This is a genomic window from Streptomyces sp. NPDC007901 (assembly GCF_042959465.1).
In the GTDB taxonomy this organism is placed as follows: Bacteria; Actinomycetota; Actinomycetes; order Streptomycetales; family Streptomycetaceae; genus Streptomyces.
The window spans coordinates 100106-157033 of the sequence record NZ_JBIBKW010000004.1; the positions used below are offsets into that span (position 1 = coordinate 100106).

The 56928-nt window shown below is 71.2% G+C and carries 52 protein-coding genes and 1 pseudogene (1 of these 53 running past the window's edge); 10 read left to right on the forward strand and 43 right to left on the reverse strand.

What is annotated here, in order from left to right:
• Nucleotides 1-229: 229 nt before the first annotated feature.
• The 5 genes from ACFZDK_RS15085 to ACFZDK_RS15105 form a co-directional block, all read right to left on the reverse strand.
• Nucleotides 230-682, reverse strand: coding sequence for an Lrp/AsnC family transcriptional regulator (locus ACFZDK_RS15085; protein ID WP_046726552.1), 453 nt, complete (start codon nt 680-682; stop codon nt 230-232).
• 8 nt (nt 683-690) lie between these two features.
• Entirely contained in the window at nt 691-2148 is a 1458-nt protein-coding gene (locus ACFZDK_RS15090) for an amino acid transporter (protein ID WP_390972667.1), read from the reverse strand.
• A gap of 219 nt (nt 2149-2367) precedes the next feature.
• Complete coding sequence (locus ACFZDK_RS15095; RefSeq protein ID WP_390972669.1) at nt 2368-3810, reverse strand: GuaB1 family IMP dehydrogenase-related protein; 1443 nt, start codon at nt 3808-3810, stop codon at nt 2368-2370.
• 151 nt (nt 3811-3961) lie between these two features.
• On the reverse strand, nt 3962-4279 hold the full coding sequence (locus tag ACFZDK_RS15100; RefSeq protein ID WP_390972670.1) for a barstar family protein: 318 nt from the start codon (nt 4277-4279) through the stop codon (nt 3962-3964).
• A gap of 183 nt (nt 4280-4462) precedes the next feature.
• On the reverse strand, nt 4463-5434 hold the full coding sequence (locus ACFZDK_RS15105; protein WP_390972671.1) for a Dyp-type peroxidase: 972 nt from the start codon (nt 5432-5434) through the stop codon (nt 4463-4465).
• Nucleotides 5435-5686: 252 nt separating this feature from the next.
• On the opposite strand from ACFZDK_RS15105, the gene ACFZDK_RS15110 reads away from it, so the two are divergent.
• Together ACFZDK_RS15110 and ACFZDK_RS15115 are read left to right on the forward strand one after the other, a co-directional pair.
• Entirely contained in the window at nt 5687-6988 is a 1302-nt protein-coding gene (locus ACFZDK_RS15110) for an MFS transporter (protein WP_390972673.1), read from the forward strand.
• Nucleotides 6989-7045: 57 nt separating this feature from the next.
• Nucleotides 7046-7633 (forward strand): TetR family transcriptional regulator, encoded by a 588-nt coding sequence (locus tag ACFZDK_RS15115; RefSeq protein ID WP_390972675.1) that lies wholly within the window; start codon nt 7046-7048, stop codon nt 7631-7633.
• A 66-nt stretch (nt 7634-7699) separates the two neighbouring features.
• Here ACFZDK_RS15115 and ACFZDK_RS15120 read toward each other — a convergent pair whose 3' ends face one another.
• The 4 genes from ACFZDK_RS15120 to fmt all read right to left on the reverse strand — a co-directional run bounded on the left by ACFZDK_RS15120 (nt 7700) and on the right by fmt (nt 12234).
• Complete coding sequence (locus ACFZDK_RS15120) at nt 7700-8743, reverse strand: sugar-binding domain-containing protein (RefSeq protein WP_390972677.1); 1044 nt, start codon at nt 8741-8743, stop codon at nt 7700-7702.
• Nucleotides 8744-8821: 78 nt separating this feature from the next.
• Nucleotides 8822-9508 carry a ribulose-phosphate 3-epimerase gene (rpe, locus tag ACFZDK_RS15125; protein WP_365685113.1) on the reverse strand — a complete coding sequence of 229 codons (687 nt, stop codon included), beginning with the start codon at nt 9506-9508 and terminating at the stop codon, nt 8822-8824.
• Nucleotides 9509-9791: 283 nt separating this feature from the next.
• A complete protein-coding gene (locus ACFZDK_RS15130) occupies nt 9792-11219 on the reverse strand; it encodes a transcription antitermination factor NusB (RefSeq protein ID WP_390972679.1) in 1428 nt (475 codons plus the stop codon).
• A gap of 82 nt (nt 11220-11301) precedes the next feature.
• Entirely contained in the window at nt 11302-12234 is a 933-nt protein-coding gene (gene fmt, locus ACFZDK_RS15135) for a methionyl-tRNA formyltransferase (protein ID WP_390972681.1), read from the reverse strand.
• Between the two features lie 291 nt (nt 12235-12525).
• Between fmt and ACFZDK_RS15140 the strand changes: the two genes are divergently transcribed.
• A complete protein-coding gene (locus ACFZDK_RS15140) occupies nt 12526-13074 on the forward strand; it encodes a hypothetical protein (RefSeq protein ID WP_390972682.1) in 549 nt (182 codons plus the stop codon).
• A 286-nt stretch (nt 13075-13360) separates the two neighbouring features.
• On the opposite strand, the gene ACFZDK_RS15145 is transcribed toward ACFZDK_RS15140, so the two are convergent.
• A complete protein-coding gene (locus ACFZDK_RS15145) occupies nt 13361-15532 on the reverse strand; it encodes a primosomal protein N' (RefSeq protein ID WP_390972684.1) in 2172 nt (723 codons plus the stop codon).
• Between the two features lie 122 nt (nt 15533-15654).
• Between ACFZDK_RS15145 and ACFZDK_RS15150 the strand changes: the two are divergent.
• Nucleotides 15655-16052 (forward strand): annotated as a pseudogene (locus tag ACFZDK_RS15150) (MFS transporter); the annotation flags it as partial.
• Between the two features lie 151 nt (nt 16053-16203).
• Here ACFZDK_RS15150 and metK read toward each other — a convergent pair.
• The 13 genes from metK to pyrR form a co-directional block, all read right to left on the reverse strand.
• Entirely contained in the window at nt 16204-17412 is a 1209-nt protein-coding gene (gene metK, locus ACFZDK_RS15155; protein WP_359220362.1) for a methionine adenosyltransferase, read from the reverse strand.
• Between the two features lie 239 nt (nt 17413-17651).
• The gene (gene coaBC, locus ACFZDK_RS15160; RefSeq protein WP_390972686.1) at nt 17652-18857 is read right to left on the reverse strand and encodes a bifunctional phosphopantothenoylcysteine decarboxylase/phosphopantothenate--cysteine ligase CoaBC; all 1206 of its coding nucleotides are present in this window, start codon (nt 18855-18857) and stop codon (nt 17652-17654) included.
• 97 nt (nt 18858-18954) lie between these two features.
• The gene (gene rpoZ / locus ACFZDK_RS15165) at nt 18955-19227 is read right to left on the reverse strand and encodes a DNA-directed RNA polymerase subunit omega (protein ID WP_005319902.1); all 273 of its coding nucleotides are present in this window, start codon (nt 19225-19227) and stop codon (nt 18955-18957) included.
• A 51-nt stretch (nt 19228-19278) separates the two neighbouring features.
• Entirely contained in the window at nt 19279-19872 is a 594-nt protein-coding gene (gene gmk, locus ACFZDK_RS15170) for a guanylate kinase (protein WP_355725887.1), read from the reverse strand.
• A gap of 60 nt (nt 19873-19932) precedes the next feature.
• On the reverse strand, nt 19933-20256 hold the full coding sequence (locus ACFZDK_RS15175) for an integration host factor (protein WP_003977346.1): 324 nt from the start codon (nt 20254-20256) through the stop codon (nt 19933-19935).
• Between the two features lie 278 nt (nt 20257-20534).
• Nucleotides 20535-21380, reverse strand: a complete 846-nt coding sequence (pyrF, locus tag ACFZDK_RS15180) for an orotidine-5'-phosphate decarboxylase (protein WP_390972688.1) — start codon at nt 21378-21380, stop codon at nt 20535-20537.
• Complete coding sequence (locus ACFZDK_RS15185; RefSeq protein ID WP_390972690.1) at nt 21377-22483, reverse strand: quinone-dependent dihydroorotate dehydrogenase; 1107 nt, start codon at nt 22481-22483, stop codon at nt 21377-21379. The genes pyrF and ACFZDK_RS15185 overlap by 4 nt, the downstream gene beginning before the upstream one ends.
• Nucleotides 22484-22613: 130 nt before the next feature.
• Nucleotides 22614-25922, reverse strand: coding sequence for a carbamoyl-phosphate synthase large subunit (carB, locus tag ACFZDK_RS15190; protein WP_390972691.1), 3309 nt, complete (start codon nt 25920-25922; stop codon nt 22614-22616).
• A complete protein-coding gene (gene carA / locus ACFZDK_RS15195) occupies nt 25915-27057 on the reverse strand; it encodes a glutamine-hydrolyzing carbamoyl-phosphate synthase small subunit (protein ID WP_390972693.1) in 1143 nt (380 codons plus the stop codon). Before carA ends, carB begins: the two co-directional genes overlap by 8 nt.
• A complete protein-coding gene (locus tag ACFZDK_RS15200; RefSeq protein WP_390972695.1) occupies nt 27054-27623 on the reverse strand; it encodes a hypothetical protein in 570 nt (189 codons plus the stop codon). Before ACFZDK_RS15200 ends, carA begins: the two co-directional genes overlap by 4 nt.
• Entirely contained in the window at nt 27620-28906 is a 1287-nt protein-coding gene (locus ACFZDK_RS15205; protein ID WP_390972697.1) for a dihydroorotase, read from the reverse strand. The genes ACFZDK_RS15200 and ACFZDK_RS15205 overlap by 4 nt, the downstream gene beginning before the upstream one ends.
• A gap of 5 nt (nt 28907-28911) precedes the next feature.
• Entirely contained in the window at nt 28912-29892 is a 981-nt protein-coding gene (locus ACFZDK_RS15210) for an aspartate carbamoyltransferase catalytic subunit (RefSeq protein WP_362317673.1), read from the reverse strand.
• 84 nt (nt 29893-29976) lie between these two features.
• Nucleotides 29977-30552, reverse strand: a complete 576-nt coding sequence (gene pyrR, locus ACFZDK_RS15215; protein WP_390972699.1) for a bifunctional pyr operon transcriptional regulator/uracil phosphoribosyltransferase PyrR — start codon at nt 30550-30552, stop codon at nt 29977-29979.
• Nucleotides 30553-30805: 253 nt separating this feature from the next.
• Between pyrR and bldD the strand changes: the two genes are divergently transcribed.
• A complete protein-coding gene (bldD, locus tag ACFZDK_RS15220; protein WP_020938842.1) occupies nt 30806-31309 on the forward strand; it encodes a transcriptional regulator BldD in 504 nt (167 codons plus the stop codon).
• A 246-nt stretch (nt 31310-31555) separates the two neighbouring features.
• On the opposite strand, the gene nusB is transcribed toward bldD, so the two are convergent.
• The 13 genes from nusB to ACFZDK_RS15285 all read right to left on the reverse strand — a co-directional run bounded on the left by nusB (nt 31556) and on the right by ACFZDK_RS15285 (nt 44555).
• On the reverse strand, nt 31556-31987 hold the full coding sequence (gene nusB, locus ACFZDK_RS15225) for a transcription antitermination factor NusB (RefSeq protein WP_351707158.1): 432 nt from the start codon (nt 31985-31987) through the stop codon (nt 31556-31558).
• A 2-nt stretch (nt 31988-31989) separates the two neighbouring features.
• A complete protein-coding gene (gene efp / locus ACFZDK_RS15230; protein ID WP_351487768.1) occupies nt 31990-32556 on the reverse strand; it encodes an elongation factor P in 567 nt (188 codons plus the stop codon).
• Nucleotides 32557-32608: 52 nt separating this feature from the next.
• A complete protein-coding gene (locus ACFZDK_RS15235) occupies nt 32609-33715 on the reverse strand; it encodes a M24 family metallopeptidase (protein ID WP_390972702.1) in 1107 nt (368 codons plus the stop codon).
• 197 nt (nt 33716-33912) lie between these two features.
• On the reverse strand, nt 33913-34740 hold the full coding sequence (locus ACFZDK_RS15240; RefSeq protein WP_390972704.1) for a Pro-rich N-terminal domain-containing protein: 828 nt from the start codon (nt 34738-34740) through the stop codon (nt 33913-33915).
• A gap of 118 nt (nt 34741-34858) precedes the next feature.
• A complete protein-coding gene (gene aroB / locus ACFZDK_RS15245; RefSeq protein ID WP_365685147.1) occupies nt 34859-35950 on the reverse strand; it encodes a 3-dehydroquinate synthase in 1092 nt (363 codons plus the stop codon).
• Entirely contained in the window at nt 35947-36450 is a 504-nt protein-coding gene (locus ACFZDK_RS15250; RefSeq protein WP_390972707.1) for a shikimate kinase, read from the reverse strand. Before ACFZDK_RS15250 ends, aroB begins: the two co-directional genes overlap by 4 nt.
• 14 nt (nt 36451-36464) lie before the next feature.
• Nucleotides 36465-37649: a chorismate synthase gene (gene aroC / locus ACFZDK_RS15255; protein WP_390972708.1), complete on the reverse strand. Its 1185-nt coding sequence runs from the start codon at nt 37647-37649 to the stop codon at nt 36465-36467.
• A 202-nt stretch (nt 37650-37851) separates the two neighbouring features.
• Entirely contained in the window at nt 37852-38691 is an 840-nt protein-coding gene (locus ACFZDK_RS15260; protein WP_390972710.1) for a shikimate dehydrogenase, read from the reverse strand.
• Nucleotides 38692-38740: 49 nt separating this feature from the next.
• A complete protein-coding gene (gene mltG, locus ACFZDK_RS15265; RefSeq protein WP_390972712.1) occupies nt 38741-40483 on the reverse strand; it encodes an endolytic transglycosylase MltG in 1743 nt (580 codons plus the stop codon).
• Nucleotides 40484-40606: 123 nt separating this feature from the next.
• Nucleotides 40607-41071: a Holliday junction resolvase RuvX gene (ruvX, locus tag ACFZDK_RS15270; protein WP_123978522.1), complete on the reverse strand. Its 465-nt coding sequence runs from the start codon at nt 41069-41071 to the stop codon at nt 40607-40609.
• A 14-nt stretch (nt 41072-41085) separates the two neighbouring features.
• The gene (gene alaS, locus ACFZDK_RS15275) at nt 41086-43758 is read right to left on the reverse strand and encodes an alanine--tRNA ligase (protein ID WP_390972714.1); all 2673 of its coding nucleotides are present in this window, start codon (nt 43756-43758) and stop codon (nt 41086-41088) included.
• Entirely contained in the window at nt 43758-44102 is a 345-nt protein-coding gene (locus ACFZDK_RS15280; RefSeq protein ID WP_390972715.1) for a hypothetical protein, read from the reverse strand. Before ACFZDK_RS15280 ends, alaS begins: the two co-directional genes overlap by 1 nt.
• A 12-nt stretch (nt 44103-44114) precedes the next feature.
• Nucleotides 44115-44555, reverse strand: coding sequence for a DUF948 domain-containing protein (locus ACFZDK_RS15285; protein WP_390972716.1), 441 nt, complete (start codon nt 44553-44555; stop codon nt 44115-44117).
• Between the two features lie 151 nt (nt 44556-44706).
• On the opposite strand from ACFZDK_RS15285, the gene ACFZDK_RS15290 reads away from it, so the two are divergent.
• Nucleotides 44707-46872, forward strand: a complete 2166-nt coding sequence (locus ACFZDK_RS15290; protein WP_390972718.1) for an ATP-binding protein — start codon at nt 44707-44709, stop codon at nt 46870-46872.
• A gap of 27 nt (nt 46873-46899) precedes the next feature.
• Here the strand turns inward: ACFZDK_RS15290 and rpsD are convergent, their stop codons facing one another.
• The 3 genes from rpsD to ACFZDK_RS15305 all read right to left on the reverse strand — a co-directional run bounded on the left by rpsD (nt 46900) and on the right by ACFZDK_RS15305 (nt 49874).
• Complete coding sequence (rpsD, locus tag ACFZDK_RS15295) at nt 46900-47514, reverse strand: 30S ribosomal protein S4 (RefSeq protein WP_093505354.1); 615 nt, start codon at nt 47512-47514, stop codon at nt 46900-46902.
• A 304-nt stretch (nt 47515-47818) separates the two neighbouring features.
• Entirely contained in the window at nt 47819-49174 is a 1356-nt protein-coding gene (locus ACFZDK_RS15300; protein ID WP_390972721.1) for an AAA family ATPase, read from the reverse strand.
• 43 nt (nt 49175-49217) lie between these two features.
• A complete protein-coding gene (locus ACFZDK_RS15305; protein WP_390972722.1) occupies nt 49218-49874 on the reverse strand; it encodes a vitamin K epoxide reductase family protein in 657 nt (218 codons plus the stop codon).
• A gap of 145 nt (nt 49875-50019) precedes the next feature.
• On the opposite strand from ACFZDK_RS15305, the gene ACFZDK_RS15310 reads away from it, so the two are divergent.
• Nucleotides 50020-50886, forward strand: a complete 867-nt coding sequence (locus tag ACFZDK_RS15310; protein ID WP_390972724.1) for an ATP-binding cassette domain-containing protein — start codon at nt 50020-50022, stop codon at nt 50884-50886.
• Entirely contained in the window at nt 50883-51731 is an 849-nt protein-coding gene (locus ACFZDK_RS15315) for an ABC transporter permease (RefSeq protein ID WP_390972725.1), read from the forward strand. The genes ACFZDK_RS15310 and ACFZDK_RS15315 overlap by 4 nt, the downstream gene beginning before the upstream one ends.
• Before the next feature lie 62 nt (nt 51732-51793).
• On the opposite strand, the gene hisS is transcribed toward ACFZDK_RS15315, so the two are convergent.
• Nucleotides 51794-53056, reverse strand: coding sequence for a histidine--tRNA ligase (gene hisS / locus ACFZDK_RS15320; protein ID WP_390972726.1), 1263 nt, complete (start codon nt 53054-53056; stop codon nt 51794-51796).
• A 13-nt stretch (nt 53057-53069) separates the two neighbouring features.
• Entirely contained in the window at nt 53070-53783 is a 714-nt protein-coding gene (locus ACFZDK_RS15325) for an MBL fold metallo-hydrolase (RefSeq protein WP_390972728.1), read from the reverse strand.
• A gap of 178 nt (nt 53784-53961) precedes the next feature.
• On the opposite strand from ACFZDK_RS15325, the gene ACFZDK_RS15330 reads away from it, so the two are divergent.
• Nucleotides 53962-54783, forward strand: a complete 822-nt coding sequence (locus ACFZDK_RS15330; protein WP_355729286.1) for a peptidylprolyl isomerase — start codon at nt 53962-53964, stop codon at nt 54781-54783.
• 135 nt (nt 54784-54918) lie between these two features.
• Nucleotides 54919-56148, forward strand: coding sequence for a DUF349 domain-containing protein (locus ACFZDK_RS15335; RefSeq protein ID WP_390972731.1), 1230 nt, complete (start codon nt 54919-54921; stop codon nt 56146-56148).
• A gap of 71 nt (nt 56149-56219) precedes the next feature.
• Here ACFZDK_RS15335 and ACFZDK_RS15340 read toward each other — a convergent pair whose 3' ends face one another.
• Both ACFZDK_RS15340 and ACFZDK_RS15345 read right to left on the reverse strand, forming a co-directional pair.
• On the reverse strand, nt 56220-56729 hold the full coding sequence (locus ACFZDK_RS15340; RefSeq protein WP_390972733.1) for a hypothetical protein: 510 nt from the start codon (nt 56727-56729) through the stop codon (nt 56220-56222).
• An 87-nt stretch (nt 56730-56816) separates the two neighbouring features.
• Nucleotides 56817-56928, reverse strand: partial view of a bifunctional (p)ppGpp synthetase/guanosine-3',5'-bis(diphosphate) 3'-pyrophosphohydrolase gene (locus ACFZDK_RS15345; RefSeq protein ID WP_355729281.1) — the 3' end only. It continues 2414 nt past the right edge of the window; 112 of the gene's 2526 nt are visible here — the last part of the coding sequence; its start codon lies beyond the right edge, outside the window; the stop codon is at nt 56817-56819.

Here is a 56928-nt window from a genome sequence, read left to right on the forward strand (position 1 = left end):
GCCCACACCCCTCGCGACCCCCCCGGGGGGGGGCTAACCCCGGGGGGGGGGGGGGGGGGGGGGCGCGGCGGGGGGGGGGGGGGGGGGGGGGGGGGGCTGGTCGCGCAGTTCCCCGCGCCCCTTGAGTGGGACCAGTTGAGCTGCCTTTAGGGGCGCGGGGAACTGCGCGAGCAACCACACACCACCCGCACCCGGCACACCACACCGCGCCCCGAGCTCTACCCCGTTCTCACCCCGGCGCCCCGGAAGAGAACCTCCGCAGCAACGGCGACAGCACCAGTACCGACTTGGTCCGTTCCACGAACGGCTCGCCGGCGATCCGCTCCAGCACCCGCTCGAAGTGACGCATGTCGGACGCGAAGACCTGCACGACCGCGTCGGCCTCGCCGGTGACCGTCGACGCGGCCACCACCTCCTGGTACCGCTCCAGCCCCCGCTGGATGGTCTCCGGAGAGGTGTTGCGCCGGCAGTAGATCTCGACGAACCCCTCCGTCTCCCAGCCGAGGGCCGCCGGATCGACCCGCACGGTGAAACCCGTGATCGCCCCGGTGGCGCGGAGCCGGTCCACGCGCCGTTTCACGGCAGGCGCGGACAGGCCGACCAGTTGCCCGATGTCCGCGTAGGAGCGGCGGGCGTCCTCGGCGAGGGCGTGCACGATGCGTTCGTCGAGATCGTTCAGCAAGGGGTCGTTCAGCTCTCAGGTGTTGCAAGACGGGACCGGCGATAGCCGTATACGAAGTAGAACACGAGCCCGGCCGCCATCCAGACACCGAAGACGACCCAGGTGACGGCCGAGAGGCTGCCCATCATCCAGACGCAGAAGCCAAGGCCCAGCGCGGGCAGCAGCGGGGACAGCGGGACGCGGAAGGTGCGGGGCATCTCCGGGCGGGTCCGGCGCAGCACGACCACGGCGATGTTCACCAGGCCGAAGGCGAACAGGGTGCCGATGCTGGTGGCGTCCGCCAGCTGGCCCAGCGGGATCGCGGCGGCCAGCACCCCGCAGAAGACGGAGACGATCACGGTGTTGGCCCGGGGCGCGCCGGTCTTCGGGTGGACCTTGGCGAACACCCTGGGCACCAGGCCGTCCCGGGACATCGCGAAGAGGATGCGGGTCTGGCCGTAGAGCACGGTCAGCACGACGCTGGCGATGGCGACGACCGCGCAGGCGGCCAGCAGTGTCCCCCAGAAGCTCTGGCCGGTCGCGTCCCGCATGATCTGGGCGAGGGTGGCCTCGGAGCCGGCGAACGTCCGCCACGGCCGCGCGCCGACGGCGACGGCCGCGACGAGGACGTACAGCGCGGTCACGATGACCAGCGACAGCATGATGGCCCGGGGCAGGTCGCGCCGCGCGTCCTTCGCCTCCTCGCCTGCCGTGGAGGCGGCGTCGAAGCCGATGTACGAGAAGAAGAGCGTCGCCCCGGCCGCGCTGACCCCGGCCATGCCCAGCGGCATGAAGTGGGCGTAGTTGCCGGACTTGAAGCCCATGAAGCCGATGGCGCAGAACAGCACCAGCGCGGCGATCTTCACGCACACCATGACCGTGTTGGCGCGCGCCGACTCCTTGGCCCCGCCGAGCAGGAACACCATCGCGAGGAGGACGACGATCAGCGCGGGCAGGTTGAAGACACCGCCGTCGCCGGGCGGGGCCGACAGGGCCTGCGGGATGGTGACGCCGATCGTGCCGTCGAGCAGCTCGTTGAGGTACTCGCCCCAGCCGACGGCGACCGCGGCCACCGAGACGCCGTACTCCAGGAGCAGGCACCAGCCGCAGACCCAGGCGATCAGCTCGCCCATGGTCGCGTACGCGTACGAGTACGAGGAGCCGGAGACCGGGATGGTGCCCGCCAGCTCGGCGTAGGAGAACGCGGAGAAGAGCGCGGTCAGCCCGGCGATCACGAAGGAGAGCGTGACGGCCGGGCCGGCCTTGGGGACGGCCTCGCCGAGGACCACGAAGATGCCGGTGCCGAGGGTGGCCCCGATGCTGATCATCGTCAGCTGCCAGAGCCCGAGCGAACGCCGAAGCGATCCGCCCTCGCCCTGTCCGCCCTCCGCGACCAGCCGCTCCACCGGTTTCCGGCGCATGAGCCGGGCACCGAGGGACGGGGGGACGTCGGTTCGTGGGGGTGCGCCTTGGCCTTGGTCGAGCATGCGCGGCTCCTTCGTCGCTGCGGGTGAGGGCGGCCGGAACCGGCGGCGCCCCTCCCGCAGGGCCCCACCGAGCGGGGTCCCGACCACGCCACGTACAGCGCACGACCCTATGAGCCGACACTTCACGGACGTAATGCAGCAACCTTGCTCATATACGCAAGATCATTGCGTCCACGGCAGCAACGCGGACTTTTGTTGCACGGCGCCCCAGCGGAGCGTCTAGCTCCAGCTGGCGTGCAGCGGCTTGCCCTCGGCGTAGCCGGCCGCGCTCTGGATGCCCACGATCGCCTTCTGGGCGAACTCCTCCAGGGAACCGGCGCCCGCGTAGGTGCACGACGACCGCACGCCCGCGATGATCGAGTCGATCAGGTCCTCCACCCCCGGCCGGGCCGGGTCGAGGTACATCCGGGATGTCGAGATGCCCTCCTCGAACAGCGCCTTGCGGGCCCGGTCGTAGGCCGACTCCTCGGACGTGCGGTTGCGCACCGCACGCGCGGAGGCCATGCCGAAGGACTCCTTGTACAGCTGCCCGTCGGCGTCCTGCTGGAGGTCGCCCGGCGACTCGTAGGTCCCCGCGAACCAGGACCCGATCATGACGTTGGACGCGCCGGCGGCGAGCGCCATCGCCACGTCACGCGGGTGCCGGACACCGCCGTCGGCCCACACGTGCTTGCCGTACTTCCTCGCCTCGGCCGCGCACTCCAGGACCGCCGAGAACTGCGGCCGGCCGACGCCGGTCATCATGCGGGTGGTGCACATGGCGCCGGGGCCCACACCGACCTTGATGACGTCCGCGCCCGCGTCGACGAGGTCCTTGACGCCCTCGGCGGAGACGATGTTGCCGGCCACGATCGGCACCCGCGGGTCGAGATCGCGGACCAGCTTGATCGCGTTGATCATCGACTCCTGGTGGCCGTGCGCGGTGTCGATGACGAGCGTGTCGACGCCCGCTTCGAGGAGCTGCTTGGCCTTGTCCACGAAGTCGCCGTTGATGCCGACGGCGGCGGCGATGCGCAGCCGGCCGTCGGCGTCGGTCGCCGGGGTGTACAGGGTGGCGCGCAGGGCGCCCTTGCGGGTGAGGATGCCGGCGAGCTTGCCGTCCCGGTCCACGGCCGGGGCGTAGCGGCGGTTGGCCGCGTCGAGCTTGTTGAACGCCTCGCGCGGGTCGATGTCCGCGTCGATCAGCAGCAGGTCACGGGACATGACCTCGGCGAGCTGGGTGAAGCGGTCGACACCGGCGAGGTCGCGGTCGGTGACGACACCGACCGGGCGGCCGTCCTCGTCGACGACGACACCGGCGTTGTGCGCGCGCTTGGGCAGCAGGGCCAGCGCGTCCGCGACGGTCTGGTGCGGGGCGAGCACGATGGGGGTGTCCAGCACCAGGTGGCGGCTCTTCACCCAGGTGATCACGTCGGTGACCACGTCGATCGGGATGTCCTGCGGGATCACCACGAGCCCGCCGCGCCGGGCCATCGTCTCGGCCATCCGCCGGCCCGCGATCGCGGTCATGTTGGCGACGACCAGCGGGATGGTGGTGCCCGTGCCGTCCGGCGAGCTGAGGTCCACGCCCTGACGCGAGCCGACCGCGGAGCGGCTCGGCACCATGAAGACGTCGTCGTACGTCAGGTCGTACGGGGGCTGGAGGTCATTGAGGAAACGCACGTGCCGCACATCCCAGTCGATCAGAGGTGACCCCCGGACCGGCCGGCCAAGGGGAAGAGCACGTACTTCATTGTCCCATGGGGGCCGGTATGTGATGCCCGGGACGAACGTCCAGGCAGGTCAGCGGCGCTTCGGAGGAACGTCCAAGGCGTCAGCCGAGAGCCAGGGCGACCGTCAGCGCCGGTTCCCCTGCGGCCGCCTGGGTCAGGACGTCCCGGGCGATCTTCCACTCGTCCGGCCGGGTCCGCGCGTACTCCTGCCAGCCGGTGACGACGACCAGGAGCCCGTGGGCCACGGCCTGCGGCGGCCAGACCGAGGGGTCGCGGAGGCTGTCGGCCAGGGCGTCCCAGTTGCGGCCGAACCAGTCGGGCAGGCCCAGCGCGGCGACGGCCCGGTCCATCAGGGCTGCCTTGTCGGCAACCCCGGTGAGATCGAGCATGACCAGGTGCGGACTCGGATTCGACGTCATCTCAGTACCGTCCGTGGGGAGTTGTGGGGGGACCGGTGGGACCGGTGTAGTAGATCCCACCGGCGGGCCGGGTGACAACGCGGCACCCGGGTCGGGCGGTGCCGGTCCGTTCGGCGAGCCGATTCGCCGCGCAACGGGTCCGGGCCGCCGCCCGGCAGCACAGCCGGCTGCGCGGACTCCCCCTCACCCCTTCTCGGCGGGTTCGGCGGTCTTGGGAGCCGCGGGCAGGTCGTCGAGGAAGTCCCCGGACGGCACGAAGAAGAGCGTGCCGGTGACCGCCGTGGAGAAGTCGAGGATCCGGTCGTGGGTGGCGTCCCGCGTGCCGAGGAACATGTTGCGCAGCATGTGCTCGATGACGTCCGGCGTACGGGCGTAGCCGATGAAGTAGGTGCCGAACTCGCCGTGGCCGGGGCTGCCGAACGGCATGTTGTCGCGCAGGATCTGCTGCTCCTCGCCGTCCGGTCCGGTGATCGTGTTCAGGTCCACGTGGGAGGCCGGCTCCTCCAGTTCGATGTTGGTGAGCTTGGTACGGCCGATGATCCGCTCCTGCGTCTCGACCGGCAGCGCGTTCCAGCCGTCCAGGTCGTGCAGGTACTTCTGGACGATCACATAGCTGCCGCCGGCGTGCGCGGGGTCCTCCTGGCCGATCAGGACGGCCCGGCGGGCGGCGGCGCCGACCGGGTTCTCGGTGCCGTCGACGAAGCCCAGCAGGTCGCGGGCGTCGAGGTACTTGAAGCCCTGCACCTCGTCCTCCACGGTCACCGCGTCGCGCAGCCGGTGCATGATCTCGGCGGCGAGACCGAAACACAGGTCGAACCGGGTGGCCCGGATATGGAGGAGGAGGTCGCCGGAGGTGGCGGCCGCGCTGTGCCGGGGTCCCTCCAGGGGCCGGAACGGGTGCAGCCCGGCGGGGCGCGGGTGGTCGAACAGCCGGTCCCAGGCGTCGGAGCCGATGCCCGCGACACAGCTCAGAGCGGCGTCCGGCGCGCCGAACCCGAAGCTGCGCTGCAGCGCGCTCAGATCGCCCAGCACCTCCCGTGCGGTCTCCTCGCCGCCGGGGCGGACGCTCACCACCAGGAAGATCGCGGCGGTCGTCAACGGCCTGAGCACGGACTGTGGTTCCGCTCCGGGCCCGGGCTGGGATCCAGTGGTCAACGCGTCCTCCCGATCGGTTCGGCGCTCGGCCTGTCGTCGTACTCATACTCACGGTTGACGGCGTCCAGTCGAACACAACACGAGAGTCGGCGCCGCGGTGCTCGAAGATTTTTCCCGCCGACGGAATAGACAGACCTGTCTATGGGGTTGACCAGGGCGAGCAGACAGACAGACCGGTCTACTCACTGTGGGCCCGCCACCACGAACCTCAGAACCGACGCTCTTCGGCCCCGTCCCCGCGAAGGATCTCCGATGAACCACCCCGCACCGCACGAGCGAACCGCGCACACGAAGGCGTCGCGCAAGCCGATCCCGCCCCGCGCGGCCTTCTATGTGCTCGCCTCCGTCGTCGTCTCCTTCCTCGCCGCCTCCAGCGCGCCCACCCCGCTGTACGCGACCTACCAGGCCGAGTGGGGCTTCACCCCGATCACCACCACCGTGGTCTTCGGCGTCTACGCGATCGCCGTCCTGTCCGGCCTGCTGGTCCTCGGCAAGCTCTCCGACCACGTCGGCCGCCATCCCGTCCTGATCGCCGCGATCGCCGCGCAGGCCGCCGCGATGCTGCTCTTCTCCACCGCCGGGGGCGTCGGCGAACTGCTCGTCGCCCGCGTGGTGCAGGGCCTGTCCACGGGTGCCGCCCTCGGCGCGGTCGGCGCCGCGATGATGGACGTCAACCGCTCCCGCGGCACGCTGGCGAACGCCTTCGCCCCCGGTCTCGGCACCGCGACGGGCGCCCTGGTCAGCGGTTTCGTCGTGCAGTACCTGCCCGCCCCGACCCACACGATCTACCTGGCCCTGCTGGGCGTGTTCGCGGCCCAGGCCGTCGCCCTCGCCCTGATCGACGAGACCGTCACCAAGGAGCCGGGAGCCTGGGCCAGCCTGGTGCCCGAGATCAGGCTGCCGCGCTCGGTCCGTGGCGCCGTCCTCGCGGCCTCCCCCGTCATCTTCGCCGTCTGGGCGCTCGCCGGCTTCTACGGCTCCCTCGGCCCCGCCCTGGTCCGCACCCTGGTCGGCTCCACCTCCGCCGTCTACGGCGGCCTCGGCCTCTTCGTCCTCGCGTTCGTCGCCGCCGCCTCCGTGCTCGCCCTGCGCAAGGCCGCCGCGACGACCGTGATGTACACCGGCGTCGGCGCACTGGTCGCCGGGGTCGCGCTCACCCTGGTGGCCGTCGCGCAGAGCGCACCGGCGCTGTTCTTCGTCGGAACGGCCGTCGCCGGCTTCGGCTTCGGCAGCGGTTTCCAGGGCGGCATCCGTACCGTGCTGCCGCTGGCCAAGCCCCACGAGAGCTCCGGTGTGCTGTCCCTGCTGTTCGTCGTCGCCTACCTCGGCATGGGCGTCCCCTCCGTGGCCGCCGGCGCGCTGGTGGTGCACGGCGGCGGGCTGCTGCCGACCTCCGAGGAGTACGGCGCGGTGGTCATCGCCCTGGCACTGCTGGCCCTGGCCGCCCTGCTGGTGCGCGGCCGGCCGCAGAGCGCGCCCGGGGTGCTGGTGGCCTCCGGCGGCTCGCAGCCCGTCGCGGCCGGACGGACCGAGCACGCGGACGCGACGCGCTGACCGAGTAGACCGGTCTGGACAGCCCTGGACTCAAAGAATGTCGAGAAGGTGAGTGGCATGACGAAGACGGTGAGTGCCAAGGCCCCCACGGCCCGGGAGCGGCTGCTCTCGGCGGCGAACGAGCTGTTCTACGCGGAGGGCGTGCAGACGGTCGGCATCGACCGGATCATCGAGCACGCCGGGGTCGCCAAGGCCTCCCTGTACAACACCTTCGGCGGCAAGGAACAGCTCATCCGCGCCTACCTCGACTCCCGCCACGCCCGGCTGACCGAGCGGCTGCTGCGCCGTGTCGACGCGGCCGGGACCCCGCGGGAGCGGCTCCTCGCGGTCTTCGACGCGCAGGCCGAGCTGTTCACCCAGCAGGGCTATCACGGGTGCGCCTTCGTGGCGGCCAGCGCCGAGGCCAAGCACGGCAGCGCCATCGAAGAGGCCTCCGACGCCTCCCGCACCTGGGTCCGCGCCCTGCTCACCGACCTCGCCCGGGAGGCCGGCGCCCGGGATCCCGAGACCCTGGGCCGCCAACTCCACCTGCTGTACGACGGGGGCGGGCTCTCCGCCCGCATGGACCGCGACCCGTCGGCGGGCGCGGTCGCCCGCGAGGCGGCCGACGTCCTGATCGACGCGGCCCTGGCGAACGGCCGCTGAGATATCGGGGACGGACGCCGCGGCAGCGTTGTCACCGGTGCCGCCGCGGCGCTGTCCCGTTCCGTGTCAGGAACCGTCCGGGTCGGAGCGGTTCAGCGTCGACTTGGGCGTCGCCCCCGCCGTCATCAGGTAGTCGGCGGCCGAGGTGTCGGTGACGAGGCTGGTGACCAGCCCCGACCGCAGCACCGCGTCGATCGCGGCCGCCTTGCGCTGCCCGCCCGCGATCGCGACGACCTCGGGGATCCGGCGCAACTGGTCGGCCTTGACCGTGATGCAACGTTCCCCCAGGTCCCGTCCGACCCGGCGGCCCTCGGCGTCGAAGAGATGCGCGGCCATCTCGGCGGCGACACCGAGCGTGGCGTAGTGCGCCCGCTCCTCGTCGCTGAGCATGTCGTGCACCGTCGAGATGCCGGGCTCCCAGGAACCGATGGAGACACAGGCGACCGTGACCTTGTCGAAGTACTCGAAGGCCCGGGCGATGCCGGTCTGGCTGCGCAGCGCGGCCGCGGTGGCCGCGTCCGGCAGCAGCATCGGCGCGTAGATGGGGTGCGCGTCCCCGCCCGACACCTGGGCGGCGCGCCGGACGGCCTCGACCGACCCGCGCTCGGAGGTTCCGGCGTCGTACACGCCCGTCAGCTGCACCACCGTGCACGGCGGCAGCCGGTCGAGCGCCGCCGCCATGTGGATCGTGGACCGGCCCCAGGCCAGACCGAGCACATCGCCCTCGTTGACGAGCTCGCCGAGCAGGTCCGCGGCGACCTCGCCGAGGTTCTCGGGGTCCGGGGTCTCCTCCGCCTCGGCCGGGGACTCGACCACGACGGCGTGCCGCAGGCCGTAGCGGGCGCGGAGCGCGTCGGAGCGCTCGGCGTCCAGTTCGGCCGGCACACGGATCTCGATGCGTACGAGATCCCTTTCGAGGGCAGTCTCCAGTACCCGGGCCACTTTGAAGCGGCTGACGCCGAACTCCTCAGCGATCTGGATCTTGGACTTGCCCTCGAGGTAGAAGCGGCGGGCCATGGCCGCCGCCTGCACCAGCTCAGCGGGTCCCATCCGCATGGCTGACCGGCCCGCCGACATACCCGACACGGCCATCTCCTCACTGCTGTTCACACTCTGGATACGCCGTTCATCCTTGCAGATCCGGCGCACTTGATCAGCCCTGATCGGAGCCGTTCACGTTCCCGTACCTCAGTGGTCGCACGCCCACGACGCCTGGGCGGTGGCCGACTCCGCCTGGGTGCGTAGTGCACGTACCGCCTCTGCCGGGTCGTTTGCCCCGTACACCGCCGATCCAGCCACGAAAACATCGGCCCCGGCCTCCGCGCACCGCTCGATCGTCGACGCCGAAACCCCGCCGTCGACCTGCAGCCACAGCTCCAGTCCGTGCTTGCTGATCAGTTCCCGGGTGCGGCGGATCTTCGGCAGCATGATGTCGAGGAACGCCTGACCGCCGAAACCGGGCTCCACTGTCATGATGAGCAGCATGTCGAGTTCGGGGAGCAGGTCCTCGTACGGCTCGATGGGCGTCGCGGGCTTGAGCGCCATGGAGGCGCGGGCGCCCTTCGCCCGGATCTCGCGGGCGAGCCGCACCGGGGCGGCCGCCGCCTCCACGTGGAAGGTGACGGAGGAAGCCCCCGCTTCGACGTACTGGGGTGCCCACCGGTCGGGGGCCTCGATCATCAGGTGGCAGTCCAGCGGGATGTCCGTAGCGCGGGCCAGGGATTCTACGACCGGCACGCCGAGCGTGAGGTTCGGGACGAAGTGGTTGTCCATGACGTCGACGTGGAGCCAGTCGGCGCCTTCGACCGCCTTCGCCTCGTCCGCGAGGCGGGCGAAGTCGGCGGACAGGATGCTGGGGTTGATCTGCGCGGCCATGCCCCAAGCGTGCCATGCCCTGGCGGGGTGAGCCGAGTGGGGTTCGGGGGTGGGGGCGGTTGTGGGTCCGGTGCGGGTGGGTGGGGGCTGGTCGCGCAGTTCCTCCCCCAGCCTTCGGCCGGGGGACCCCCAGCGCCCCGTACGGGGCGCTGCCCAGCCGCTTGTCCTCAACCGCGGGCGCCCGCACCTACCGTCTTCCTCAGCCGCGGGCAGGCGTGCCGCACGGCGGCACGGGTGGGCGCGGGCGGCACCCTGCCAGCGCCGGTGAGCGTCCCCACCCGCCTCAGCCGGTGCGACGGATCAGCGCGAGGTACATCGCATCCGTGCCGTGCAGGTGCGGCCACAGCTGCACATCCGGTCCCTCGCCCAGCTCCGGTACCCCCGGGAGCAGCGGACGCGCGTCCACGAGCTCCGTGTCCGGACGCTGCTTGAGCACGTCCTGCACCACCGCCCGCGTCTCCGCCAGATGCGGGGAACAGGTCGCGTACCCGACCACCCCGCCCACCCGCACCGAGTCGATCGCGGTGCGCAGCAACGCCCGCTGCAGCGGACCGAAGTTGTCGAGATCCTCGGGACGGCGCCGCCACCGTGCCTCCGGGCGGCGGCGCAGCGCGCCGAGCCCCGTGCAGGGGACGTCCATCAGGACCCGGTCGAAGGTGCCGGGGTGCCACGGCGGCCGGGTGCCGTCGGCAGCGATGACCTGGTAGGGCCCGGGGTTGCCATGCAGTGCCTTCTCGACCAGCCCGGCCCGGTGCGGCTGCTTCTCGGAGGCGAGCAGCACGGCTCCGCGCTCCGCGGCGAGCGCGGCGAGCAGCGCGGCCTTGCCGCCGGGCCCGGCGCAGCCGTCCAGCCACTTCGCGTCCGGCCCCTCGACCGGCGCGTTGGCGAGCGCGAGGGCGACCAGCTGGCTGCCCTCGTCCTGCACACCGGCCCGGCCCTCCTGCACGGCCGTGATGGCACCGGGCTCGCCGCCCTCGGTGAGCCGCACGGCGTACGGCGACCAGCGCCCCGCGACGGCCGCCTCCTCGCCGAGCAGCTCCTCGGCGGTGGCCCGCCCCGGCCGGGCGACCAGGGTCACCTCGGGCCGCTCGTTGTCGGCGGCCAGCAACTCCTCGATCCCGGCGCGGCCGCCCCCGAGCGAGTCCCAGAGCGCGGAGACGACCCAGCGTGGATGCGAGTGCACTACGGCGAGATGGTCCTCGGGGTCCTCGTCGTAGGACGGCGCGACCTTGGCGAGCCAGCCGTCGAGGTCGTCCTGTGCGACTTTGCGCAGCACGGCGTTGACGAACTTGGCCCGGCCGTCCCCCAGCACCACGCGGGCCAGTTCGACGGAGGCGGACACGGCGGCGTGGCTCGGGATCCGGGTCCCGAGCAGCTGGTGGGCGCCCAGGCTGAGCACGTCCAGCACCGGCGGGTCGACCTCGCGCAACGGCCGGTCGACACAGGCGGCGATGATCGCGTCGTAGGTGCCCTGCCGGCGCAGCGTCCCGTACACCAGCTCGGTCGCGAGCGCGGCGTCCCGCCCGTCGAACTTCTCGGGCCCCTCCTTCTCCCTCGCCTTGCGCAGCAAGGGCGGCAGCACGAGGTTGGCGTACGCGTCCCGCTCGTCCACGGCGCGCAGCGCCTCGAAGGCGAGGATGCGGACGGGGTCCTTCTGGGGACGACGGTAGGGCTTGGCGGGCCTGCGCGGCCGCCGGGACTGCTCGCTCACGAAAAAGGTGCTCCGGGTACGGGAATGAGGCGACTCCCAGCGTACGCCGCGCACACCGGAAAGCCGCTGCTGAGAAGGGGGCTCAGGCGCCGAGGGTCTCGCCGGCGCCGATGCGCACGCCGCGCGCCCAGTCGGCGGCCCGCATCGGCTTCTTGCCCTGGGCCTGCACCCAGAGCAGTTCCACGGCGTACGACCCCGTCCCCACGTGCACGCTGTTCTTGCCGACGGCGATCTCGGCCGGCGTGAGATCGGTCCGCTCGGGCACCGGGGTGACCTGAATCAGCTTGAGCCGTTCACCGCGGAAGGTGGTCCAGGCGCCGGGGGCGGGGGTGCAGCCGCGCACGACCCGGTCCACGCGCAGCGCGGGCGCCGACCACTCCACCTTCGCGTCCTCGACGGTGATCTTCGGCGCGTGGGTGACGCCCTCCGCCGGCTGCGGTACGGCCTTGAGCGTGCCGTCCTCGATCCCGTCCATGGTCGCGGCGAGCAGCCCGGCCCCGGCGAAGGCGAGCCGGGTCAGCAGGTCACCGCTGGTGTCGGTGGGCCGGACCGGCTCGGTGACGGTCCCGTAGACGGGCCCGGAGTCCAGCCCCTCCTCGATGAGGAAGGTGGAGGCGCCGGTGATCTCGTCCCCCGCCATGACGGAGTGCTGGACGGGCGCCGCCCCGCGCCACGCGGGAAGCAGCGAGAAGTGCAGATTGACCCACCCGTGGGCCGGGACGTCGAGCGCGACCCGCGGCAGCAGCGCGCCGTACGCCACCACCGGACAGCAGTCCGGCCCGATCTCCGCCAGCCGCGCCAGAAACTCCGGATCACGCGGCTTGAGCGGCCTCAGCACCTCGATCCCGGCCTCCATCGCCCGCTCGGCCACGGGAGAAGCGATCAGCCTGCGCCCCCGCCCGGCCGGCGCGTCGGGCCGCGTGACCACGGCGGCCACCTCGTGCCGCCCGGAGGCGATGAGAGCGTCCAGAGCGGGAACGGCGACTTCGGGAGTACCGGCGAAGACAAGCTTCATGGGCGGCTGAGAGCCTCTCGGACGGGGTCACTTACGGGCAACGCACAAGTCTATGCCGCCCCACCGAACCAATCCCCACAGGTCGCCCAGCCCCTCGACCAACCGCAAACGGGCGGTGCGCGGGTGGGAGAGGAAACGGTGGTGCACAGCGAGCCGCACGGCGTACGCATATGCCCATACGCCCCCACACCGTGACCAGCGGAGCGCCCACGCGTTGGTCAAGAGAGAGTTGACCACAACGGGCCGCATACGCGGCCCATTCCTTTCAACGCCGGTTCGAGAGGCTTGTTCATGGCCGACCACGCAACCCACGACGCCCAGGCCCGGGCCAGCCTGCACTTGTTGGTGCGGGACATCGAGCGGGTCCGCCGCCAGGTGGACGCACTGCGCACGCTCACCGCCCAGTTGGGCAACGTCTACCGCCCGCGCCGCTCCGGCCCGTCCACGGGCTTCGTCGTCTACGGACGCGCCCCCGCCCCGACGGTCCGCCTCGCCCAGGAACTCCGGGACAGTGTCGAAACCCTGGTCACGGCCGCCGTGGACTTCGACCGCTCACTCGGCTTCTCATGGGACGCGGTGGGCTCCGCGCTCGGAGTCACCAAGCAGGCGGTGCACCGCCGTTACGGCGCCCGTCGCACCACGGCCCAGACGACGGCGACCGCCGAGGCCGAACGGCCGACGGAGCCGTCGGGCACCCGCACCCTCAAGGTGGGCGGCGGTCTGCCCACCGTGCCGACGGTCCCGGCCGCCCGCTCCATGCCGACCCAGCCGACCGCGGGCAGCCCCACGCTCCGCGACGAGGCGAGGCCGACCGCCTTCCCCGGCCCGCGCAACGGCTGACGTACGCGACAGCCGGCGTACACAACTGAGGTGCCCAACGGCCGACGTACACCACCGCTGACGTCCGCAGCGGCCCACGTACGCGACCGACCGCAGGCATGCGCGACCACCGACACACGCGACGGCCCGCCGGCACCACGGCCCGCCCCACGCGACGGCCTGCCCCACGCGACGGCTGGCCTCGAGGGCTGACCCGCCCGCCCCTGCCCTCCCGGCAAGCACCCGGGAGGGCAGCCGTACGTCCCGGCCGCCGCCCCACCCGGCCCTCACCCGAATGACTCGGCCCTCACCCGATGTCCGGCGGATCGATCCGCACCCGCACCGCTTCCCCTCCCCCACTCGCGTTCCCGCTCCCGCTCCCCCGGGCCATCCGCGCGGCCTGCGCCGCCTTCAGCGCCGCCGCCAACGCGGCACCGCTCCCCGGCGGCACCCGTACCAGCGCCCGCTCCCAGTGCTCCCCGGGCGGCGGCGCGCCCACCCGCCGAGGCGCCCCGGCCCGCACCACGGGCAGCGGCACCGGGCCCAGCACCTCGGCGTCCGGCGGCAGTTGCGCCGTACCGAGAAACTCGGCGACCGCCTCCGCCGTCCCCGACACCGCCGCCATCCGCGACACCGGCGGAAACCCCAGCTCGGCCCGCTCGGCCAGCTCCCGCACCGCATGTCCGACGGGGTCCCATCGCACCAGCGCCTGCACGGGCCGCAGCGTCGGCTCGGCGACGACGACCACGGTCCCCCCGTCCCCCTGCGGCCGCACCAGCGCCCCCGCCGCGATCCACCGCCGCAGCGCGTCCTCGCCGGCCCGCAGATCCGGCCGTCCGAGCATGGCCCAGCCGTCCAGCAGCAGGGCGGCCGCATAGCCGCCCTCGGCGACCGGCTCGGCCCCCGGTGTGCTCACCACCAGCGCGGGCGTCCCCGGCACGGTGTCCAGCACATGCTCCCGCCCGGAGGTCCGTACAGGGACGGCGGGAAAGGCCCGTCCCAGTTCTTCGGCGGTCCGCCGGGCCCCGACCACCTGGGCCCGCAGCCGGAAGCCACCGCACGCCGGGCAGTGCCAGTCGCTCTCCTCGCGCCCGCACCATCCGCAGCGCAGCGCTCCCGCGTCCCGTGCCTCGAGTGGTCCGGCGCAGTGCCGGCAGCGCGCGGGCTCCCGGCACTGCGTGCAGGCCATGCGGGGCACATAGCCGCGCCGGGGTACCTGCACCAGCACGGGACCGTGCCGCAGCCCGTCCCGCACGGCCTGCCAGGCGAGCGTGGGCAACCGCGCGGCCCGCGCGGCCTCGTCCCGCGCGAGGTCCCCGTCCCCCACGGTCCGCACCAGCGGCGCGGCACGCCGCACCTGCTCCCGCCCTGCCGCCAGGGGACGCGCCCAGCCGTTGGCCACGAGCTGTGCGGCCTCCACCGTGCAGCTCCAGCTCCCCAGCAGAAAGGCGCACTTGTCCAGGGCCGCCCGCAGCAGCAGCACGTCCCGCGCATGCGGCTGCGGTGCGTGCTGCTCGCTGTGGCTGTCGTCCCCGTCGTCCCAGAGGGCGACCAGGCCGAGGTCCCGCACCGGCGCGAACATGGCCGCCCGCGTCCCAACCACCGCCCGCACCGCGCCCCGGCTGACGGCGAGCCACTGCGCGTACCGCTTCTCGGGTCCGGCGTCGGCGGTGAGCAGCGCGTGCCGTCCCGCGCCGAGGACCTCGGTCAGCGCGGCGTCGACCCGCGCGGCGGCCCGCCCGTCCGGTACGACGACGAGCGCGCCGCGCCCCGAGGCGAGCGTGGCGGCGACGGCCCGGGCGAGCCCGGCGCTCCACTCCGGTCCGGGCAGGGCGGTCCACACCGCGCGCGGCGCGCCGCCGGCGGCCAGGGACTCGACGAAGGCCGGCCCGTGCTCGTACCGCGTCCAGGTACCGGCGTCGGGCGCCGGCGGGGGTGGCAGCGGTTCGGGGGACGGGCGCTTCTCGGCCCGCGCGCTGCGCGGCGGCACCGCCAGCTGCAGCACGTCGGCGAGGCTTCCCGCGTACCGGTCGGCGACGGCCCGCGCGAGCCGCAGCAGTTCCTCGCTCAGCACCGGCTCTGGCGAGACGACCTGGGCCAGCGCGGCCAGCGGTCCCGAGTAGTCGGACTCCGCGAGCCGTTCCACCAGGAACCCGTCGATGAGCCCCCCGCCCTCCCGGCGCCCGTCCCGCACCCGGTGCCGCCCGGCCCCGAACCGCACCCGGACCCGCACGCCCGGCTGCGCCTCGGCGTCCAGCTCGGCGGGGACGGCGTAGTCGAAGTACCGGTCGAGATGGAGGACGCCCTTGTCGACGAGCACCCGCGCGACCGGCAACCGCTCGGCCAGCGCGGCCCCCCGCCAGGTCCGCGGCTTGGCCCGCGGCACCTTGGCCTCCCGCACGCTCTCCCGGATGAGCGCGAGCTGCTCCGGCGGCACCCCTGCGGCGCCTCCGCTCTCCTGCCCGTTCTCGCTGCTCACGCTTGCATTCTTACCAAACGCCACTGACAACGGCCGTACCGCGAGGCGCCGTTCCGCCCCCACCACCCCATGCGTGATCCACTTCCCTCATCTGCCCATCTACGTGACTGCAATTCACGTAGATGTACAAAGAGGCGACCGGGAAGTTCCTCCGCCGGATGATGCCGATCCTCGTGCTGATGTTGCTGGTCAACAACTGGACCGGACGAACGTCGGCTTCATCCAGGACGAGCTGCGCGCGGACGTCAGGGTCAGTGCGACGGCCTACGGGCTCGGGGCCGGGCTGTTCTTCATCGGGTATGCGCTGCGCCCGGGTCTGGCTGACCCGGATCATGATCACCTGGGGTCTGGAGGTGGCCATGTGCTCCATCCACAACGTCACCGCGTTCTACGTGCTGCGCTTCCTGCTCGGTGTCGCCGAGGCGGGCTTCTTCCCCGGCGCGCGATGCTCTACATCACGCAGTGGCTGCCCGACTCCAGCCGGGGCCAGGCCACCGCGATCTTCCTGGGCGGTTCGGCGCCCCGGTGTCCGCGACACCCGCCGCGGACACCACGGACACCGCGACCGAGCAGCCGCGCGTGTCCTAGGAGTCGCGGGAACGACGTCGGCTCCCGTCCCCACCGAGCGGTGGTGACGGGAGCCGACGTCAGATGTGCCGGGTGCCGGTGGCTCAGAGGCCGACGGCGTTGCGCAGGGCCTCCACGCGGTCCGTGCGCTCCCAGGTGAACTCGGGGAGCTCACGGCCGAAGTGGCCGTACGCGGCGGTCTGGGCGTAGATCGGGCGGAGCAGGTCGAGGTCGCGGATGATCGCGGCCGGACGCAGGTCGAAGACCTCGTCGATCGCCTTCTCGATCTTCTCGGCGTCGACCTTGGCGGTGCCGAAGGTCTCGACGAAGAGGCCCACGGGCTCGGCCTTGCCGATCGCGTACGCGACCTGGACCTCGCAGCGGGACGCCAGACCGGCGGCGACCACGTTCTTGGCGACCCAGCGCATCGCGTAGGCGGCGGAACGGTCGACCTTGGACGGGTCCTTGCCGGAGAAGGCACCGCCACCGTGGCGGGCCATACCGCCGTAGGTGTCGATGATGATCTTGCGGCCGGTCAGGCCGGCGTCGCCCATCGGGCCGCCGATCTCGAAGCGGCCGGTCGGGTTCACCAGCAGGCGGTAGCCCTCGGTGTCGAGCTTGATGCCCTCGTCCAGCAGGGCCTTCAGCTCCGGCTCCACGACGAACTCGCGGATGTCGGGGGCGAGCAGCGACTCCAGGTCGATGTCCGAGGCGTGCTGGCTGGAGACCACGACCGTGTCGAGGCGGACGGCCTTGTCGCCGTCGTACTCGATGGTGACCTGCGTCTTGCCGTCGGGGCGCAGGTAGGGGATGGTGCCGTTCTTGCGGACCTCGGAGAGGCGCTTCGAGAGGCGGTGCGCCAGGAAGATCGGCAGCGGCATCAGGGTGGGCGTCTCGTCGGTCGCGTAGCCGAACATCAGGCCCTGGTCGCCCGCGCCCTGCTTGTCGAGCTCGTCCTCGTCGCCCTCGACGCGGTTCTCGTAGGCCGTGTCCACGCCCTGCGCGATGTCGGGGGACTGCGCGCCGATCGACACCGAGACGCCGCAGGAGGCGCCGTCGAAGCCCTTCTTCGACGAGTCGTAGCCGATCTCGAGAATCTTGTTGCGGACCAGCGTCGCGATGTCCGCGTACGTCTTGGTCGTGACCTCGCCGGCCACATGCACCAGGCCGGTGGTGATCAGCGTCTCGACGGCGACCCGGGAGGTCGGGTCCTCGCGCAGAAGCGCGTCGAGAATGGTGTCGCTGATCTGGTCAGCGATCTTGTCGGGGTGACCCTCGGTCACGGACTCCGAGGTGAACAGGCGACGGGACACAACGCTCCCTGGGGTTGCAGCGGCTGCTGGCTGATCATTGGCGGACGACACGGGGGCTGCACCCGGGCGTCGTCCGAGAACAGTTTATCGGTCGCACTCTGCCGCCGGCCCACCTGTCTCGACACTCGGAAGTGCTGTGACCTGCGGCACGCGCATTCTGCCCAATGCCCGGCGGCCTTGACCAGAGCCACCACACCGTAATGTGCCGTCCGGGAAAGTTGACATATGGCTGAAATAAGTTAACCCAAACGGGCCGCGGCCAGATCCCACACGATGTCGGCGAGAGCCTCCTTGGGCCCGTGCGGCACCGGCGTCTCGCTGCCGTCGGCACCGAGCACCACGGCCTCGTTCTCCTCGGAGCCGAAGGTCTTCCGCTCCCCCACCTCGTTCACCACGAGCAGGTCGCAGCCCTTGCGCTCCAGCTTGGTCCGGCCGTTGGCGAGCACGTCGTCGGTCTCGGCGGCGAAGCCGACGATCACCTGTCCGGGCCGCGCCCGGTCGGCCGAGATCTCCGCCAGGATGTCCGGATTCCGCACCAGGACGATCGGCTCGGGTTCCTGCCCGTCCTTCTTCTTGATCTTCCCGGCCGCGTAGACCGCGGGGCGGAAGTCGGCGACGGCGGCGGCCATCACCACGGCGTCGGCGTCGGCGGCCGCCTTCAGCACCGCCTCGCGCAGCTGGACGGCCGTGCCGACCGGGACGACGTCCACGCCGGCCGGGTCGGGCAGGCCGGTGGTGTTCGCCGCAACCAACGTCACCCGGGCGCCCCGCGCGGCGGCCGTGCGGGCGAGGGCGTAGCCCTGCTTGCCGGAGGAGCGGTTGCCGAGGAAGCGGACGGGGTCGAGGGGCTCGCGGGTGCCGCCGGCGGAGACGACGACATGGCGGCCCGCCAGGTCGGGCTCCCGCACGCCCCGCGCGAGGACGCGGCGGCAGACCTCGAAGATCTCCGCCGGGTCGGGCAGCCGGCCCTTGCCGGTGTCCACGCCGGTGAGGCGGCCGACCGCCGGATCGATCACGACGGCGCCACGGCGGCGCAGCGTGGCCACGTTCTCCTGGGTGGCCGGGTGCTCCCACATCTCGGTGTGCATCGCGGGGGCGAAGACGACCGGACAGCGGGCGGTGAGGAGGGTGTTGGTGAGCAGGTCGTCGGCAAGGCCGTGGGCCGCCTTGGCGAGCATGTCGGCGGTGGCGGGGGCGACGACGACCAGGTCGGCGTGCTGGCCGATGCGGACGTGCGGGACCTCCTCCACGTGGTCCCAGACCTCGGTGGAGACAGGGTTGCCGGAGAGCGCGGACCAGGTGGCGGCGCCGACGAAGTGCAGCGCGGAGGCGGTGGGGACGACCCGGACGTCGTGCCCCGACTCGGTGAACCTTCGCAGCAGCTCGCAGGCCTTGTAGGCGGCGATTCCGCCACTGACCCCCAGCACGACCTTCGGCTTGCTCACCGGTCCTCCACTCGTCGAATCCATGACGCCATCACACACCACAGGCCCGGCAGTCGGCTGCCGGGCCTGTGGATAAGTCAACCGCAATACGAAAGTACTACTGCGCCGGGCCTTCGATGGCCTCGGAGGTCAGCAGACCCGCGTTGATCTCGCGCAGGGCGATGGAGAGCGGCTTCTCGTGGACGTGGGTGTCGACGAGCGGACCGACGTACTCGAGGAGGCCCTCGCCGAGCTGCGAGTAGTACGCGTTGATCTGGCGGGCGCGCTTGGCCGCGTAGATCACGAGGCTGTACTTCGAGTCGGTGGCCTCGAGGAGCTCGTCGATCGGAGGGTTGATGATGCCCTCGGGCGCGGTGATGGAAGAGGACACGCTCTGCCTTCCGATGGATGGGAAAGATTCAGTCTGAATGATCAGCGACGATCACACAACGTCCATCAAGGCTAGCAGCTCACGCGCCACGTCCTTGACAGAGGTGTTGACCAGGGTTTCGTCGAACTCCGGCTCGGCCGCGAGCTCGACCTTGGCCGCGTCCAGACGCCGCTCGATCACCTCGGGCGCCTCGGTGCCGCGTCCGGTGAGCCTGCGGACCAGCTCCTCCCAGGAGGGAGGCGCCAGGAAGACCAGCCGACCCTCCGGCATGGACTCGCGGACCTGCCGGGCGCCCTGGAGGTCGATCTCCAGGAGGACCGGGACACCGGACTCCAGGTGCTCCAGCACCGCCTGTCGCGGGGTGCCGTAGCGGTTGCCGGCGAATTCGGCCCACTCCAGGAGCTCGCCGTTGGCGATCAACTTGTCCATCTCCTCGTCGGTGACGAAGAAGTAGTGGACTCCGTGCTTCTCGCCCGGGCGTGGCTTGCGGGTGGTCGCCGACACCGAGAGCCAGACCTCGGGGTGTTCCTTGCGCATATGAGCGACGACCGTGCTCTTGCCGACCCCGGAGGGGCCGGAGAGCACGGTCAGCCGCGGACGTACGTCCGGGGGCTCGGGGGTCGTCCCCCGGAATGTTGCAGCCATGCAGCGATTATTCCAGCAATCGCGGGCTGCCCGGGACGGCCCTCCCGGGCGGTCCGGTGATCAGGAGCCGGTGCTGCCGAACTCGCGCTCCAGAGAAGCGATCTGGTTGGACCCGAGGCCACGCACGCGACGGCTCTCGGAGATCCCGAGTCGCTCCATGATCTGCTTGGCGCGGACCTTGCCCACGCCCGGCAGGGACTCGAGCAGGGCGGAGACCTTCATCTTGCCGATGACGTCGTTTTCCTGACCCTGCTTGATGACCTCATGGAGAGAGGCGCCGGAGTGCTTGAGTCGATTCTTGACCTCGGCCCGCTCCCGGCGAGCCGCGGCGGCCTTTTCGAGCGCGGCTGCGCGCTGTTCAGGGGTAAGGGGCGGAAGAGCCACGCCTACGTCACCTCGGATGTCGAACTGTCGGATACGGACCGGTGAGGAACCTAGTCGCCCCACACCAGGGGAGCTACGAGCAACACGCTTGCCCGTTGACTCTGCTCGGAGACTAGCGGGCAAGTCCGCCAGAGTCAGCGAGAACAGCGGAAAAGTCCTGGTCAGCCTCCGTCAGGCCGGACATTTCAGACATACTGCCCCGGATTTGAGGATGTATTCACGCTTGAGCCGCCGCCGAAGTGCCCGTCGGAGCGCTGTCGGAACACTCATCGGAGGACTCATCCACCTGCGAGGACGTCCCGGATCTCGCCCGCGAACCGCTCCGCGGCCGTCCGCAGCGCCCCGATGTCGGGACCGTGACGCAAAACACCTCGGCTCACGTTTGGAACCACGTTGCGCACCGCCGGACCGAAGACCGCGGGAAGGTCGGCCGCCGTGGCCCCCTGTGCGCCGACCCCGGGCGCGAGGAGCGGACCGTTGATGTCGAGGTCGTACGACGACAGGTCGCCGACCGTGGCACCGACGACGGCGCCGAAGGATCCCAGCGGCTCCTCCCCGGTGTTCTCGGCGGCGAGGTGGGCCAGCATGGTCGCGCCGACCGTCCGGCCGTCGGAGCGCACCGCGTGCTGCACCTCGGGGCCCTCCGGGTTCGAGGTCAGCGCCAGCACGAACAGGCCGGCCCCGCTCTCCCGGGCCAGCGCGACGGCCGGGCTGAGCGAGCCGTAGCCGAGGTACGGGGAGACGGTCAGGGCGTCCGAGAACAGCGGGGCGTCCTTGATCAGATAGGCTTCCGCATATCCGGCCATGGTGGAGCCGATGTCGCCGCGCTTGGCGTCCATGACGACCAGCGTGCCGGCCGCCCGCGCCTCCTGCACCACCCGCTCCAGGACGGCGACCCCGCGCGAGCCGAACCGCTCGAAGAACGCGCTCTGCGGCTTCATGACCGCGACCCGGTCCGCCACCGCCTCCACGACGGTGCGGCTGAACCGCTCCAGGCCCGCCACGTCGTCGTTCAGCCCCCACTCGGAGAGCAGCGAGGCGTGCGGGTCGATACCGACGCACAGCGGCCCGCGCTCGTCCATCGCGCGGCGCAGCCGGGCACCGAAGGGCTCCAGGGGGCTCATACGGTCTTCCTCACATCGGCGCCGACCGCGTCGGCGAGGGTGGCATACGGGCTGGTGCGCAGGCGTGCCGCGAGGCCCTTGTGAAGGTCGCGAGCGTAGAACGGACCCTCGTAGATGAAGGCGCTGTAGCCCTGGACCAGCGTGGCACCGGCCAGAATGCGCTGCCAGGCGTCCTCGGCGTTCTCGACGCCGCCCACGCCCACCAGGGTGATCCGGTCGCCCACGCGCGCGTACAGCCGCCGCAGCACCTCCAGGGAGCGCGCCTTCAGCGGGGCCCCGGAGAGCCCCCCGGTCTCCTTCACCAGGCCGGGGTCGGACCGCAGCCCCAGCCCCTCCCGAGCGATGGTGGTGTTGGTCGCGATGATCCCGTCCAGACCCAGCTCCACGGCCAGGTCGGCGACGGCGTCGACGTCCTCGTCGGCGAGGTCCGGCGCGATCTTCACCAGCAGCGGCACCCGGCGGTGCGCCACCACCCGGTCCGCGGCCTCGCGCACGGCGCTCAGCAGCGGCCTGAGCGCCTCGGTGGCCTGGAGGTTGCGCAGCCCCGGCGTGTTCGGCGACGACACGTTCACGACCAGGTAGTCCGCGTACGCCGCGAGCCGCTCGGCGGACTTCACGTAGTCGCCGACCGCCTCGGCCTCCGGTACGACCTTGGTCTTGCCGATGTTGACGCCCACGACCGTGTTGAAGACGGCCTCCCGCGTCGCGAGCCGGGCGGCGACGGCGAGCGAGCCGTCGTTGTTGAACCCCATCCGGTTGACCAGCGCCCGGTCGGCGACGAGCCGGAACAGCCGCTTCTTCGGATTGCCCGGCTGTGCCTCCCCGGTCACCGTGCCGATCTCGACATGGTCGAACCCGAGCATCGACATCCCGTCGATCGCAACCGCGTTCTTGTCGAACCCGGCGGCGAGCCCGAAGGGCCCGTGCATCCGCAGCCCGAAGGCCTCGGTGCGCAGTTCCTTGTAGCGGGGCGCGAGCACGGCGGCGACGAAGGTACGCAGCACGGGGATGCGGACGGCGAGCCGGATCCAGCGAAAGGCGAGGTGGTGGGCGGCTTCGGGGTCCATCCGCCGGAAGACGAGCTGAAAGAAGATCTTGTACATGGAGTCCTCATGCCGAGGGGGACACCGACGTCCGGTGCCCCCCTCATAGACAGCTGGGCAACGCGCCCCTCCAGGGGCGCGGGGAACTGCGCGACCATCCACAACCGGCCCGCAGCCTCACTACGGCCTATCAGTCCCTCGCGGCCGTCAGATGCTCCGCATGCTCCTGCAGCGACCGCACCCCGACATCCCCGTGGTTCAGCGCGTCGATCCCCTGCACAGCCGCCGCCAGCGCCTGCACGGTCGTCAGACACGGCACCGACCGCGCCACCGCCGCCGTCCGGATCTCGTACCCGTCCAGGCGACCCCCCGTGCCGTACGGGGTGTTGACGATGAGGTCCACCTCGCCGTCGTGGATGAGCTGCACGATCGTCTTCTCGCCCTGCGGACCGACGCCCTCCGACTGCTTGCGCACGATCGTCGCGTTGATGCCGTTGCGCTTGAGCACCTCGGCCGTGCCGGACGTGGCGAGGAGTTCGAAGCCGTGGGCGACCAGCTCGCGCGCCGGGAAGATCATCGAGCGCTTGTCGCGGTTGGCGACGGAGATGAACGCGCGGCCCTTGGTCGGCAGCGGCCCGTACGCCCCCGCCTGCGACTTGGCGTACGCCGTACCGAAGACGGAGTCGATGCCCATGACCTCGCCCGTGGAGCGCATCTCCGGGCCGAGCACGGTGTCGACGCCCCGGCCGTGGATGTCGCGGAACCGCGACCACGGCATGACCGCCTCCTTCACGGAGATCGGCGCGTCGAACGGCAGCTCGCCGCCGTCGCCCCGCGCGGGCAGCAGCCCCTCCGCGCGGAGCTCGGCGACGGTCGCGCCCAGCGAGATCCGGGCCGCGGCCTTGGCCAGCGGTACCGCCGTCGCCTTCGAGGTGAAGGGGACCGTGCGGGACGCGCGGGGGTTGGCCTCGAGGACGTAGAGGATGTCCCCGGCCATCGCGAACTGGATGTTGATCAGGCCGCGGACGCCGACGCCCTTGGCGATGGCCTCCGTCGAGGCGCGCAGCCGCTTGATGTCGAAGCCGCCCAGGGTGATCGGCGGCAGGGCGCACGCCGAGTCGCCGGAGTGGATGCCGGCCTCCTCGATGTGCTCCATGACGCCACCGAGGTACAGCTCCTCGCCGTCGTACAGCGCGTCGACGTCGATCTCGATCGCGTCGTCGAGGAAGCGGTCGACGAGCACCGGCCGCGAGGGGCTGATCTCGGTCGACTCGGCGATGTAGGAGGCGAGGCGGGTCTCGTCGTAGACGATCTCCATGCCACGGCCGCCGAGGACGTACGACGGGCGGACCAGGACCGGGTAGCCGATCTCGTCGGCGATGGCCTTGGCCTCGGCGAAGGTGGTGGCGGTGCCGTGCTTGGGGGCCGGCAGGCCGGCCTCGGCGAGCACGCGCCCGAACGCGCCCCGGTCCTCGGCCGCGTGGATCGCCTCCGGGGGCGTGCCGACGATCGGCACCCCGTTGTCCTTGAGCGCCTGCGACAGACCCAGCGGCGTCTGGCCGCCCAGCTGGACCACCACACCGGCGACCGGACCGGCCTGCTGCTCGGCGTGGACGATCTCCAGCACGTCCTCCAGCGTCAGCGGCTCGAAGTACAGCCGGTCGGAGGTGTCGTAGTCGGTGGAGACGGTCTCCGGGTTGCAGTTGACCATCACCGTCTCGTAGCCGGCCTCGCTCAGCGCGAAGGACGCGTGCACGCACGAGTAGTCGAACTCGATGCCCTGGCCGATGCGGTTGGGGCCGGAGCCCAGGATGATGACGGCCGGCTTCTCGCGGGTCGCCACCTCCGTCTCCTCGTCGTAGGAGGAGTAGAAGTACGGCGTCTTCGCGGCGAACTCGGCGGCGCAGGTGTCGACCGTCTTGTAGATCGGGCGTACCCCCAGCGCGTGCCGGACCTCGCGGACGACGTCCTCGCGCAGCCCGCGGATCTCGGCGATCTGCTGGTCGGAGAAGCCGTGCCGCTTGGCCTCGGCGAGCAGCTCGGGGGTCAGCTCGGCGGCCCCGGCCAGCTCGTCCGCGATCTCCTTGATGAGGAAGAGCTGGTCGACGAACCACGGGTCGATCTTCGTGAACTCGAAGACCTCCTCGGGCGTGGCGCCCGCGCGGATGGCCTGCATGACGGTGTTGATCCGGCCGTCGGTGGGCCGGACCGCCTCGCGCAGCAGCTCGTCCTTGTCGCCGGGCTCGCCGACGAAGGTGAACTGGCTGCCCTTCTTCTCCAGCGAGCGCAGCGCCTTCTGGAAGGCCTCGGGGAAGTTGCGGCCGATGGCCATGGCCTCGCCGACCGACTTCATGGTGGTGGTCAGCGTGGAGTCGGCCTGCGGGAACTTCTCGAACGCGAAGCGCGGCGCCTTGACGACCACATAGTCGAGCGTGGGCTCGAAGGAGGCCGGGGTTTCCTGCGTGATGTCGTTGGGGATCTCGTCGAGGGTGTAGCCGACGGCCAGCTTGGCAGCGATCTTCGCGATCGGGAAGCCGGTCGCCTTGGAGGCGAGCGCGGAGGACCGCGACACGCGCGGGTTCATCTCGATGACGATCACGCGACCGTCCTCGGGGTTGACCGCGAACTGGATGTTGCAGCCGCCGGTGTCGACGCCGACCTCGCGGATGACGGCGATGCCGATGTCCCGGAGGATCTGGTACTCGCGGTCGGTCAGCGTCATCGAGGGCGCCACGGTGATGGAGTCACCGGTGTGCACGCCCATGGGGTCGAAGTTCTCGATGGAGCAGACGACCACGACGTTGTCGTGCTTGTCGCGCATCAGCTCCAGCTCGTACTCCTTCCAGCCGAGGATGGACTCCTCCAGGAGCACCTCCGTGGTCGGGGAGAGCGTGAGGCCCTGGCCCGCGATGCGGCGCAGCTCCTCCTCGTCGTGTGCGAAGCCGGAGCCGGCGCCGCCCATGGTGAAGGAGGGGCGGACGACGACCGGGTAGCCGCCGAGCTCGTCCACGCCGGCGAGGACGTCGTCCATGGAGTGGCAGATGACGGACCGGGCGGACTCGCCGTACCCGATCTTGGCGCGGACGGCCTCCACGACCTCCTTGAAGAGGTCGCGGTCCTCGCCCTTGTTGATGGCTTCGACGTTGGCGCCGATCAGCTCGACGCCGTACTTGGCCAGGACACCGTTCTCGTCGAGCGAGATCGCGGTGTTCAGGGCCGTCTGGCCGCCCAGGGTGGGCAGCAGGGCGTCGGGGCGCTCCTTGGCGATGATCTTCTCGACGAACTCCGGGGTGATCGGCTCGACGTAGGTCGCGTCGGCGATCTCCGGGTCGGTCATGATCGTCGCCGGGTTGGAGTTGACGAGGATGACCCTCAGGCCCTCGGCGCGCAGCACGCGGCAGGCCTGGGTGCCGGAGTAGTCGAACTCGGCGGCCTGGCCGATGACGATCGGGCCGGAGCCGATGACCAGGACGGACTGGATATCGGTGCGCTTAGGCACGCTGGCCCTCCATCAGGGAAACGAAGCGGTCGAACAGGTAGGCGGCGTCGTGCGGGCCCGCTGCCGCTTCGGGGTGGTACTGGACGGAGAAGGCCGGCTGGTCGAGCAGCTGCAGCCCCTCCACGACGTCGTCGTTGAGGCAGACGTGCGAGACCTCGGCGCGGCCGAACTTCGTCTCGCTGACCTGGTCGAGCGGCGCGTCCACGGCGAATCCGTGGTTGTGCGCGGTGACCTCGACCTTGCCGGTCGTACGGTCCTGGACCGGCTGGTTGATGCCCCGGTGGCCGTACTTCAGCTTGTAGGTGCCGAAGCCGAGCGCGCGGCCGAGGATCTGGTTGCCGAAGCAGATGCCGAAGAGCGGGGTCTTCCGCGCCAGGACGGCGGTCATCAGGGCCACCGGGCCGTCGGCCGTGGCCGGGTCGCCGGGGCCGTTGGAGAAGAACACGCCGTCCGGGGAGACGGCGTACACGTCGTCCTCGGTGGCGGTCGCGGGCAGCACGTGCACCTCGATGCCGCGCTCGGCCATCCGCTGCGGGGTCATGCCCTTGATGCCGAGGTCGACGGCGGCGACGGTGAATCGCTTCTCCCCGACGGCCGGGACGACGTACGCCTCCTTGGTGGCGACCTCCTCGTACAGCGAGGCGCCCTTCATGTGCGGCTGGGCCTGCACGCGCGCGAGGAGCTCGGCGTCGGTGGCGATCGCCTCGCCGGAGAAGACGCCGGCGCGCATCGAGCCGCGCTCGCGGAGGTGGCGGGTGAGGGCACGGGTGTCGATCCCGGAGATGCCGACCACGCCCTGCGCCACCAGTTCCGCGTCCAGCGAACGCTTGGCGCGCCAGTTGGAGGGCACGCGCGCGGGGTCGCGCACGACGTAGCCGGAGACCCAGATGCGGCTGGACTCGTCGTCCTCGTCGTTCCACCCCGTGTTGCCGATCTGGGGGGCGGTGGCGACCACGATCTGGCGGTCGTACGAGGGGTCGGTGAGGGTCTCCTGGTAGCCGGTCATCCCGGTGGAGAACACGGCCTCGCCGAAGGTCTCCCCCACGGCCCCGTAGGCGCGGCCGCGGAAGATCCGGCCGTCCTCCAGGACGAGTACTGCGGGAACCTTGCCGGCTCCCCTGGTGGAGGTCGTCATCGTTCGGCGCCTTCCGTGCTGGGTGTCTTGGTCATGGAGTTGATGGCGTCGACCCACTCGCCGTGCTCGGCCGCGTGGTCCGAGCGGAATCCGGAGTCGATCAGCCGGTCGCCGTGCTGCCAGGTCACCACGAGGAGTCCGCCCTCGGTGAGGACCTTGCCCGCGATGCCCTTGCCGAGCAGGGCCTCGCGGAGCGCGGCGGCGGGGATGAAGAAGTCGGTCGCCCCGGGGCGTACGACGTCCAGGCCCGCGTCGGTCAGGGTGAGCTCGACCCGGCTGCGGGAGCCGAGGCCGCGGGCCACGATGCGGTCCAGCCACTGCCCGGCGGTGGTGGAGCCGTGGTAGCGGCCGCTCATGGTCAGTTTCGCCTCGCCGGGGTCGTCCGGCGCGGTGGGGAGCTCGGGGAGGTCGCCCTGGAGGGTGCCGCGCCACTTCCAGCCCTCGCGCATCAGCCAGTAGACGAGCGCGACGAAGAGGGCCAGACCGACGAGCCAGCCGATGCGCGCGGCCCAGTCGGTGACCGCGGCCGACTTCTTCTCGTCGGCCAGCAGGATCAGAGGTGTCACGTCAGCTTCCCGTCCACGAGCGTCGCCTTGCCCCGCAGCCATGTGTGGGTGACACGGCCCGGCAGCTCGCGTCCCTCGTAGGGGGTGTTGCGGCTGCGCGAGGCGAAGCCCGCGGGGTCCACCAGGCCACGGTATTCCGTGTCGACGAGGGTGAGGTTGGCGGGCTCACCAGCCGAGACGGGACGGCCGTGGCCGACGGCCTGTCCGATCCGCGCGGGCTTGAAGGACATCCGGTCGGCGACACCGGCCCAGGTCAGCAGGCCCGTGTCCACCATGGTCTCCTGCACCACCGACAACGCGGTCTCCAGGCCGACCATCCCCATGGCGGCCGCGGCCCACTCGCAGTCCTTGTCCTCGTGCGGGTGCGGGGCGTGGTCGGTGGCGACGATGTCGATGGTGCCGTCGGCGAGGGCCTCCCGCAGCGCCAGCACGTCGCGCTCGGTGCGCAGCGGCGGGTTGACCTTGTAGACCGGGTTGTACGACCGCACCAGCTCGTCGGTGAGGAGCAGGTGGTGCGGGGTGACCTCGGCGGTGACGTCGATGCCGCGGGACTTGGCCCAGCGCACGATCTCGACGGACCCGGCGGTCGACAGATGGCAGATGTGCACCCGCGACCCCACGTGCTCGGCGAGCAGCACGTCGCGCGCGATGACCGACTCCTCGGCGACGGCCGGCCAGCCGCCCAGCCCCAGCTCGGCCGAGACGACGCCCTCGTTCATCTGGGCGCCCTCGGTCAGCCGCGGCTCCTGCGCGTGCTGGGCGACGACTCCGCCGAAGGCCTTCACGTACTCCAGGGCGCGGCGCATGATCACGGCGTCGTCGACGCACTTGCCGTCGTCGGAGAAGACGGTGACCCCGGCGGCCGACTCGTGCATGGCGCCGAGCTCGGCGAGCTTCTTGCCCTCCAGGCCGACGGTGACGGCGCCGATGGGCTGGACGTCGCAGTAGCCGTGCTCCTGGCCGAGCCGGTAGACCTGCTCGACCACGCCGGCGGTGTCGGCGACCGGGAAGGTGTTGGCCATGGCGAAGACGGCCGTGTAGCCGCCGCTCGCGGCCGCGCGGGTGCCGGTGAGGACGGTCTCGGAGTCCTCACGGCCGGGCTCGCGCAGGTGGGTGTGCAGGTCGACGAGCCCCGGCAGCAGCACCTTGCCGGCGGCCTCGACGACCTCGGCCCCGTCGGCGGACAGCCCGGAGCCCACCTCCACGATCGTCTCGCCGTCGATCAGTACGTCCTGCGGCTCACCGCCGAGCACCTTCGCACCACGGATCAGGATCTTGCTCATGGGTCTTACTTCTCCTCGGTGGTGCGGGCGTGGCTGACGGCGGGTTCGTTGCCGCCGAGCAGGAGGTACAGAACGGCCATCCGGATGGAGACTCCGTTTGCGACCTGCTCGACTACGGTGCAGCGCTCGGAGTCGGCGACCTCGGCGGTGATCTCCATGCCGCGGACCATCGGGCCGGGGTGCATCACGATGGCGTGCTCGGGCATCTTCGCCATGCGCTCGCCGTCGAGGCCGTAGCGCCGCGAGTACTCGCGCTCGGTCGGGAAGAACGCGGCGTTCATGCGCTCCCGCTGCACGCGGAGCATCATCACGGCGTCGGACTTGGGGAGTACGGCGTCGAGGTCGTACGACACCTCGCAGGGCCAGCGCTCGACGCCGACCGGGACCAGGGTGGGCGGGGCGACCAGGGTGACCTCGGCGCCGAGCGTGTGCAGCAGGTCGACGTTGGAGCGGGCGACCCGGCTGTGCAGGACGTCGCCGACGATCGTGATGCGCTTGCCGGCCAGGTCCTGCCCTATCCCGGCGTCCCGGCCGACCAGCCGGCGGCGCATGGTGAAGGCGTCCAGGAGGGCCTGGGTGGGGTGCTGGTGGGTGCCGTCGCCGGCGTTGATGACGGCGGCGTCGATCCAGCCGGAGGTGGCGAGACGGTAGGGCGCTCCGGAGGCGCCGTGCCGGATGACGACGGCGTCCACGCCCATCGCCTCCAGGGTCTGGGCGGTGTCCTTCAGGGACTCGCCCTTGGAGACGCTGGACCCCTTGGCGGTGAAGTTGATGACGTCGGCGGAGAGGCGCTTCTCGGCGGCCTCGAAGGAGATCCGGGTCCGGGTCGAGTCCTCGAAGAAGAGGTTGACGACGGTGCGGCCGCGCAGGGTCGGCAGCTTCTTGATCGGCCGGTCGGCGACCCGGGCCATCTCCTCGGCGGTGTCGAGGATCAGGACGGCGTCGTCGCGGGTGAGGTCGGCGGCCGAGATGAGATGACGCTGCATCTGTCAGGCTCCGTAAGGCAGTTCACATATCGGGAGATTGCGGGCAGGTATGGGCGCGCCGGACCGGCGCGTCCTCTCGGCTCGCTACTGGGTCGGCTTGGCGCCGAGCAGCACGGTGTCGCGACCGTCCTCCTCGGCGAGCAGGACCTTGACCGTCTCCCGCAACGACGTGGGGAGGTTCTTGCCGACGTAGTCGGCGCGGATGGGCAGTTCACGGTGGCCGCGGTCGACGAGGACCGCCAGCTGGACCGCGCGCGGACGCCCGATGTCGTTGAGGGCGTCGAGGGCGGCGCGGATGGTGCGGCCGGAGAAGAGCACGTCGTCGACGAGGACGACCAGTCTGCCGTCGATGCCGTCACCGGGGATCTCGGTGCGGGCCAGCGCACGCGGCGGGTGCATGCGCAGGTCGTCGCGGTACATGGTGATGTCGAGCGAACCGACGGGAATCTTGCGGTCGGTGACCTGCTCGAGCTTGGCGGCGAGCCGCTGGGCGAGGAAGACGCCGCGGGTCGGGATGCCGAGGAGCACCACGTCGTCGGCGCCCTTGGCGCGCTCGACGATCTCGTGGGCGATGCGGGTCAGTACCCGCGCGATGTCGGGCCCTTCGAGAACGGGCCGTGCGTCGCTTGCCTGAAGGTCAGGCTTTCCCTGCTTGTCCATACGAAACGGACCTCCTTCTCCGCCTCACGGGACGGACCTTAAAGGACGTCGGATTTGCGCCATCCACCGTAGCAGGTGCCGGACAGGCCCCCGATCACCCCCTTGGCGTAATCGGCCATCGCCACCACGGAAGAGTCGGTGCGGACCATTCGGCTTGACGCAGGAGAGTAACGCTGCGTAACCTCACAGTGAGTTACCAGCCGCGCGGCGGGAACCAAGGCCGGCCGCGTCGACACAGTGTCCGGGGAGCTATATGTCCAGCGAATACGCCAAACAGCTCGGGGCCAAGCTCCGGGCCATCCGCACCCAGCAGGGCCTTTCCCTCCACGGTGTCGAGGAGAAGTCCCAGGGGCGCTGGAAGGCCGTGGTGGTCGGTTCGTACGAGCGCGGCGACCGTGCCGTGACCGTGCAGCGCCTTGCCGAGTTGGCGGATTTCTACGGTGTGCCGGTGCAGGAGCTGCTGCCGGGCACCACCCCCGGCGGTGCCGCCGAGCCCCCGCCGAAGCTGGTCCTGGACCTGGAGCGGCTGGCCACCGTGCCGGCCGAGAAGGCGGGCCCGCTGCAGCGCTACGCGGCCACGATCCAGTCCCAGCGCGGTGACTACAACGGCAAGGTGCTGTCGATCCGCCAGGACGACCTGCGCACACTGGCCGTCATCTACGACCAGTCCCCCTCGGTCCTCACCGAGCAGCTGATCAGCTGGGGCGTGCTGGACGCGGACGCCCGCCGCGCCGTGGCCACCCACGAAGACGCCTGACCCGCACCACACCTGAGCAGAAACGTGCCGCCGGGGTGGCCGGAACTTGACGGTTCCGCCCACCCCGGCGGCTTTTCAGCGCCCCGTCAGGGCGCGAGGCTGTATCGATGTGCGGCTCCGCCGCGTGGGCGCGACCAGCCCCACACGGCCGTCAGCCGCCCGACCACCGCACCACCCGCCCCATGGGGCACGCGAACGCCGGAAGGCCCGCAGCAAGCCGCTGCGGGCCTTCCGGCGTTCGTCGGCTCACGCCTCCCGGCGCAGCGACGGCTTCAGCTCCTTGAGCCGTCCCAGGAGCCCGTTCACGAACGAGGGCGACTCGTCCGTCGAGAACTCCTTCGCCAGCTGCACCATCTCGTCGAGGACAACGGCGTCCGGCGTCTCGTCGACCCAGATCAGCTCGTACGCTCCCAGGCGCAGGATGTTCCGGTCGACGACCGGCATCCGGTCGAGCGTCCAGCCGACCGCGTACTGGGCGATCAGCTCGTCGATCCGCCGCACGTGCTCGGCGTAGCCCTCGACCAGCTGCATCGTGTACTCGCTCACCGGCGGCTGCCGGGTGTCGTCGCGGGAGAGCCGGATCCAGTCCGCGAGCACGGTCAGGACGTCGGCCCCGCGCTGGTCGCCCTCGAAGAGGATCTGGAAGGCGCGCTTGCGGGCCGTGTTGCGGGCAGCCACGGTTAGCTGTTCACCCGGCCGAGGTAGTCGCTCGTACGGGTGTCGACCTTGATCTTCTCACCGGTGGTGATGAAGAGCGGGACCTGGATCTGGTGACCGGTCTCCAGCGTGGCCGGCTTGGTGCCGCCGGTGGAGCGGTCGCCCTGGACACCCGGCTCGGTCTCCTGGATGACCAGCTCGACGGCGGCCGGGAGCTCGACGAAGAGCACCTCGCCCTCGTGCTGGGCGACGACGGCCGTGAAGCCCTCGATCAGGAAGTTCGCGGCGTCGCCGACGGTCTTCCGGTCGATGTGCAGCTGGTCGTACGTGTCCATGTCCATGAAGACGAAGTACTCGCCGTCCATGTACGAGAACTGCATGTCGCGCTTGTCGACAGTGGCCGTCTCGACCTTGACGCCGGCGTTGAAGGTCTTGTCGACCACCTTGCCGGACAGCACGTTCTTGAGCTTGGTGCGCACGAAAGCGGGGCCCTTGCCGGGCTTGACGTGCTGGAACTCGACGACGGACCAGAGCTGGCCGCCTTCGAGCTTGAGCACCAGGCCGTTCTTGAGGTCGTTCGTGGAAGCCACGGTTGCGGAATCTCCTGGACTGACGTGGACGACCCCGGGGCACGCACCTTCCTTATAGTGCGAGCAGCTCCTTGGTCGTGATGGTGAGTAGCTCGGGTCCGCCGTCCGCCTCGGGGCGCACGACGAGCGTGTCATCGATCCGGACACCGCCCCGGCCCGGGAGGTGGACCCCCGGTTCGACGGTGACCGGCACGCAAGCGTCCAGTTTACCCATGGCTGAGGGGGCCAGCTGCGGCTCCTCGTCGATTTCGAGTCCGACGCCGTGCCCGGTGAGGGGTTGCAGGCCCTCGGAGTGGCCCGCGGAGCCCAGCACCTGCCGGGCGGCACGGTCCACGTCACGGTAGGCGGCGCCGGGTACGAGGCTCTCCCGGCCGGCCCGCTGGGCGGCGAAGACCAGGTCGTAGAGCTCGATCTGCCAGTCGGCGGGCGAGGTGCCGATGACGAAGGTACGGCCGATCTCGCAGCGGTAGCCGCGGTAGGTGGCGCCGAGGCAGACGGAGAGGAAGTCGCCCTCCTCGACACGGCGGTCGGTGGGGCGGTGGCCGCGGCGGCCGGAGTTGGGTCCGGTGGCCACGGAGGTGGGGAAGGCCCGGCCGTCGGCGCCGTGGTCGACCAGGCGGCGCTCCAGCTCCAGGGCGAGGTGCCGTTCGGTACGGCCGACGAGGATCGACTCCAGCAGCTCGCCGAGGGCCTGGTCGGCGATCTCGGCGCCGATGCGCAGGCAGGAGATCTCCTCCTCGTCCTTCACGACCCTGAGCTGTTCGACGGCGGCGCCGAGGTCGGTGAGACGCAGGTGCGGGGCGACCGAGCCGAGGGCGCGGTGCCGGGCGACGGTGAGGTGGTGCTCCTCGACGGCGAGGACGTCGGCGTCCTGGGCGGCGGCGAGGTCGGCGGCGGCCACGGCGGGGTCACCGCCCGGGCCTTGCAGGAGGTGCTGCCGGAGGGACTCGTCGGGGCGGGCCTCGGTGGGGTGGTCGTCCGGCGGGCCGGGGCAGACGAGGAGGTCCTCGCGCTTGCCGAGCAGCAGGACGGAGCCGTGGGGGGCGGCGCCGGCGAGGTATCTCACGTTGGCGGGGTGCGAGATGACGGCGGACTGGCTGCCCGCCGCGTTGCAGCGTTCCCTCAGCCTGGTTCTGCGGGCCGCGTACACGTCTGACATGAGTCGAGCGTAGGAGGAAGGGGCGATTTATGCCGGTTGAGGGGGGCCGAGTGGGGTGGCGGGGCGCCGCTGTCGAGTGCGGGTGCGTGGGTGGGTTTTGCGCAGTTCCCCGCGCCCCTCACCACACAGGCCGCCTTTCGGCTGCCGGTCGGTGGGGGTTGAGCGCGCCCACGCTGGGTTGTTCCGCTGGTCGCTGGTTACCAGGTCGGGGGGCTGGCTATGGCCCTGGCCAGGACCTCGTCGAGGACCCTGGCTGTGGCGGGGACGTCCAGTTGGGAGTTGTCGATGATGGGGAGGCCGGAGCCGTACCAGCCGGCCATGCGGCCGTGGATGCGGGCGACCTCTTCGTCGGTGAGGCGGCGGTTGCCGCGGCGTTCGGCGTTGCGCTCGAGCACGATGTCGAGGCCGGGGAGGAGGACGACCGGGAGGAGGCCGGGGCCGACGTGGCGCTTCCAGCCGCCGAGGCCGACGACCGGGCGGTCCGGGAAGACCGCGTCGTCGAGGATGCACGAGATGCCGTTGGCGAGGAAGTTGCGGGCGGCGAAGCCGCAGGTGCGGCGGGCCAGGCGGTACTGGGCCTCGGAGTTGTCGTTCCAGCCGGACTGGGGGTCGGCGAAGCCGGAGCGGACCCATTCGCGGACGTCGTCGAGGCTGATGTGGGCCGTGGGGACCCGGCGGTGGTCCGCCCAGTACTTGGCCACGCTGGTCTTGCCCGCGCCGGCCGGACCGATCAGGAGGACGGCCAGGGTGGTGGCGGTCGGGTCGGGCGCGCTGGTCGCCGCCGGGGGTGCGGTGGGTATGCCCACCGGGGCGCCCGGCGGCAGCGGGACGTGGCCCGTGGTGTCGGGCGGCGGCGGGGCCGAGGGCGGTGGCGGAACCGTCGGGTGCGGCGGCGCGGCCGGTGGTGGCGGCACGGGCGCGGAGCCCTGGGGCGCTCCCGGGTGCTGTGCGGCCGGCTGCCAGCCGGTCGGTCCCTGCCCCGGCTGATGGGGCGGCGGCAGCGGAGATCCCACTGCGTGCTGCATCCGGTGCCACTCCGTCTCGTCATGTTCGGCTGCGCTCGTTACCGAACGGTACCGCCCCCGGTCGTCGTTTGGTGAAACGGCCGGGGGCGGCCCGAAGTGCCCGTGCCGCGAGGCGGACCTACTGGCCGACCTCGCCGTACGCGGCGAGCAGCACGGCCGGGTCCGGGCCCTCCAGGACCGTCGGCTTGGCGAGGCCGTCCAGGACGATGAAGCGCAGCAGGTTCCCGCGGGACTTCTTGTCGACCTTCATCGTCTCGACCAGCTTGGGCCACTGGTCGTAGCGGTAGTGCAGCGGGAGGCCGACCGACTCCAGGACCGTGCGGTGGCGGTCCGCCGTCGCGTCGTCCAGGCGCCCGGCCAGCCGGCCCAGCTCGGCGGCGAAGTGCATGCCGACGGCGACCGCGGCGCCGTGCCGCCACTTGTAGCGCTCGTTCTTCTCGATGGCGTGGCCGAGCGTGTGGCCGTAGTTGAGGATCTCGCGCAGGCCCGACTCCTTGAGGTCGGAGGAGACGACCTCCGCCTTCACCCGAATGGACCGCTCGATCAGCTCGGCCGTGTGCGGGCCCGCCGGGGTGCGCGCGGCCTCGGGGTCGGACTCGATGAGGTCCAGGATCACCGGGTCGGCGATGAAGCCGGCCTTGATGATCTCGGCGAGCCCGGAGACGTAGTCGTTGACCGGGAGCGAGTCCAGCGCGGCGAGGTCGCAGAGCACGCCCGCCGGCGGGTGGAAGGCGCCGACCAGGTTCTTGCCCTCGGCCGTGTTGATGCCCGTCTTGCCGCCGACCGCCGCGTCCACCATGGCGAGGACGGTGGTCGGGACGGCGATCCAGCGGACCCCGCGCAGCCAGGTGGCGGCCACGAAACCGGCCAGGTCCGTGGTCGCGCCGCCGCCCACGCCGACGATGACGTCGGAGCGGGTGAACCCGGACTGGCCGAGCGCCTTCCAGCAGTAGGCGGCGACCTCGGCGGTCTTGGCCTCCTCCGCGTTGGGCACCTGGATGGCGACGGCCTCGTAGCCCTGCTCGGCCAGATCGGCCCGCAGCGCGTCGCCGGTCTCGGCGAGCGCCTCGGGGTGGACGATCGCGACCCGCTGGGCCTTCTCGCCGACCAGTCCGCCCAGTTCGCCGAGGAGTTGACGGCCCACCAGGACCTCGTACGGCTCGGTGCCCGCCGTGCCGCCGACCTGGATCCGGGTGACTGCCTCGCTCATGCTTCCTTCAACTCCAGTGCGTCCAGGGCTGCTTGGGTGACCTCTTCGGGCGTACGGTCGTCGGTCGCCACGACCGCCACGGCGACCTCCTCGTACAGGTGCCGCCGCGCCTCCATCAGCTCGCGCCACTGCTTGCGCGGGTTGAGGGCGAGCAGGGGCCGGGCCGCGTTCAGGCCGGTGCGCTTGACGGCCTCCTCGACGTCCATCGAGAGGTAGACCACCCGCTGCCCGGCGAGCAGCGCACGGGTCTCCGCGTCGAGGATCGCGCCGCCGCCGAGGGCGAGGACACCCTCGTGCTCGGTCAGCGCAGTGTGCACCGCCCGCTTCTCGATGGCCCGGAAGGCGGGCTCGCCCTCGGCCACGAAGATGTCGGCGATGGTGCGGCCCTCGGCGGCCACGATGTCCTCGTCGGTGTCGCGGTAGCCGACGCCGAGCCGCTCGGCGAGCAGCTGCCCGACCGTGGACTTGCCCACGCCCATCGGCCCGACGAGCACCACCATCGGCACTCCGCTGCTCACCGGATGGCCAGGTTCTCGAGGTACGACCGCACATTGCGGCGGGTCTCGGGGACCGAGTCGCCGCCGAACTTCTCGGCGACCGCGTCCGCGAGGACGAGCGCGACCATGGCCTCGGCGACGATGCCGGCGGCCGGCACGGCGGAGACGTCGGAACGCTGGTGGTGGGCCTGGGTGGCCTCGCCCGTGGTGACGTCCACGGTCCGCAGGGCGCGCGGCACGGTCGCGATCGGCTTCATCGCCGCGCGGACGCGGAGCAGCTCGCCCGTGGAGAGTCCGCCCTCGGTGCCGCCGGCCCGGCCGGAGACCCGTCGGATGCCCTCGGGCGTGCCCACGATCTCGTCATGTGCCTTCGAGCCGGGCACCCGGGCCAGCTCGAAGCCGTCGCCGATCTCGACGCCCTTGATCGCCTGGATACCCATCAGGGCCCCGGCGAGGCGGGCGTCCAGCTTGCGGTCCCAGTGCACGTGCGAGCCGAGCCCGACCGGGACGCCGTAGGCCAGCACCTCGACCACACCGCCGAGCGTGTCGCCGTCCTTGTGGGCCTGGTCGACCTCCGCGACCATCGCCTTCGAGGCGTCCGCGTCCAGGCAGCGCAGCGGGTCGGCGTCCAGCTTCTCGACGTCGGCGGGGGTGGGGTACACGCCCTGCGGGGCCTTCACGGAGCACAGCTCGACGACGTGCGAGACGATCTCGATGCCCGCCGTCTCCTTCAGGTAGGAGCGGGCGACGGCGCCGAGCGCGACCCGTGCCGCGGTCTCGCGGGCGGAGGCGCGCTCCAGGACCGGGCGGGCCTCGTCGAAACCGTACTTCTGCATACCCGCGAGGTCCGCGTGGCCGGGACGCGGGCGGGTCAGCGGGGCGTTGCGGGCCAGCCCGGCAAGGATCTCCGGATCCACCGGGTCGGCCGCCATCACCTGCTCCCACTTGGGCCACTCGCTGTTGCCCACCATGATCGCCACCGGGGAGCCCAGCGTCAGCCCGTGCCGGACACCGCCCAGGAAGGTGACCTCGTCACGCTCGAACTTCATGCGCGCACCACGGCCATAACCGAGCCGCCGCCGCGCGAGATGGTCCGCGACCATCTCCGTGGTGATCGGCACGCCGGCGGGAAGGCCCTCCAGCGTCGCGACAAGTGCGGGACCGTGGGACTCCCCCGCGGTCAGCCAACGCAGCCTGCTCAACGATGCTCCTCAGTGCTCGCGCCCTGGTACTACTGCCCTGCGTACGCGCGTCCTCGCGTACGGCGACGGCCCGACCGGGTGCGCGGCCCCGGTCCGCCGCCTCCGATCCTCCCACGTCCGGCCACCGAACCCGGCCGCCGGTCCAACAGTCGGACGCGAATATGTCAGGTCAGCGCTCCGCGGGCGCGGCCTCCGCCGGCCCTCAGCGCTCCGCGAGCGCCTTCTCCCCGGCCCGGCGCATGACGTCCACCGGAGCCGGAGCGCGGCCGGTCATCTGCTCGACCTGGAGCACGGCCTGGTGCACCAGGAGGTCGAGGCCGCTCACCACGGCCCCGCCGAACATGGACCAGCGGGCGGCGAGGGCGGTGGGCCAGGGGTGGTAGAGCACGTCGAAGAGGGTGGTGGGGCGCTCCGGTACGGCGGTGGCGAGGACGTCGGTGCTGCCCGCGGGGGTGGTGGCGATCACCAGGGGGGCGTGCAGGGCCTGTTCGGCGTCGGCCCAGTCGGCGGTGCGCACCTCGACGTCGAGCCGCTCGCCCCACTCCCGCATCTCGGCGGCGCGGGCCTCGCTGCGGACGTAGGCGACGACCTCGCCGGTGCAGATCCGGGCGAGCGCGGCCAGCGCGGAGGAGGCGGTGGCGCCCGCGCCCAGGATGGCGGCGGAGTCGACCTGTTCGATTCCGTGCTCGCGCAACGCGGCGACCATGCCCGGGATGTCGGTGTTGTCCCCGACGCGCCGTCCGTCCTCCGTGAAGACGACGGTGTTGACCGCGTCGACGGAGGCCGCCGTCTCGCTGATCTCGTCGACGAGCGGGATGACCGCCCGCTTCAGCGGCATGGTCAGCGACAGCCCCGCCCACTCCGGTCCCAGCTTCCCGAGGAAGCCGGGCAGCCCGGCCTCGTCGACCTCGAAGCGCTCGTACGACCAGTCGGTGAGCCCGAGTTCGGCGTACGCGGCCCGGTGCAGCACCGGGGAGAGGGAGTGGGCGATGGGCTTACCGAGCACGGCGGCCCGGCGGGCATCGGTTGCCCGAGGTGGCATCGAATCTGTCCTTGTGCAGGAGCGGGGCCGCGCTGCTGGCGCGCGCGGCTCAGCTCTTCTTCCGTGAGGCGTTCCACTCGTTCACGAGCTTCTCGTGCTCGGCGAGCGTCTTGGTGAACTCGCTGGTCTTGCCGTCCATCGAGATGAAGTAGTACCAGCCGTCGTCGGTCGGGTTGAGCGCGCCCCGCAGCGCCTCCTCGCCGGGGTTGTCGATGGGCCCGGGCGGCAGTCCCTTGACGTAGTACGTGTTGTAGGGGTTGTTGTAGCGGCGCAGTTCGGCGATCGACAGGTCGATCTTGCTCTGGTTCTTCACGTAGTTGTACGTGGAGTCGAACTCCAGGGCGCCGTAGGTCTCGGGGTTTCCGGGCTTGAGGCGGTTGTAGACCACCTCGGCCATCTTGCGGAAGTCGTCGTGGCTGGTGCCCTCGGCCTGCACCAGGCTGGCCACGGTGAGCAGTTGCCAGGGCCCGTCGAGGCCGAGGCCGGCGGCCTTCTTCTCCAGGCCGAGCGTCTGGAACTGGTCGTTGGCGCGGGCCACCATCTCGGTGAGGACTGCCTTGGGCTCCTGCCCCTTCGAGACGGCGTAGCTGGAGGGGTAGAGGAATCCTTCCAGCGGGTCCTTCAGGTTGGCGTGGTTCAGCGCCCACTTGGGCAGGCCGAGGGACTTGTAGTCCTTCTTCGCCACGGCCGCGGTGGTGCCCTTCTTCACGGCGAGCCGCTTGTCGATCATTTCGTAGACCGCGGAGTTGCGCAGGCCCTCGGCGATGACCAGGTTGCTGTGGCTCTTCGGGTTGAGCATCAGCTCCACGGCGCTGGCCGCGGACATCTCCTTCTGCAGCGTGTAGACGCCGTCCTGGATGGTCTTGCCGTCGGGGTTCGCCGTCTGTGCGGAGACGAAGGCGTCGACGCTCTCGACCACGCCGGCCGCCTTCAGGATGCGGCCGATGTCGTAACCGCCCGCGCCCTTGGGGATCGAGACGGTCGTGGTCTCGCCGTTGCCGCTGCCGGCGTAGTCCGGGGACGCGCCGAAACGATTTTGGTAGAAGTGCCAGCCGTAGTAGCCGACGACGCTCGCGCCGCCGCCGAAGACCAGGCAGACCACCAGGCAGGCGCAGCCGCTGCGGCGTTTCTTGGCGCCCTTGCCGCCTTTGGCGTCCTTGCCCCGGCCCTTGTCGCGGCGCCCTTTCGGGTCGTCGCCGTCCTCGCCGTCGTCGCCGTCGTCATCGGCGCCCGTGAAGAAGGGGTGCTGCTCCTCTTCCTCATCCTCGATCGCGGGCTCCGGCTGCGGTTCCGGCTCGGGACGCCGGCGGCCGGGGGGCTCCGGCGGCGGGTAGGCGTCCTCGGTGCCGTAGAAGTCGGGCTGCTCCCCGCCGTAAGCCACGGGCTGCTGGCCGTAGGGGTCGCCCGGGTCGGCGGCGTAGGGGACCTGGCCGTGGGTGCCGGTCGCGTCCCAGCCGCCCTGGTGGTATTGGGGGGCATGCCCGGCGTACTGCTGGTCGTACTGCTGCTGGTCGTAGTGCTGCTGGCCCTGTCCGTCGGCGTACCGGAGGTTGCCCTGTTCGTCGTAGTACGTGGCGTACTGCTGCTGGTCGTAGCCGCCCTGCGGGTGCTGGTCCCAGTCGCCGTACTGCTGCTGCGACTGCTGCGACTGCTGTGGGTAGTGCTGTGGCTGGCCGCCGTAGGGGGACTGCTGGCCCACGTGGGCCTGCTGTCCGCCCCATCCGTCGTCCCCGTACAACGGGTCCTCCGGATGCCACGGTTCGGAGCCTTGGCCCCGGCCATACTCAGTCATCGATCCCCTAGAGCCGCGAGGCGGTGCGGTGCGCGGCTGATGGGGCCGGTTCCCGTTCCGCCTCTTGCTGTGCGGTGGCTGTTCGAAAACCATCGCATCGCGCGGAACGTTACCGTATCGCGATCAGATGACTACTTCGACGCCCTCGCCGGGTGGTTTACCTGACACCCGTTCGGATTCCAGTGCCTGCTGAAGGATGATGACCGCCGCGGCCTGGTCGATGACCGAGCGGCCCTTCTTGGCCTTCACTCCAGAAGCGCGCAGTCCCTGGCTCGCCGTTACCGTCGTCATCCGCTCGTCGACCAGCCGGACCGGCACCGGTTTGATGCCCTTGGCGAGTTCCTGGGCGAAGGCGCGGACCTTGACGGCGGCCGGCCCCTCGCCCCCCTTCAGGGAGCGAGGGAGTCCGACGACGACCTCGATCGGTTCGTACTCCTCGACCAGTTGCCGCAGCCTGCGATGGGCGGCTGGGATGTCCCGACCGGGGACGGTCTCGACCGGGGTGGCGAGGATCCCGTCGGGGTCGCACGAGGCGACCCCGATCCGGGCGTCCCCCACGTCGATCGAGAGTCGACGTCCTCTGCGCATTTCCGACCGTTTCCTTACTTCGCGGTCTCGGTCACCAGACGCTCGACGGCGTCGATGGCCTCGCCGATCGCGGCCGGGTTCTGGCCGCCGCCCTGGGCGACGTCCGGCTTGCCGCCACCGCCGCCGCCGAGCGTCTTGGCGGCGGTGCGGACCAGGTCACCGGCCTTGAGACCGCGGTCGCGGGCGGCGTCGTTGGTGGCGATGACCGTGAGCGGCTTGCCGTTGTTGACCGTGAACAGGGCGACCACGGCGGCGCGTCCGCCCTGGATGCGGCCGCGCACGTCGAGGACGAGCTTGCGCAGGTCGTCCGGGGTGGTGCCGTCCGGGACCTGGCCGGTCACCACGGCGATCCCGCGCACGTCCTTGGCGGACTCGACGAGACCGGCGGCGGCCTGCAGCACCTTCTCCGCGCGGAACTTCTCGATCTCCTTCTCGGCGTCCTTCAGCTTGCCGAGCATGGCGGAGACCTTCTCCGGGAGCTCCTCGGGGCGGCCCTTGATCAGCTCCTGGAGCTGGGCGACGACCGTGTGCTCACGGGCCAGGAAGTTGTAGGCGTCGACCCCGACGAGGGCCTCGATACGACGGACGCCCGAACCGATCGAGGACTCGCCGAGCAGCTTCACCAGGCCCAGCTGGGAGGTGTTGTGGACGTGCGTGCCGCCGCACAGCTCCTTGGAGAAGTCGCCGATGGTCACCACGCGGACCCGCTCGCCGTACTTCTCGCCGAACTCGGCGATGGCGCCCTGCTTCTTGGCCTCGTCGATGCCCATGATCTCGGCGCGCACGTCGAGGTCGCGGGCGAGCACCTCGTTGATCTTCTGCTCGACGTCGGTCATCACGGCCGTCGGAACGGCGGACGGCGAGCCGAAGTCGAAGCGGAAGCGGCCGGGCTGGTTCTCGGAACCGGCCTGGGCGGCCGTCGGGCCGAGGGCGTCGCGCAGCGCCTGGTGGGTGAGATGGGTGGCCGAGTGGGCACGCGCGATGGCGGTCCGGCGGCGCTGGTCGATCGAGGCATGGGCCTTGGCGCCGACCGTCACCTCGCCGACCTGGACGACGCCCTTGTGGACGTACACGCCCGGGACCGGCTTCTGGGTGTCGCGGATCTCGATGACGGCACCGGTGTCGACCTTGATCCGGCCGGTGTCGCCGATCTGGCCGCCGCCCTCGGCGTAGAACGGGGTGCGGTCCAGGACGATCTCGACCTCGTCGCCCTCGGTGGCGGCCGGGGAGGAGACGCCGTCGACGAGGATGCCGACGATCGTGGTCTCGCCCTCGGTGTCGCTGTAGCCGATGAAGTCGGTCTCGCCGGTCTTGTCGGCGATCTCGCGGTAGGCGCCGGCGCCGGCGTGTCCGGTCTTCTTGGCCTGGGCGTCGGCCTTGGCGCGCTCCCGCTGCTCCTTCATCAGGCGGCGGAAGCCCTCCTCGTCCACGGAAAGGCCCTGCTCGGAGGCCATTTCGAGGGTGAGGTCGATCGGGAAGCCCCAGGTGTCGTGGAGCAGGAACGCCTTGTCGCCGGCGAGGACCGTGCCGCCGGACTCCTTGGTCTCGGTGACGGCGGTGTCGAGGATGTTGGTGCCGGCCTTCAGCGTCTTGAGGAAGGCGTTCTCCTCGGCGACGGCGACCTTCTCGATGCGCTCGCGGTCGGTGACCAGCTCCGGGTACTGCTGGCCCATCATGGCGATCACGGTGTCGATCAGGTCGAGGACGACCGGACCGGTGGCACCGAGCAGGCGCATGTTGCGGATGGCGCGGCGCATGATGCGGCGCAGCACGTAGCCGCGGCCCTCGTTGCCGGGGGTGACGCCGTCGCCGATGAGCATCACCGAGGTGCGCATGTGGTCGGTGACGACCCGCAGCGAGACGTCCGAGGCGTGGGCCTCGCCGTAGTGGACGCCGGTCAGCTCGGTGGCCTTCTTGATGACGGCCATCGAGGTGTCGATCTCGTACATGTTCTGCACGCCCTGCAGAATCATGGCGAGACGCTCCAGGCCGAGGCCCGTGTCGATGTTCTTGCTGGGCAGCTCGCCGAGGATCTCGAAGTTGTCCTTGCCGATGCCCTCGCCGCGCTCGTACTGCATGAAGACGAGGTTCCAGATCTCCACGTACCGCTCGTCGTTGACGGCGGGGCCGCCCTCGACGCCGAACTCGGGGCCGCGGTCGTAGTTGATCTCGGAACAGGGGCCACAGGGACCGGGGACGCCCATGGACCAGTAGTTGTCCTTCATGCCGAGGCGCTGGATGCGCTCCTTCGGCACACCGACGACGTCGTGCCAGATGCGCTCGGCCTCGTCGTCGTCCTTGTAGACGGTGATCCAGAGCTTCTCCGGCTCCAGGCCGTAACCACCCTTGTCCTGGGGGCTGGTGAGCAGCTCCCAGGCGTACTTGATGGCGCCTTCCTTGAAGTAGTCGCCGAAGGAGAAGTTGCCGCACATCTGGAAGAAGGTGCCGTGCCGGGTGGTCTTGCCGACCTCTTCGATGTCCGGGGTGCGCACGCACTTCTGCACGCTGGTGGCGCGGTCGAAGGGCGGCTTGACCTCACCCAGGAAGTAGGGCTTGAAGGGCACCATGCCGGCCGGGACGAGGAGCAGAGTCGGGTCGTCCGCGATGAGCGACGCCGAAGGGACGACGGTGTGCCCGCGCTCCTCGAAGAAGCTCAGCCAGCGGCGGCGAATCTCTGCCGACTCCATCAGTGGTCCTCATTCCGGTTGTGCGAGTACCTCGTGGTGTCGAGGTGCTTCGGGTTGCTGCGGTTCTCGATGGCGGCGAACCGCCGGGGCGCGGGGAGCTCGGGGTCCGCGTTGATGCCCAGCGCGTCCCCCAGCTCCTCCTCCCGCTGGGCCATGTTGTCGCGGACGTCGAGCGCGAACCCGACCGCCCGGTCCTTGATCCGGTGGCCGGTCTCCAGCGCCTTGTTGGCGGCGGTGGCGGCGAGGCTCTCCGGGGTCAGCTGCTTCAGCTTGCGGTTGACCTTGGTGGTGGCCCAGACCCCGGCGGCGACACCGGTGGTGAACCAGAACGTACGGCGGAACATATGGCCTGGCTCCTACTTTCCCCGGTTCTTCCGCCGTGCGGCCGGGACCGTCCGGCCCACGATCACGGTACGCCTGGGCTCCTTCACGGGCACGTCCGCCTTGCGGCCGGACAGCGCCCGGCGCACGCCGTAGCCGAAGGCCGCGACCTTGACCAGCGGGCCGCCGAAGGTGGAGGCGACGGTGGAGGACAGCGCGGAGGCGTTGGACGTGACCTCCTGGACGTCCGAGGCGATCGCGTCGACCCGGTCGATCTGGGTCTGCGCGGAGCGCACGGCCGCGGAGGCGTCGGCGAGCAGCGGGACGGCCTGGTCGGTCACGTCCGCCACGAGCTTGGTGGTCGCCTTGAGCGTCTGGGCCAGCCTCGCCAGTGCGACGGCGAGGAAGGAGACCAGGATCGCCCAGAAGACGGCCACCAGGATCCCGGCCACCTCTCCACCGGACACTGCGCGCACCCGCTCCCTGAAACGTGCCTCAACATCGAAAAGTCTGCACCGAGCCTATCGCGCCGGGGGTGGGGCTCCGTACCGGATTACCGCGCGTGGCAGGCGGAGTTCCGGGAAGCGACTGTACGGACCGAACACGGTTAAGTACGCTCCGTGTCCCATGCGAGGTCCTCAGCGCCCCGGCTCTTCGGCGGACGGCAATCTGCCCCTGGAACTGACCGCCTTCGTGGGCCGGTCGGCCGAACTGGGCGAGCTGGCCCGGGCCCTGGAGTCGGCCCGGCTGGTGACGGTGACCGGGGTCGGCGGGGTCGGCAAGTCACGGCTCGCGGCCCGGGCGGCGGCCGACGCGGCGCCCCGGGGCGGGGTGTGGCGGGTGGAGCTGGCACCGGTGCGCGATCCGGACTTCGTGGAGTACGCGGTCGTGGAGGCGCTGGACCTGACCGACCACACCACCCGGCTGCCGCGCGAGGCGCTGCTGGAGCACTTGGCCGGCCGGCGGATCCTGCTGTTGCTGGACGGGTGCGAGCACCTGGTCGACGCGTGCGCGGAGCTGGTGGCCGAGCTGCTGCGCCGGCTGCCCGACCTGACCGTGCTGGCGGTGGGGCGGCGGCCGCTCGGGGTGGCGGGCGAGCGGCTGTTCCCGCTGGCGCCGCTCGGCGAGGACGAGGCGGTGGAGCTGTTCGCCGAGCGCGCCGGGCGGCAGGGGCTGGACGTGGGGGACCGCGCGGACGTGCGGGAGGTGTGCCGGCGCCTGGACGGGATCCCGCTGGCGATCGAGCTGGCGGCGGGGCGGCTGCGGGCGCTGTCGCCCGGGCAGCTGCTGGAGCGGCTCGACGACCGGTTCCGGCTGCTGACGGGCGGCGGGCGGGACGGGCTCGCCCGGCACCAGACGCTGCGCACGGCGATCGGCTGGAGCCATGAACTGTGCACCCCTGCCGAGCGGTTGCTGTGGTCGCGGCTGTCGGTCTTCGCGCAGACCTTCGAGCTGGAGGCCGCCGAGTACGTGTGCGGCGGGGAGGGGCTGGCGGCCGAGGACGTCCTGGACGTGCTGGCGGAGCTGCTCGCGCAGTCGGTGGTGGCGCGGGAGGAGACCCCGACAGGCGTGCGCTACCGGATGCTCGACACCGTGCGGGCGTACGGCGCGGACTGGCTGGCGGCGACGGGGGACGCGGGCCGGCTGCGGCGCCGGCACCGGGACTGGTTCATGGGTCTGGCGACCTGGTGCGAGCTGGACTGGTTCTCGCCCCGGCAGGGCGAGGTGGCCGCGCGGGTCGAGGCCGAGCTGCCGAATCTGCGGGCCGCCCTGGACCACTGCCTGACCGAGCCGGACGAGGCGCATCTGGGCCAGTACCTGGCGGGCTCGCTGTGGTTCTACTGGGCGGGCTGCGGCCGGCTCTCGGAGGGCCGGCGCTGGCTGGAGCGGAGCCTGGAGCTGGACTCGGAGTATCCGCAGTCCCGGCTGAAGGCGCTGTGGGTGCTCGGCTATGTGGCGATCCTCCAGGGGGACGCGGTGCCCGCGCTGGCCGCGCTCCAGGAGTGCCGTGAGGAGGCCGAGCTGGTCGCCGACCCGACGGCGGTGGCGTACGCGGAGCACCGCACCGGCTGTCTGGCCCTGGTCACCGATGACATGCCCCGCGCGGAGACGCTGCTGCGCTCGGCTCTCGACCGCTACCAGGAGATCGGCGAGCTGAACAGCAATGTGCTGATGGGCCAGGTCGAACTGGCGATGACCCGGGCGTTCCTCGGTGATCTGCCGGACGCGGTACGGCTGTGCGAGGACGTGCGCCGGGTGTGCGAGGACCACGGCGAGCACTGGGCCCGCTCGTACGCGCTGTACGTCCTGGCGTACGCGGCCTGGCAGGACGGCGACCACCCGGCCGCCCGCGAACTGCTGACGGACTGTCTGCGCCATGCGCACGGCTTCCGTGACCTGCTGGGCTCGGTGCTGTCGATCGAGCTGCTCGCCCTGGTGACGGTGGCACAGGGCGATCCGGCGGAGGCGGCGGTGCTGCAGGGCGCGGCCGGGCGGATGTGGCCGTCGGTGGGACTGCCGTTGTTCGGCTCGGCGTACTACAACGCCCCGCACGAGCTGTGCGAGTCGACGGCCCGGCGGGCGCTGGGCGACGAGCGGTACGCGGAGTGCGTACGGCAGGGCACCGGGCTGGACCGGGAGGCGGCGGTGGCCCGGGCGCTGGGGTACTTCGGGGCCCGGCCGCTGGAGGCGATGCCGACGCCGCGCGGACCGGTGCGGCAGCGGCGGGACGCCGCCGACATGCGGAAGCCCGCCGCCTCGCCCACCCGGAAGGGCGGGGAGACGGCGGGCTGACGCTGAGGTGCTACACCCTGCCGGTGATCAGCGGGCGTAGTACTCGACGACGAGCTGCTCGTCGCAGATGACCGGAACTTCCTTGCGGTTCGGCTCGCGGTCCAGGCGGAACGCCAGGGCCTTGAGGTTCACCTGCAGGTAGCGGGGGGTCTCGCCGTCGGGGGCGAAGCCACCCTCACGGGCGATCTGGAAGAGCGTCTTGTCCTTGGAACGGTCGCGGACCTGCACGACGTCGTCCGGGCGGACCCGGAACGACGGCTTGTCGGTCTTCTGGCCGTTGACCTGGATGTGGCCGTGGACGACCATCTGGCGGGCCTGGTAGATCGTGCGGGCGATGCCCGAACGCAGGACCAGCGCGTCGAGGCGGCGCTCCAGCTCGACGATCAGGGCCTCACCGGTCTTGCCCTGCACCTTGGAGGCACGCTCGTAGGCACGGACCAGCTGACGCTCGGAGATGTCGTACTGCGCGCGCAGACGCTGCTTCTCCAGCAGACGGACCTTGTAGTCCGAGTTCTGCTTGCGGCCGCGGCCGTGCTCACCCGGCGGGTAGGGACGGGCCTCGAAGTACTTGACGGCCTTCGGGGTCAGCGCGATGCCGAGGGCACGCGACTTCTTGACCTTGGGGCGGGACTGGTTCGCCACTGTCTCTTTCTTCCTTCTGACTATTCGGCTTGTCAGGGTTGAGGGAGGTCGCAATCCGCAGCCGGGGAAACCCGCCGGGACCCGTTGCCGGGCCTGGTGGGCAGCCGCTCCCCTGGTCTGGGCACATACGTGCAGCACGCGAGTGGCCCACCGACCGGTCCCGTCGTGCGACGGATGGTGGTGGGCTGCCCGCGACACCGTTCGACGGTGCGCGACGCTCCTGGATCCCCCTTGCGGAGGTTCCGGCTGGTTGTCCCGCTCTGACAGCGCGGGACTCAGCGCTTCGAGGGATTCTACAGGCTGCTCAGGACCGCCTGCGACCGAGGTGGTTCCGGGTCCACTCCACGGCGTCGGCGTAGCGGGCCTCGGCGCCGTGCCGGGTCGGGGTGTAGTACTCGCGGTCCTTGATCGGGTCCGGGGCGTACTGCTGCTCGGCGATGCCCTCGGGCAGGTCGTGCGGGTAGACGTAGCCCTGCGCGTGGCCGAGCTTGGCGGCGCCCTTGTAGTGGCCGTCGCGCAGGTGCGGGGGCACCTGGCCGGCCAGTCCCTTGCGGACGTCCTCCAGAGCGGCGCCGATCGCCATCGTCGCGGAGTTGGACTTGGGGGCCAGCGCGAGGGCGATGGTGGCGTGGCTGAGGGTGAGGGCGGCCTCGGGGAAGCCGATCATGGCGACGGCCTGGGCGGCGGCCACGGCTATGGGCAGGGCGTTCGGGTCGGCCAGCCCGATGTCCTCGCTCGCCGAGATCATCAGCCGGCGGGCGATGAAGCGGGGGTCCTCGCCGGCCTCGATCATCCGGGCCAGGTAGTGCAGGGCCGCGTCCACGTCGGAGCCCCTGATGGACTTGATGAGGGCGCTGGCGACGTCGTAGTGCTGGTCGCCGTCGCGGTCGTACTTCACCGCGGCGCGGTCGACGACCTCCTCCAGGGTCTGCAGGCCGATCTCCTGCTCGCCCTTGTCGAGGGCGGCCCCGGCGGCGGCCTCCAGGGCGGTCAGGGCGCGGCGGGCGTCGCCGCCGGCGATCCGCAGCAGGTGTCCCTCGGTGTCCTCGGGGAGGGTGACGGCGTCCTTGAGACCGCGTTCGTCGGTGAGGGCCCGGCGCAGCAGGCCGCGCACTTCGTCGTCGGTGAGGGGTTCGAGGGTGAGGAGCAGCGAGCGGGAGAGCAGCGGGGAGATCACCGAGAAGTACGGGTTCTCGGTGGTGGCGGCGATCAGGGTGACCCAGCGGTTCTCGACGGCCGGGAGCAGGGAGTCCTGCTGGGCCTTGCTGAAGCGGTGGATCTCGTCGAGGAAGAGGACCGTCTCCTTGCCGTATCCCCCGGTGGCGCGGCGGGCGCCGTCGATGACCGCGCGGACCTCCTTGACCCCGGCGGTGATCGCGGAGAGCTCCACGAACCGCTTGTTGGTGGCCTTGGAGACGACGTACGCCAGGGTCGTCTTGCCGGTGCCGGGCGGCCCCCAGAGGATGACGGACGAGGGTCCGGCGGGACCGCCGCTGCCCTCGCCGACCAGTCTGCGCAGCGGGGATCCCGGCTTCAGCAGGTGCTGCTGGCCCACCACCTCGTCGAGGGTGCGCGGGCGCATCCGCACCGCCAGGGGACTGCCGGTCGGGTCCTTCTCCTGGCGTTCTTCGGCGGCTGCGGTGAACAGGTCGGGTTCCACGCTGAAACCCTAAGTCACGGCACTGACAATCCCCGCCGGACGGTCAGCTGGTCCAGAAGTCCCACCAGCGGGTCAGGACCAGCATGCCGATGATGCCGATGTGCAGGACCGGCAGCACCCAGGTGAACTCGCCGAAGAAGGACTTCAGCCAGTTCGGGGCCGGCAGGAAGCTCTTACGGATGTTGAAGGAGGTCACGTACCAGAACATGGTGATCGTGGCGACCCAGGCCAGCGAGCACCACAGGCACAGGGCGTTGATCCGGTACAGGGACTGGAACTGCAGCCAGGTGCAGAAGCCCACGCCGAAGAGCGTGCCGAAGTTGAAGGTCAGCCAGTACCAGCGCGGGAAGCGGGCGCGGGCCAGCAGGCTCATGCCGACGCAGATGACGATGCCGTAGCAGACCAGGCCGAGCATCGGGTTCGGGAAGCCGAAGGCGGCGGCCTGCTTGGACTCCATGACGCTGCCGCAGGAGACGACGGGGTTGAGGCTGCACCCGGGGGTGAACGTCTTGCCCTCGACCTTGGCTTCCAGCAGCTTGAACTTGTCGATCGTGATGACCCAGGCGGCCAGCAGGCCGGCGGCGCCGGTGATGATCAGCAGCAGCGCGAAGGCGAGACTGCCGCCCTCCGTGCGCGGTGCCGCTGAGGCGTGCTCGGGCTCGGGCTCGGTGGAGACGCCCTTGACTGTCGTCTTGCTCATCACGCCGATTCCGTCTGTTTGAGAGTTGGAACTTCTTCGGGCAGGGGCCATTGTGCCGCACGAGGCGCCCTGTCCACCGTTCGGTGCGCATAAGGAAGTACGCACGGCCGCCCCGGAAGGTTCGGTTCTGGCCGATGATCGGGGCATGACAGCACACGCGAACGAACTCGCGGTGGACGTCCGGGGGCTGCGCAAGCGGTACGGCGACGTGACCGCGGTGGACGGCATCGATCTGGGCATCCGGCGCGGCGAGGTGTTCGGCCTGCTCGGGCCCAACGGGGCGGGCAAGAGCACGACGGTGGAGATCCTCCAGGGCAACCGGACCCGGGACGGGGGCGAGGTCTCGGTCCTGGGCGCGGACCCGGCGGCGGGCACGCGCGCGTGGAGGTCCCGTGTGGGCATCGTCTGGCAGGACGAATCGGCGCCCGCCGAGTTGACGGTCCGCGAAACAGTACGGCATTTCGCGCACTACTACCCCAAGCCGCGCGACCCGGAGGAGGTGATCGGCCTGGTCGGTCTGGAGGCCAAGGCGGACAGCCGGATCAAGGCCCTCTCGGGCGGCCAGCGCCGCCGCCTGGACGTGGCGCTGGGGGTGATCGGCGGACCCGAGCTGCTGCTCCTGGACGAGCCGACGACCGGCTTCGACCCGGCGGCCAGGCGCCGGTTCTGGGACCTGATCCGCCTCCTCGCGGACGAGGGCACGACGATCCTGCTCACCACCCACTACCTGGAGGAGGCGGAGGCCCTCGCGAACCGGCTGGCGATCGTCGCCCAGGGCCGGGTGGTCGCCGAGGGCGAGCCGCAGGAGCTCCGGGACCGCTTCGGCACCGGCGCCACCGTCGAGTGGACCGACCCCGACGGCAGCACGCGCGCGGAGCACACGGAGACCCCGACCAGGACGGTCGGTGATCTCATGCGGCGCTTCGACGGCGAGATCCCGGGGCTACGGGTGAGCCGCCCCACCCTGGAGGACGTCTACCTCAGGCTGACCGGACAGGAGGCCGCGCGATGACCGCGACGACCACCGCAGCCGCCCGGACCCTCGACGGCGACGCCCGCCTGCCGGGTGCCTGGCCGCTCGGGCTGCACCGGGGCGCCCTGGAGATCCGGCAGTTCTTCCGCCAGCGCGACCAGGTCGTCTTCACCTTCGCCTTCCCGGTCGTCTTCCTCTTCCTCTTCGCGTCGATCTTCCACGACGACGTCGAGGGCAGCGGGGTCACGGCGTCCCAGCTGTACGTGCCGGCCATGATGGCCTCCGGGATCATGTCGACGAGCTTCCAGTCGCTGGGCATCTCGATCGCGGTGGAACGCGACGAGAAGGTCCTGCGCCGGCTGCGCGGCACGCCGATGCCGCCGGCCGCCTACTTCCTGGGCAAGATCTGGCTGGTGCTCTTCACGGGCATCCTGGAGACGGCGATCCTGCTCGCCGTCGGCACCACGTTCTACGACGTCTCGCTCCCGTCGGACGCCGGGCGCTGGCTGGACTTCGCCTGGATCTTCGTGCTGGGGCTGACCGGGTGCGCGCTGCTCGGCATCGCGATCAGCTCGGTGCCGAAGTCGGCCAGGAGCGCCAGCTCCGTGGTCGTACTCCCGTTCCTGGTCCTGCAGTTCATCTCCGGGGTCTACATCTCGGTCGACACCATCCCCGGCTGGATGCTGGACATCGGCGCGCTGTTCCCGCTGAAGTGGCTGTGCCAGGGCCTGCGCGGGGTGTTCCTGCCCGACTCGGCGAAGGCTCTGGAGCAGGCGGGCGACTGGGAGTTCGGGCGGATCGCCCTGGTGCTGGCCGCCTGGTGCGTCGGCGGACTGGTGCTGTGTCTGCTGACCTTCCGGTGGAAGAGCCGGCGCGACGGATGACCGGGAGGCGGTCACCGACCGGGGCGGTGGGCGGACTGCACCCCACCGCCCCGGCGGGGCCGTCAGCCCAGCCTCGACTCCAGTTCCGCCACGATCTCGTTCACGCCCACCGCCGTCTGCTCGCCGGACTCCATGTCCTTCAGCTGGACGACGCCCTCGGCGAGGTCGCGCTCGCCGGCCACGATCGTGTAGCGGGCCCCGCTGCGGTTGGCGTTCTTCATGGCGCCCTTGAGGCCCTTGGCGCCGTAGGAGAAGTCCGCCGCGACGCCGACCCGGCGCAGTTCGGTGACCTTGGCGAAGAGGATCCGGCGGGCCTCCTCGCCCAGCGGTACCGCGAAGACGCTGGTGGCGGAGGGGAGGTCGAGTTCGACGCCCTCGGCCTCCAGGGCGAGGACCGTGCGGTCGACGCCGAGGGCCCAGCCGACGGACGGCAGCGCGGGGCCGCCGATCATCTCGGACAGGCCGTCGTAGCGGCCGCCGCCGCCCACCGCGGACTGGGAGCCCAGGCCGTCGTGGACGAACTCGAAGGTCGTACGCGTGTAGTAGTCCAGGCCGCGGACCAGCTTCGGGTCGTCCTCGAAGGAGACGCCCGCCGCCGTGATCAGTTCGCGGACCTCCTCGTGGTACGCCTTGCAGGCGTCGCAGAGGTAGTCCCGCAGCAGGGGTGCTTCGCCCAGCTGCTTCTGGACCGATTCACGCTTGTCGTCCAGAACGCGCAGCGGGTTGATCTCGGCCCGGCGCAGGGTGTCCTCGTCCAGGTCCAGTCCGCGCAGGAAGTCCTGCAGGGCCGCGCGGTAGACCGGGCGGCACTCCTTGTCGCCCAGGCTGTTCAGCAGGATGCGGAAGTCGCGCAGGCCCAGCGAGCGGTACGCCTGGTCGGCGAGGATGATCAGCTCGGCGTCCAGGGCCGGGTCCTCGGCGCCGATCGCCTCGGCACCGACCTGCGAGAAGTGGCGGTAACGGCCCTTCTGCGGGCGCTCGTAGCGGTAGTAAGAGCCGGAGTACCAGAGCTTGACCGGGAGGTTGCCCGTCTTGTGCAGGTTGGCCTCGAGCGCCGCACGCAGCACGGACGCCGTGCCCTCGGGGCGCAGCGCCAGCCTGTCGCCGCCCTTCGTCTCGAAGGCGTACATCTCCTTGGTGACGATGTCGGTGGACTCGCCCACACCGCGCGCGAAGAGTTCGACGTTCTCGAAACCGGGGGTCTCGATGTAGCCGTAGCCGGAGTTGCGCAGCGGCGCGGCGATCGCCTCACGGACGGCCAGGTACGTGGCGCTGTCCGGCGGGATCAGGTCGTAGGTGCCCTTGGGGGCCTGAAAGGTGCTCACGGAAGGTCTCTCGTCACATTCCTCGTCGGGGAGCGGCATCGGCGTTCGCTCCCGGGCCGGCGGCCAGCTCCCGTAGGTACGGATTGGCGGCGCGCTCCTGGCCGATGGTCGTCTGGGGGCCGTGGCCGGACAGCACCACGGTGGAGTCGTCGAGCGGCAGGCACACGCGGGCCAGCGAGGCGAGCATGTCGTCCATGGAGCCGCCCGGCAGGTCCGTGCGTCCGATGGAGCCGGCGAAGAGCAGATCACCGGAGAAGAACACCGAGGGGATCTCGGCCGTCTCCGGCATCCGGAACGTCACCGACCCCCTGGTATGGCCCGGCGCGTGCGCGACGGAGAACTCCAGCCCGGCCAGCGCGAGCCGCGCGCCGTCGGTCAGTTCCTTCACGTCGTCCGGCTCCCCCACCGTCAGCTCGCCCATCAGCTGCATGCCGATGGACCGGCCGAGCGCCTTCTCGGGGTCGCTCATCATGTACCGGTCCTCGGGGTGGATCCAGGCCGGTACGTCGTGCGCTCCGCAGACGGGGACGACCGAGGCCACGTGGTCGAGGTGGCCGTGGGTGAGGACGACGGCGACGGGCTTGAGCCGATGCTTCTTCAGCGCTTCCTCGACGCCTTCGGCGGCCTGGTGGCCGGGGTCGATGATCACGCACTCCTCACCGGCGGCGGGGGCGACGAGATAACAGTTCGTCCCCCAGGCCCCGGCGGGGAACCCGGCAATGAGCACGATCGTCCTTCGTTGTGTCGGTTCGGGTGGCTACAAGCTGTGGTCCAGAGCCTACCGGCGCTGCCGTTTCCTCAGCGAACCCATATACGGTACGGGGCTACACGCAGCGGTCGGCTCACACAGCGCTCAGGACGCACGCGTACCGGTCGACACACGACACGCATGAGGAGAAAACCCGGTGGTCAGCCAGGAGCAGCGGCGGCGTCAGCTCGCCCGGGAGAAGTTCTTGCGGCAGCAGCAGCGGCGCACCAGCGCACGGCGCAAGTCACGCATGCGCAACTCCGTGATCGCGTCCGTGCTCGGCGTGATCGTGATCGGCAGTGTCGCGCTGTACACGACCAATGTCTTCAAGAACGACGACAAGGCGAACGCCAGCTCGGAGACGACGCCCAGCGCCTCGCCCAGCGCCAGCAAGGCGCCGGACCCGTGCGAGAAGGCCGCGGCCGGCAAGGTGAAGAAGCTGAGCTGGAAGAAGGAGCCGGCGATGTCGATCGACACGTCGGCCGACTACACGATGACGCTGGCGACGACCTGCGGTGACATCGGCATCGCGCTGAAGACGGCGGCGGCCCCGCACACGGTGAACTCGTTCGACTTCCTCGCGTCGAAGGGCTACTTCGACCACACCAAGTGCCACCGGCTCACCACCAACGGCATCTACGTGCTGCAGTGCGGCGACCCGACGGGCACCGGCAGCGGCGGTCCGGGGTACACGATCCCTGACGAGAACCTCAAGGACAAAAGCCTGAAGGGCGGTGTCTACCCGGCGGGTACGGTCGCGATGGCCAACACGGGTCAGAAGCACACCGGCGGCAGCCAGTTCTTCCTGGTCTACCAGGACAGCCAGCTGCCGGCCAGCTACACCCCGTTCGGCACGGTCGACGCGGCCGGACTGAAGGTCCTGAAGAAAATCGCCGCCGCGGGTGAGAACACCGGAGCCGGTGACGGAGCGCCGAACGCGACGGTCGTGATCAACAAGGCCACGGTCACCAAATCCTGACCACCAACTGCGAAATTTCGGTCGCGCGGGATGCGGACAGGCAACCCGCTGGTCGCCTATGTTGGCCGTGACGAAACTGTGGACGATGCCCGGGGGCACAGAGGCCCCTCGCAGGCATCATGTGGAGGAGGCGCTGTGAGCAGCGACCCGTGGGGCCGCGTCGACGAGACGGGGACCGTGTACGTGCGTACGGCCGACGGCGAGCAGGTCGTCGGTTCCTGGCAGGCGGGCTCCCCTGAGGAAGCATTGGCCTACTTCGAGCGCAAGTACGAGGGCCTGGTTGTCGAGATCGGCCTCCTCGAGAAGCGAGTACAGACCACCGACCTGTCCGCGAAGGACGCCCAGGTCGCCATCGACCATCTGCGCGAGCAGGTGGAGGCGCACCACGCGGTCGGTGATCTGGAGGCGCTGCGCACCCGGCTCGGCGAGCTGGTGAAGACCGTGGACTCGCGCCGCGAGGAGCGCAAGGCACAGCGCGCCAAGCAGTCCGACGAGGCCCGCAAGGCCAAGGAGGACCTGGTCGTCGAGGCGGAGCAGCTGGCCCAGTCCGACCAGTGGCGGGCCGCCGGTGAGCGGCTGCGCTCCCTGGTGGACACCTGGAAGGGCCTGCCGCGTCTGGACCGCAAGTCGGACGACGAGCTGTGGCACCGCTTCTCGCATGCCCGGTCGGCGTTCTCCAAGCGCCGCAAGGCGCACTTCGCGCAGCTCGACGCGCAGCGCGAGGACGCCCGCAAGGCCAAGGAGAAGCTGGTCGCCGAGGCCGAGTCGCTGTCGGACTCGACGGACTGGGGTCCGACGGCCGCGCGCTACCGCGAGCTGATGACGGAGTGGAAGGCCGCCGGCCGCGCCCAGCGCGAGCACGAGGACGACCTGTGGAACCGCTTCCGCGGCGCCCAGGACGTGTTCTTCGCGGCGCGCGGTTCCGCGTTCGCCGAGCGGGACGCGGAGCAGACGGAGAACCTGAAGCTGAAGGAGGAGCTGGCCGCCGAGGCCGAGAAGCTCCTGCCGATCACCGACCTGAAGTCCGCGCGGTCCGCCTTCCGCTCGATCAACGAGCGCTGGGAGGCCATCGGCCATGTGCCGCGCGACGCGCGTCCGAAGGTCGAGGGCCGGATGCACACGGTCGACCGGGCCATCCAGGAGGCCGAGGAGGCCGAGTGGCGCCGGACCAACCCGGAGGCACGCGCGCGTGCCGCGGGTCTGACCGGCCAGCTGCAGGCCGCCGTGGACAAGCTGCGGGCGCAGATCGAGCAGGCCCGCGCCCAGGGCAACGCGTCCAAGGCGGAGAAGCTGGAGCGCGAGCTGGAGGGCCGCCAGGCGCTCCTGGACCAGGCTCTCAAGGGCCTGCAGGAGTTCGGCGGCTGACGTCCCGCGCCCCGACGTGGTACCTGCGCGGCCCCGTCACCCTCTCCGGGTGACGGGGCCGTGTGCTGCCGTCAGCGGGACCGCGTGCCCCGTTCCAGGGTGTCCAGGGCGTGCCGGAGCACTTCGCAGGCCTGGCTGTGGCTGCCGGCGGACTGGAGCGGCACGGCGAGGCGCCGGCACCCCGTGACCGCCTCGGGGCCGAACCGCCTGTGCGTCAGCCGGAAGGCGCTCTCCAGCACCTCGATGGCCTGCCGGTCCGGGGTACCGCTCATCGCCGCCTCGACCTCGGCGTCGATCACCGGCCCGGCCGGGGCGCGTCGCGAGGCGCGGGCCCGGTTGCGCACCAGCGGCAGGCGGCCCACGTCGTTCTCCCGGCTGCGCTGCGGCCGGGGCCTGTTGCGGGCGCCGAGCCGGTGGTCCACGGCCCGGTAGACGGTCTCCAGGTCCAGGGGCTCGGGTGCGTGTCGGGCACAGCAGTCCAGGACGACGACCTTGCGGCGGGCCTGGGACGACAGGATGGCGCTGCGCAGATGCCGGTACTCGACGGCGGTGTATCCGGCGCCCTCCCGTGATCCGGCCACGCCCCCGGTTACGCCCTCCTCCGATGGTCCGGCGTCAGCCGGTCCAGGGCCAATCTCCTTGCGGTAACGGAGACTTGCCCCGTAGGGCTAACGCTGCTGCCGGGCCGAGGTCACCCGGTAGACGTCATAGACGCCCTCCACGCCCCGTACCGCCTTCAGGACGTGGCCCAGGTGCTTGGGGTCGCCCATCTCGAAGGTG

Excerpts from the sequence above, each read along its gene's own strand:
- ACFZDK_RS15250 (WP_390972707.1), bottom strand. The coding sequence starts at position 36,450 with ATGGTGGTGCTCGTCGGGCCGATGGGCGTGGGCAAGTCCACGGTCGGG.
- ACFZDK_RS15315 (WP_390972725.1), top strand. The coding sequence starts at position 50,883 with ATGACCGCGACGACCACCGCAGCCGCCCGGACCCTCGACGGCGACGCC.
- ACFZDK_RS15185 (WP_390972690.1), bottom strand. The coding sequence starts at position 22,483 with ATGTACAAGATCTTCTTTCAGCTCGTCTTCCGGCGGATGGACCCCGAA.
- ACFZDK_RS15110 (WP_390972673.1), top strand. The coding sequence starts at position 5,687 with ATGAACCACCCCGCACCGCACGAGCGAACCGCGCACACGAAGGCGTCG.
- ACFZDK_RS15240 (WP_390972704.1), bottom strand. The coding sequence starts at position 34,740 with ATGCAGCACGCAGTGGGATCTCCGCTGCCGCCGCCCCATCAGCCGGGG.
- ACFZDK_RS15260 (WP_390972710.1), bottom strand. The coding sequence starts at position 38,691 with ATGCCACCTCGGGCAACCGATGCCCGCCGGGCCGCCGTGCTCGGTAAG.
- ACFZDK_RS15100 (WP_390972670.1), bottom strand. The coding sequence starts at position 4,279 with ATGACGTCGAATCCGAGTCCGCACCTGGTCATGCTCGATCTCACCGGG.
- ACFZDK_RS15290 (WP_390972718.1), top strand. The coding sequence starts at position 44,707 with ATGCGAGGTCCTCAGCGCCCCGGCTCTTCGGCGGACGGCAATCTGCCC.
- bldD (WP_020938842.1), top strand. The coding sequence starts at position 30,806 with ATGTCCAGCGAATACGCCAAACAGCTCGGGGCCAAGCTCCGGGCCATC.
- ACFZDK_RS15235 (WP_390972702.1), bottom strand. The coding sequence starts at position 33,715 with ATGTCAGACGTGTACGCGGCCCGCAGAACCAGGCTGAGGGAACGCTGC.
- ACFZDK_RS15305 (WP_390972722.1), bottom strand. The coding sequence starts at position 49,874 with ATGAGCAAGACGACAGTCAAGGGCGTCTCCACCGAGCCCGAGCCCGAG.
- ACFZDK_RS15280 (WP_390972715.1), bottom strand. The coding sequence starts at position 44,102 with ATGTTCCGCCGTACGTTCTGGTTCACCACCGGTGTCGCCGCCGGGGTC.
- ACFZDK_RS15090 (WP_390972667.1), bottom strand. The coding sequence starts at position 2,148 with ATGCTCGACCAAGGCCAAGGCGCACCCCCACGAACCGACGTCCCCCCG.
- pyrF (WP_390972688.1), bottom strand. The coding sequence starts at position 21,380 with ATGAGCCCCCTGGAGCCCTTCGGTGCCCGGCTGCGCCGCGCGATGGAC.
- ACFZDK_RS15205 (WP_390972697.1), bottom strand. The coding sequence starts at position 28,906 with ATGAGCAAGATCCTGATCCGTGGTGCGAAGGTGCTCGGCGGTGAGCCG.
- ACFZDK_RS15310 (WP_390972724.1), top strand. The coding sequence starts at position 50,020 with ATGACAGCACACGCGAACGAACTCGCGGTGGACGTCCGGGGGCTGCGC.
- carA (WP_390972693.1), bottom strand. The coding sequence starts at position 27,057 with ATGACGACCTCCACCAGGGGAGCCGGCAAGGTTCCCGCAGTACTCGTC.
- ACFZDK_RS15210 (WP_362317673.1), bottom strand. The coding sequence starts at position 29,892 with ATGCAGCGTCATCTCATCTCGGCCGCCGACCTCACCCGCGACGACGCC.
- ACFZDK_RS15140 (WP_390972682.1), top strand. The coding sequence starts at position 12,526 with ATGGCCGACCACGCAACCCACGACGCCCAGGCCCGGGCCAGCCTGCAC.
- rpe (WP_365685113.1), bottom strand. The coding sequence starts at position 9,508 with ATGGCCGCGCAGATCAACCCCAGCATCCTGTCCGCCGACTTCGCCCGC.
- pyrR (WP_390972699.1), bottom strand. The coding sequence starts at position 30,552 with ATGGACAAGCAGGGAAAGCCTGACCTTCAGGCAAGCGACGCACGGCCC.
- gmk (WP_355725887.1), bottom strand. The coding sequence starts at position 19,872 with ATGGCTGCAACATTCCGGGGGACGACCCCCGAGCCCCCGGACGTACGT.
- fmt (WP_390972681.1), bottom strand. The coding sequence starts at position 12,234 with ATGAAGCTTGTCTTCGCCGGTACTCCCGAAGTCGCCGTTCCCGCTCTG.
- alaS (WP_390972714.1), bottom strand. The coding sequence starts at position 43,758 with ATGGAGTCGGCAGAGATTCGCCGCCGCTGGCTGAGCTTCTTCGAGGAG.
- aroB (WP_365685147.1), bottom strand. The coding sequence starts at position 35,950 with ATGAGCGAGGCAGTCACCCGGATCCAGGTCGGCGGCACGGCGGGCACC.
- mltG (WP_390972712.1), bottom strand. The coding sequence starts at position 40,483 with ATGACTGAGTATGGCCGGGGCCAAGGCTCCGAACCGTGGCATCCGGAG.
- ruvX (WP_123978522.1), bottom strand. The coding sequence starts at position 41,071 with ATGCGCAGAGGACGTCGACTCTCGATCGACGTGGGGGACGCCCGGATC.
- ACFZDK_RS15115 (WP_390972675.1), top strand. The coding sequence starts at position 7,046 with ATGACGAAGACGGTGAGTGCCAAGGCCCCCACGGCCCGGGAGCGGCTG.